This is a genomic window from Dolichospermum heterosporum TAC447 (assembly GCF_024584745.1).
Lineage (GTDB): Bacteria > Cyanobacteriota > Cyanobacteriia > Cyanobacteriales > Nostocaceae > Dolichospermum > Dolichospermum heterosporum.
In genome coordinates this window covers 2626372-2684042 of record NZ_CP099464.1, presented here as the reverse complement: position 1 = coordinate 2684042, position 57671 = coordinate 2626372, and the positions used below count along the sequence as shown (strand labels likewise).

Below are 57671 nucleotides of genomic sequence, written 5' to 3'. Positions count from 1 at the left end.
GTGATTGGCGAATAATTCTTGGTCAACAATTCGCAATATTACTGGAAGCTGAAGGTAAGTAAGGTTAAAATTACAAGCAATGTCTAAATCTGAAGTAGAACTATGAAGACGGCTGAAAAACTGGCTGCTGGTTGGCTACTCACACTTGGATTCATGTTTTTGGCAATATCAGTTTCAGAAATCATAGATAAATCAGCGCAATCAGGAGTAATAGTATATCCGGTGGAGGGGGAACAGGTATTTTCTGCTCCCAATGCGGTTCAGAATAGCAAAGATACTATTGTAGGCGGAATAATTTTTGGTGTTCCTAGCGCGATATTGGGGAGTTGGTTAGCATTAGGTTTGTATAAACAAAGTCAACAAGAGAAAAAAGCCTTAAAACAAGAAAACAGTGAACAATTGCAAGCCCAATTTTATCAAATGCTACTACAAAATCAAGGAAGAGTAACTTTGTTAAATTTTGCCATGCAGTCCCAATTACCGGCAGCGGAAGCTAAACAATATTTAGCTTAACCGACAGAAGCCCCACGACTGACCCGAAGGGCAGCGTGGGATGAATGGCGCGTGAATTAACGACAGTTTTTCGACCAAAGCGACAGCAAGGGAGAAAAACATGGAGGCAATTCACAAATCTTGTGTTATGGTGTTTTATAGTAAATTTCTTTCGCTCTAATATGTTAAAAGTTGTCAAAATCAGATTATATCCAGATGCCCAGCAGCAGCAGTCATTAGCACAAGCTTTTGGCAGTTGTCGTTGGTTATGGAACTATTTTTTGAATTTGATGAATGAAACATATAAAGAAACGGGTAAAGGACTGTCTGGATACGAAGTCAAAAAGATAATTCCTCAGCTAAAGAAAGAACATGAGTGGTTATCATCAACTTATTCTCAATGCTTGCAAAAAGTCTGCTTAAATTTGGGAGTTGCATTTAACAATTTTTTTGAAAAAAGAGCTAAATATCCTAAGTTTAAATCAAAACATGGCAAACAATCTATTCAGTATCCTCAAAATGTTAAGATTGCCGATAATCAATTAATCCTACCAAAAATAGGAAAAGTATCAGCAATTATTCATCGAGAGATTGAAGGGAAAATTAAAACTGTAACTATCACCAAAAATTGCAGTGAACAATATTTCGCTGCTATTTTATTTGAAGATGGCAAGGAGAAACCAGAGTTAGTCACCGCAGGTAAAGCAATAGGTATTGACTTGGGATTAACTCATTTTGCAATTACCAGTGATGGTTCTAAATTTGATAACCCTCGGATACTGAATAAACATGAGTTGAACTTAAAAATAAAACAACAGCAATTATCCAGAAAACAAAAAGGCTCTAATAACCGCAATAAAACTAGAAAGAAAGTTGCTAGAGTCCATAGAAAGATAACTAATTGTAGAGAAGATTTTCTCCATAAACTATCTCGTAGGATAGTTAACGAAAACCAAGTTATTGTGGTGGAAAATCTTAATGTTAAAGGCATGATGCAAAATCACTGCCTAGCCAAATCTATTCAACAAGTTGGCTGGGGGATGTTTTGCACCATGCTTAAATACAAAGCAGAAAACGAAGGGAAGATTTATCAAGAAGTTGATAGATTCTTTCCTTCGTCGAAAACTTGTCATGTATGCCTTAATCAAGTGGGTAGTTTGCCACTTGATATAAGATTCTGGACTTGTGAAAAGTGCCAGACTAGACATGATAGAGATATTAATGCAGCAATAAACCTCAGAGATGAGGGACTACGAATTTTGACCTCTGGAACGGGGGATAAAGCGATGAAGTGTGGTCTTGGGGGTTTCCCCCATGAACAACTTGATCAAGAAGCCTGTCGCCCAGAAATAAGTCGCAGTAATAGAGGACGCAAGAAGTCTACTACTGTGCTTTCTGTTGGACAGGAAGCCGACACTGTACCGTCAGGTCAGTGTGGGTAGTTCACTTAGTGGTTGGTTATTTATAATTGGTGTGGTAATTTTTTCCGGCAGCTTATATGCTATCAGTTTAACGGGTATTAAGTCTTTAGGCGCAGTTGCCCCATTAGGAGGATTGGCATTAATGCTGGGTTGGGCTGCTTTAGCTGTGGCTGGTGCAACTATCAAGTTTTAATCCGTAGTGAATGGGAAATGGAGTCTAAATTATCACTCAAATTACCCTGATTTCTCTTGCCTGTTACCTTTTCTATCTTAATAGATTGAAAAATAGTATCGTCAGTTGGTGACATCAAGTAGGTAAAATATTACCGCAGTCTTAATAAAATAGGTGTAGCCAGCACGTGAAGATATTTGTATATCACACTCCCGAATTGACCCCAACTGATACAGTTCCAGAATGTGCGATCGCCGTTGATGTTCTGCGAGCAACTAGTACAATGGCTACGGTTTTAGCCGCTGGGGGCGAAGCTGTGCAGGTTTTCAGTGATTTAAATCAACTCATGGAAGTAAGTGAAAAATGGCCTCCAGAAAAGCGACTCAGGGCTGGAGAACGGGGTGGAGCTAAAGTAGCTGGTTTTGAGTTGGGTAACTCACCCTTAGATTGCACACCAGAATTAGTTGCCGGGAAAAGGTTATTTATTAGTACCACCAATGGGACAAGGGCTTTACAACGAATCCAAAATGCCCCCATTGTCCTGGCAGCAGCTTTGATTAATCGGGCAGCCGTAGTTAAATTTCTCTTAGAAAAGCAACCGGAAACTGTCTGGATTGTGGGTTCTGGTTGGGAGGGAAGTTATTCCTTAGAGGATACAGTATGTGCAGGGGCGATCGCTCATAGTATTTGCCAACAAACTAATTGTTCCCTCGCAGAAATCGGTGGTAATGATGAGACGATTAGTGCGATCGCTCTTTACTGCCAATGGGAAGATAACTTACCAGGACTACTCCATCAAGCTAGTCATGGTCAACGCTTATTACGTTTGGAATGTTTTGAAGACCTGAAATATTGTTCCCAAACCGATATTTTAGATATTTTACCAATTCAAACAGAACCAGGAGTATTAAAAAGTCAAAACAACTAACAAGTCAGGAGGTAGGGGCGCAGGTCCTGCGCCCAGTCAGGAGTCAGGAGAAAGAAAGAAGAAAATTTCTTCCTCTCTCTCTTCTTTGGCAAATCAAACATAATAATCAGGAATTTTCATCCTGTTAATCCTTTAATCCTGGACATCCTGATTCAGACAATTAATCCTTTAATCCTGGACATCCTGATTCAGACAATTAATCCTTTAATCCTGGACATCCTGATTCAGACAAAGACACACCCAACCACCCGGCAAAATTCTCCATTTGTGTGAAAGAAGGATTTTCTACAACTTTAAGTTGATACTTGCCAGGAATTGATGCAGCTAGAGTAACAGAATAAGTCCGCAATTCATCTTGATGAAAAACAGTAACTTGAATAGAATCATCCGCTCGATAATCCTTCAAGCGTTCATTGAACTGATTTCCCACCCTAATACCATCAATCGCTAATAATTCATCTCCAGCATCAATTCCCGCAAATTGTGCCGGTGAACCCGCTTCCACAAACTTAATTATCTCCCGTCCATTTTCAGTATTTATCCTCACACCCAAATAAGGTTCTTCATTCTTTTCCTCAACTAATTGCAAACCAAAAGGTTGTAAATATTGATTAAAAGGTAAATCGTCCAAACCATGAAGATAGCATTGAAAGAAATCTCCTAAATCCATACCCGCTACAGACTCAATCACACCCTCTAATTGTTCGGGAGTATAACCAACTTCATCCTTTCCAAACTCCTCCCACATTTGCCGCATCACATCATCCAAAGAACGCTGATTCCCATGATGAACGCGAATTAATAAATCTAATAACAGTGATACCATTTCCCCTTTGATATAATAGGAGATTTGGGAATTACCACTATTAGCATCTGGACGATAAAGTTTAATCCAAGCATCGAAACTTGACTCCGCCAAAGGTTGTACCTTCCGTCCTGGAGTCATTAAATATTTAGTAATTTCCTTACTCAAATAATTCAAATATGCCTTAGCATTATAAATACCTGCCCGTAAAGGAATAATTAAATCATAATAACTGGTTGTTCCCTCACAAAACCACAAAGATGGTGTATAATTTTCCTGATCATAATCAAACACTTCCAAACCCAAAGGACGAATTCTTTTAACATTCCATAAATGAAAGAATTCATGTGCCACCAATTGCAAAAATGGTTCATACTTATCCAAAGTCCGAAATCCCAACCTTTGATAAATTAACGAACAAGAATTTTTATGTTCTAAACCACCAAAACCCTGTTGAAGCAAATGCAGCAAAAATACATATCTATCATAAGGTAAACCACCAAACATTTGTGATTCTACCTCAATAATTTTTTGGCAATCAGCAATCATTTGCTGTGGTTGAAAATTTCCTTTTCCCCAAACTGCTAATTCATGAGGTTTTCCCAAAACTTCAAAATTGTATAATTGATGAAAACCAATTTCAAAAGGACAATCAACTAAAGTATCAAAATCAGCCGCGACAAAAGTATTTTTTGTTTCTGCAAATATTGGTAAACCAGTAGTTATTTGCCATTGAGGGTTAGCTGGAATCACCCGGATATATATGGGTAAACTTTCACAACCAGGGATTCTGAAAAATAACGCCGCCCCATTAAAATAACCGTGAGTAGCATCTAAATGATTTGTTCTGACTGTTAATTCATTAGCAAATACACGATAATGAATAGTTACTTCCGAACTATCACCTTTTTCTACTTGCCAATGATTTTTACTAACTTTATGCCAAGACAAGGGTTCATGATCAGCAAAAGCTGCAAAATCTTGTAAATGTCTCTCATATTCCCGGACTAAATATGAACCAGGAGTCCACACAGGCATTTTTAAATCAAGAACTGCCGATGGATAGTTGACAATGTGTAAAGTCACCTCAAACAGATGGGTTTCTGGCTGAGACATTCCCACCAAGTAATGAATTTGTGGAGAGAGTTCTGAAATCATTTTGTGTGTTGAGTTTTGAGTTACTTATCCATAATTAACAGTCTATGGTTCATCGTCAAGTCCAGGCATATAAAATTAATAATATGATGTATTTATATGCAAGACTTGGGAAAAAACAAGCCAAGGAGTTACTAATTATGACAGTACCTTATGACGAACTGGTTTTTCAATCACCATATTTAGCTGTAGTGAAAGCAAAACAACTGCTAGAGGAGGGGAAAATTAAAGAAGTTGATCATATTTTAGAGAGTTTAGCCGAGTCTATGGGGCGATCAGAAAAAAGAGCAGTAATTAGTCAATTAACTCGATTGATACTGCATATAATTAAGTGGAAATGTCAACCGGAAAAACGTAGTGCTAGTTGGGTAATTTCTATTCGTTCAGCTAGGGGAGAAATTACTGCCAGTCAAGAAGAAGTGCAAGTCTCAATCGAGATTTTTTGGAATCAATTTGGGATAAGTGTTTTCTAGCTGCAAAACAGGATGCTAGAGATGAAATGGGCAAAAAACCAGATATTATTGCTTTAAGTTGGGATGAAGTTTTTAACGAAACTTATACACTTTGGGACGATTAGAAAATTTCTATTTGGTAAAAAATCAGGTTATTTACAGCAGATGTCAGCAGTAAAACAGCCTCACTGCAAAGTTTTGTGATTAAAGAAAGGTTGTATACTCAAAAAGGCTAAAAGCTGGACTTTTTTATCATACAAAGAACAAGTTCAGAGCCTCTCCCCGCACCTCTTCTAAAAGGAGAGGGAAAAGGAATAACATTTAATACTGGAGATGTTTAGCAGAGGGGTTTCATATTTGGTTAAACTATGAACCGTATTTAGTATACCTCATTTACCTGTAATAGGCTGTATCTTAATTATTGGCTGTTCCCTCTTTCCCAATCATTACACTTCATTGCGAAATAGGCAGCTAGGTAAAAAACATGATAACTTTTGATCTAGGATAGCAAAGCAACTACACCAAATTCATCAAGGAGAACCCAGTGGCAATGGAATCAAATGTACTAACGGGCGCAATTGTAGATAATCAAGATACAAGTGAATACGTTGCTCATCTACAACTGCACATGGCACTACAAGCTCGCAACTTGGTTCCCAACTTGGTTCCCAACTTCAAACAAACAATTCAAGATAGTCGTCAACAATTACTGCATCAAACCCAAGCGGAGTTTGAAAAATTTGCTTCTCGCCAAGGTCTATATATGTGAACTACCACACACTGACTTCGGTACAGTGTGGGCTTCCCAATTCATCGGGAGTAGCCTCCAGAACTTCGTAGTTCTATTGGTCTGACATTCCCTCCAAGGGCAGAAGTCCTGATTCCCAAGACCCAAACTTTCTCTGGTAACACTTACCTATCAGCTTGGTTTTCGCTTACGGTATTGGTGGTCAAGAGGCTAAGATTTTACCACAAAATTTTGGGGTTTTAAACTGATTCTTCATCCATCTAAATAGATAATATTTGGAAAAACTTCAAATGTTCTTCGCCTTTACAAGGCTTACGCCTCCCTCCTATTAGTTGAGAACGATTTCGGTTTTTCCCACTGATTCACAAGTACCAAATTCAGTGAGGGACTTACGGTAAATAGTTAAGAGTATTTTTAGCTTAAACAGTAGAAGCCTCTCACCTACCCTACTGGGTAGGCAATGAGATGAATACAATACGCGCGAGTGAGGAATTGCCCAACGAACAAAATTAAGCTGCGCTTAATTTTGTTCGTTGGGCGATGTTAGCGCAGCGGCACGAAGTGCGGAATGAACACTTTCTTGATTTTTTTTCAAATATTTGATATACTTTTTAACAATGGGTGTAACTCAATTAAATGCACCAAAAGCAGCCTATCAAAATAAAAGCTAATTGTTCGGCTTAACCAAAGAACCGTGGGACACACGGTCTTAAAGCTCATTTAATGTCTTCATAGAAGAGTCGCGCTCGTTGCCCACACTCACCTGTTCGCGCAAGCGTGCCGCAAGGCATAAGGGAGTGTGTGGATTATGTCACTAGAATTACCATAGAATAGAAGCAGACATTGTGGTTTTCACCCCAAAGGTATACTCACAAGTTCTGCTTTTTATATTTTTTTACGCATTTAGTTAAGAAAATCACTCTTGGGAAGCAAGACCTAAGAGCAAAAAGCCATTAAAATGATTGCAGTATTAGATCACCAATCATATTTTGTAAAGGTTAAATGGCGGCTTGAATCAAAATGACTTCACTACTCCCTCGAAATCTCAGCGTTGTTATCCGACCAGTCCAGCATAGGGATTTGGAAGGAATCGATCGCTTAACTCAAGAATCATTGTCCCATCTTTCTTCCCAAGAAACTGATGCGGCGATGCAGCAAATGCAATGGTTAAAACACTGGTATGGGTTACTCAAATTCTTAAGTTGGTTTCCCAATCCTTTCCAGTACCGTTTCTGGGTCTATGTTGCCGAACAGGGAAGGACACTACTGGGAATGATTCAAGTCTCGCCTTTTAACCGCACTCGCAGCACTTGGCGAATTGATCGGGTGATGTTAGCAGGGACGGGCGATCGCATGGGAGTAGGTTCACAACTACTGCGCCATTGCTTTGAATCTATTTTAGAAGCACGAACCTGGATATTAGAAGTTAATATTAATGACGTTGATGCCTTGGCGCTATATCGCCACAATGGATTTCAACGACTGGCGGAAATGACATACTGGGAAATTAGTCCCCAGTTATTAGCAGAATTAATTCAAACCGAGCCAGATTTACCCAACCTCTTACCAGTCAGTAATGCTGATGCTCCCTTACTATATCAACTAGATACAGCATCAATGCCCCCCCTGGTACGGCAAGTATTTGACCGGCACACCCACGATTTTAAAACCACTTTGTTTGGTGCTATTGGTGATGCCCTCAAGCAGTGGATGACAAAAACCGAAGTTGTCAGTGGTTATGTCTTTGAACCCCAGCGGAAAGCAGCCATTGGTTATTTTCAGGTGCAACTGGATCGCACAGGGACAAAACCCCATATCGCCACACTGACAGTTCATCCTGCCTATACTTGGTTGTATCCTGAACTATTATCTCAATTAGCCCGTATCGCCCAAGATTTCCCCCAACAGGGATTACAATTAGCTTCTTCAGACTATCAACCAGAAAGAGAAGAATATTTAGAGCGCATTGGGGCTAAACGCCAAGAACATACCCTGATCATGTCTCGTTCCGTCTGGCATAAACTACGAGAATCGAAATTTGTCTCCCTAGAAGGGATTCAGTGGCAGGAAATGTTACAAGGACTGCAACCAACCCGGAAGCCTATTCCTGGGGGGATGTCATGGATGCCGCAACCACAGCAGGTGCAGCCAGAAAGAGCTACACCAGTTCAGTCGGAAATTGTAGCTTTCAATCATCAAAACCCTAATATAATAGACACACCTTGTCCATCAGATTCAGCTACAGATGAACCCTATGAGCAACAATAGCGTGATCTCCCAACAGCCATCAAAATCATTTATTTCCGCGTTGGGCGTGGATGTTGGTAGTAAACGCATTGGTTTAGCTGGGTGTGATGGCACAGGATTAATTGCTACGGGTATAACCACAATTGAGCGTAAGTCTTTTGTCGAAGATGTCGAGAAAATTCAGCAAATAGTCAATGAGCGACAAGTGCAAATTCTCATTGTTGGTTTACCTTATTCAATGGATGGTTCTATCGGTTTTCAAGCCCGTCATGTCCAAAAATTTGCGGCTAGATTAGCAGAAGCACTGAAACTTCCTTTGGAATATATGGATGAAAGATTGACTTCTTATCAAGCAGAACAACTGCTAATAGCTGAGAATCGCTCCCCATCAAGAAATAAGGGTTTAATTGACCGTAAGGCTGCTGCATTGATTTTACAGCAGTGGCTAGATGCTAGACGTAGTTCAGCACCGAGATCGGTAACATTTGCTGATGAGTGATCCCTTTTAACATGGTATTCTAAAAACTATTACTTCTATCTCTGAATTTATGGTTGACATCGGCTGTCATTTAGCGGTTCAATGATTTCCATATGTAAGAGTATTGTTACAGTTACATAATTCAGCTATGTATTCATCTCCACTTCCTGAAGACAATGATCACGATTCCGAAAGTTCTCTGATTTTAACAGATGAGCTAAAACGAACACTAGAATGTTACATCGAGCATACCCTCGATGTAGAGGGAGAAAAATATGTTCTCCTTCTTCCTGTAGATTCACCAATAGAAATTTTTGCTTGGCAAGCCGATGGCGACGAAGAAGAAGCCGTTTTGGTGGAAGATGATGAAATCATAGACCAAATTTTCGGCACTGCTCAAGCTGTGCTTTCCGAGCAAAATCTAATTCTCAAGAATACTGCTTATGCTTTGACTGTAGCAGGTGAGTTGCCTCCTGAAGATGAATCGAAATTCTTTACTTTAGAAATTGAAGATGAAGAAAATGGTTTAGAACCAGAGCAATTAATGGAAATTGCCACTTTTTATCATGATGAACAGGAGTATGCAATTTATACTCCCCTCGACCCCTTGCTCTTTTTTGCCAGAATTACGAAAACAGGTGAACCAGAATTACTTTCTCCTGAAGAGTTCCGTAAATTTCAACCCCTCTTAGAAGAACATCTTTTTAACGAAGTTGAGTAATGGGTAATGGGTAATTGGTAATTGGTAATTGGTAATTTAATTACTGTTGCTTTTTACCTTTTGCCTTATTCAAAAATCTAAATAAATCTAAACCTAAAATTTTTCTTTATTCCTTTCTTTCTTCCTCCTGACTCCTGACTCCTGACTCAAAAAATTATGACTCGCAACCATCTATTAGAGCCTAACTTGATTTTAGCAGGTTCAGTTTTGACGCTGACACCAGATATGATCCGACAATATGGGCTGAAAGGGCTAGTATTAGATGTGGATGAAACTTTAGTACCGATGACAACAAGTTCTACTTTCCCAGAATTGCAAGCATGGATAGAAGAAATTCGGGTTTGTACGACATTGTGGTTAGTTAGTAATAATTTAAGTGAAGCGCGAATTGGTGGCATTGCCCGTTCTCTTAATTTACCTTATTATTTGGGTGCGGCTAAACCCTCCCGACGGAAAATTCGGGCGGCGTTGCAGGAGATGAATTTACCTGTACATCAAGTGGGGATGGTAGGCGATCGCTTGTTTACAGATGTTTTAGCTGGTAATCGCTTGGGAATGTTTACAATTTTAGTTGAACCAATTATCCATCCCGATTTTACAGCCCTCCGTTCCCATCCTATCCGTAATATTGAAGTTTGGATATCAGAGATATTGGGTGCATCTATTACAGGTAAAGCTATTAAACATTAAAAATTGGGCGTTGCATAATTGAAGTATGAATTTATCCTCACGCAAAGGCGCAGAGGTAAGAGGTTTAAAAATTCACATCATGTTGAGAAAGCAATTTTTCTACTTTTGCTTCTTCAATGCGGGATTCATAAAAAATTTGTACCAGTTTTGTAAGTGGCACAAACTTGTAGAGACGACCGCAGTTTTGATCTAACTCCGCTGCCAAATTTTAATTGTTTTGTCCAAACTCCCACTGACTAACATTTCTCCAGAAGCAGTAAAGGATAAAGCTGTGACTGTATTAGCATGACCGGCAAATGTCCCTAATAATTCCCCAGATTGTAAATGCCACAATTTGATAGTTTTATCAGCACTACCACTAGCAATAATTTGTTCATCAGGACTCAAAGCAACTGTATTCACACTATCTCGATGTCCTTTGAGAGTGTGAACTAATTCCCCAGTAGCTAAATTCCAAACTCGAATAGTTTGATCTTGACTACCACTGACTAAAAATTTAGCATCAGCACTCATGGCTAGGGAACTAACAATATGAGAATGACCCATCAGGGTGTATATTGGTTGTGTATCTGACAAATTTTTCTGATTGAGTGTTGAGGATGTTTCCCAAACTTTAATTTTGCGATAACTACCTGTAATTAAAATTTTGCCATCTTGACTTAACACCATTGAATGGGCTGCTGTATCATCTAAGGATAGGGTATTTTCGACTTGGCGATCGCGCAAGTTCCAAAACAAAATCTGGCGATCATGACCACCAGTCGCTAACATCTTACCATCAGGTGTAAACGCCACACAACGGACATCTCCATGATGTTTATGGAGAATATCAATTAGATCCAACGCCCCAGTATGCCAAATTTTAACGGTGGAATCTGCACCTACACTTACTAATGTTTGTCCATCGGTGCTAAAAGCCAGGGAATTAATCTCATCTACGTTGGCAGAAATAACCCAAGGATATTCTGATAATGTCTCGATTAATTCACCTTTTGATAAGTCCCATAATTTTGTTTCTCCCCTGCTACCACTAGCTAACATCGGGATTGTTTTCACATTTTTAGTTCCGGCATCCTGGACTACTAAAGTTTTGATAGCATAGGCTAAACAGTTAATACCTTTGGTATGTCCTTTTAATGTTTGCCAGCATTCCCAATCACCAATAATCTTCTTTTTGGGATGTTCTGGTGGTAAGGTTTGAATGGTTTCTACCATCATTTTCTCATCAGTTATTGGTACATCATCTGGTTTACTACCCAGAGACTGTAAATACCAATTTAATCCTCCTGCATAAAATAGGCTGCTGGGAGTTAGATAAGTCTTTGAGTCTGAAAAATCTAGTTGATTTGTCGGTAAAAAACCAGTAATCACTGTTTGTTTGTGGTATCCTGACTGGGTATTTCCTGGATAAAACAAACACAAGAAAATCAATACTTGGTGGTTATTGATATCTTCTTGACTAACAGACCAACGAATTTTATCTTTTTTAATACCGTTAAAACTTTCTCCATCTGCTACGTGAATTTGAATACTCACTTTTGGGTTATTTGCTAACAAATAAGTAAACTTACTTTCACCACGTAAATTTCCTTCATCATCCAAACCCATATTTTCTAAAGTGTCTTGTGGCACTTTTCTCACCAATTTTCCTAACCGTTCCGTAATCATCCAATCAACAATTTGTTCACGGACAAGATAATCTTCTGCTTGGCGTTGAAAATAGGTCGGAAAGGGAATGATCCAATCAGGATATTCAGGATATTCAGGTGGTATCGGTGGGGGATTTTTGGCGAGGATTTCAGCTTGCTGACGAGAACATTCAAGAATTTTCGTTAATGAATCCCCCGCAAATGCCATTACCTCACTGTGATAACCTTTAACTCGACTTTCTAAAAGAGAAAGATCCGCCGTTTTCGGTTTTTTCACCCGGTTTAAGAAGTCAGTTTGTTGCGCTTTTAGTAAACTAATCCAATTCATCTGCATGATAGTGGCACACCATTGCATACCCAAGATAACTTATACTAATACAATAATTACTCAATTTATAACTTCAGCCAAAATTTAGTAATTATTACAGTCTGATGGAATACAAAAACTAGCTAAATCTAATGGTGAACATCAAGCCCTACTGTGATTAAGCACTGCTTAACTTTATATAAGTAGTGAGACAGAATTAATTACACAATGTCATTGCGTTAGTGAAGCGTGGCGTTAGCCATATGGAAGGAAGTGAAATGAAGCAATCGCCAGGGTTGTGATTGCTTCCCTTCGCTCGCAATGACTGTAAATATTTTTGTCCAATTACTTAGCAGTTATTTTTAGGATGCAATACAATGGAGGACGGGAAAACCACGCCCCTACAGGCTTAACGATTTGCTGACTGGATCTCACAAAGAGTGCATACCGCTATATGGTAGGTTATGGGGATTTCGATGATTTCCATAAATTCTAACTAATCTAACTGATAATTTACTGTTTCTATAGAAACACTTCTGGCTAGAAAAATAGTAAGCATTCAAGCCTTAGTCCTCAACTAATCCAGCTTTTTGTAAAATATAGGTAATTCAAATTTATTCTTTGCTATTCCTCCATGCTACTGAGAGGTTGTTTGAAAAGTGGTATCCCGTAATTTTCATCACATTGTTACCCCCCTTTCCCTTTGTGAAGAGGGGTGACAATAAAAATCTAGTAGTTCGTCAAATTTATTTTGACGGGTAATGATCGGAAAAAACTTCTGTTCTTCCCTCCCCTGCCCCCGGTGCCTCTCTTCTCCCCCTGCTTGCCTTCACCCGTCATTTTCGGGTTGACAGACTACTAGTTCCCTCCCCTTTATAAGGGGAGGGTTAGGGAGGGGTAAAATATTTGATACAGCAATCATGACTTTTTAAACACACTTTGAGAGAGTTTTTTGGCATCTATCTGATTTTTAAACACTTTCTTATTGATATGTTCAGCATAACTTTATTAAAAAAATAAATACTTTTGTCTAGGGTTTGACTATTATAAAAATAGTTATTTTAAGTATGGGAAGCATCAATATTTATTATCTACAAAACTTGAATTTTGTCTGGAATCAATTTTAGATTTATGAATCATAAAAAAAACCTAATCTCTTTAGAAAAAATCATCCCTAATAAATTGTTAAATCAGATACAATATATTCATTGTAGTTTAGTTTCATGGTGGATTTTGCATTGGGGAAGTCAGCCTTTGAAATTTTCTGAAAAATCAGCAATGGTTTTTTCTCCTCATCAAGATGATGAAACCTTTGGTTGTGGAGGGATGATTGCCCGTAAAAGAGAACAAGGAATACAAGTAGGTATAACTTTTTTAACTGACGGTAGAGGTTCTCATGGCTTAGATCCACTTATGCAAAATCAAGTTATCCAGATTCGTCAACAAGAATCTTTGATGGCGTTAAATATTTTGGGAGTAACCCCTTCAGAGATTCATTTTTTAAATCACCAAGATGGCAGTTTAGCTTCTTTGAATATAGAGAAAAGGCAACAGATAATTACTGAAATTTCAGAACTACTAAATTTATATCAACCGGGAGAGGTTTATGTGCCTCACCGTAAAGACTGTCATCAAGATCATGAAGCTACTTATAATTTAGTGAAAGAGGCAATTATCCAATCGCAAATTCATACAGAAATACTTCAATACCCTATTTGGGTATTTTGGCGATCGCCATTATTTATTCTGTTGAAGTTACAAGACATTGCAGCGGCTTATCGCTTATCAGTAACATCAGTAAAAGAGAAAAAACAAAAGGCTATTGCTGCCTATTCTTCCCAGCTTGAGATGTTACCTCGGGGATTTATTAACCGATTTTTATATTCGGAAGAAATATTTTTTAAATCCGAGTAAAGTGGGGACAGGGAAAACGCATCTGAAGATTTGCTATAAATAATTACAGTGGAGAAAATTTAAATGCGGATTCTACATATTACTAATCATGTTCAAAAAATCGGTAATGGAATTGTTAATGTTGCTGTAGATTTAGCTTGTTTACAAGCAGAAAGTGGTCTGGATATTGCTGTAGCTTCTGCTGGTGGAGAATATGAAAAATTATTAGCAGATCACGGTGTTGAACATTTTTATTTAAATCAATGTCGGACACCATTAAATCTGATTAAAGCTGCTTGGCATTATCGCCAAATTATTAAAGATTTTCAACCGGATATTGTTCATGTACACATGATGACAGGAGCAATTTTAGCAGGTATTTTTCGCAAGAATCGAGAATATCATTTAGTTTCTACTGTCCATAATGAGTTTCAACATAGTGCTATTCTTATGGGATTAGCTGACCAGGTAATTACAGTTAGTAAAGCAGTAGCTAATTCAATGATTAACCGGGGTATTCCACCTCAGAAGTTACGAGTGGTTAGTAATGGGACTTTAGGAAGTCCTCGGCATAAAAAACTTGCAGATTATCAACCAGTAGAAATGCCACATCCATCTATAACTACTGTGGCTGGGATGTATACCCGCAAAGGTATTTATGAGTTAATTGAGGCATTTAAAATAGTTTCCATAGACTTTCCACAAGCACATTTATATTTGGTAGGAGATGGTCCAGACCGACTGATGTTCGAGTCTATGGTGCAAAATACAGATTTCAGCAATGCCTACGGCGGGCTGCGCCAACGCATTCATTTTGAGGGATTTCAGGCAGAACCGCAACGCTATATGTTAGGAACAGATATCTTTGTTTTGGCTTCACATTGTGAATCTTTTGGCTTAGTGCTAACGGAAGCGCGGGAAGCTGGTTGTGCAATCGTAGCCAGTGATGTAGATGGCATTCCTGAGACTTTAGATTATAGTCAGGCGGGGATTTTAGTGCCACCCAAGGATATTTCAGCCTTAGCTAATACTTTGACACAATTATTGAGCGATCGCCAACTTTTAAATCAGTGGAAATTCCGCGCCCAACAAAATCTAGAAAGATTTAGTGCAGCACGAGTGAATGAAGAAACACTAAGTGTATATCGTGAATTAATGAGAAAAGACAATATCATCAGAGTCATGGAAACCAGAGAATTAGCCAATCTTAATTAACTCCTGTTTGCTAATGTGCATCGCAATTCCTTTCTCGTAATAGGCAGCTTCATTAATAAAGATCGGATAAACAGTAGAATTTCCTTGATAGAAAATTTCTTCTCCTGTGAAAGTCATAAAAATAGGATCACCAGGATGCAAAGGTTCATAATCTTGAAACTGAAGTTGGGGATGAATCATCGCCTGAATTTCCCCTGCTTCATTTCTCGGATAATCAATCACACCAATTGATTTATAAACTGTTAGTGTGTTATTTTTTAGTAAATTTTTTCCTTGATTATAGTCTTCAAAATAATCTAAAACACTATAAATAAGTTGTTCAGTTTGTTGAAATAATTCCGCATTTAAAATTCCTTGAGGTACAGCACCAACTTCAATTGCAAAACCTAAATCACACAAAGAACGTAGAAAACCACTACCTTGAGGTTGTTCATGAATATAAACCTTCACAGAAGGATTAACTGCACTCAAAGCAGCAGCTAATTTCAGCAGAAAAGGATGCCAATTTCCCAGAATAATACATAATCCCATATTGGCAGTAGTCGTATGTACATCAATAATTGTATCTACAGATTCTTGATTTTCTGGTTGTAATATTTGTTGAATTTCTCGCGCCCTTAATTCTTCGTAACTTGAAATTTTTGAATTTGATAATTTATCTTTATTAAAGCAACGATTCAGATCCGTATCAATATATCTTGTCCGTGCAGCAATAGCTTTAGGATTACCAAGTAATGATAAAGTTTCAAAACTGCCTCGATGAATTAAATGGGGATATTGTTGAAACTTTTTCACTAAGTAAACTCCCGTTAACTCATTACCGTGATTTCCGCCGACAATCGCCACCCGATGAATTTGATTCATAAATACCCCGGTTACAAGCAAATTAGCTATGAAAGTGAACACATTCTATCAGTCCATAGCCACTTTATCAGGACTTACGCAACTGGCACATTGGTAGGGTGCGTCAGACTGCATAAATTCTGCAAATAAACAGATTATTGATATCTGACGCACCCTACAACTCAATTAAATGCACCAAAAGCAGCCTATCAAAATAAAAGCTAATTGTTCGGCTTAACCAAAGAACCGTGGGACACATGGTCTTAAAGCTCAGTTAATGTCTTCATAGAAGAGTCACGCTCGTTGCCCACACTCACCTGTTCGCGCAAGCGTGCCGCAAGGCATAAGGGAGTGTGTGGAGTATGTCACCCTTAACCGAATAGTGTTGAGTCCAGATGCCAATAGCAAGATGAAGGGAATAAGTAGTGAGACAGAATTAATTACACAATGTCATTGCGTAAGCGTTGCGTGGGGTTAGCCATATGAAACGAAGTGAAATGAAGCAATAGCGTTCGCGGAGCGTCCCGGAGGGAACTAGCGCTGCTGCAAGCAGTCCGCCAGGGTTGTGATTGCTTCCCTTCCCTCGCAATGACTGTAAATATTTTTGTCCAATTACTTATGATTAATGATGGTAAATTCTTAAATATTCTTTAAAAACGGCAGAGAGAGTATATAGTTTTTGATCATTTTCTAATTTGCTGACTAAAAATCTTCTTGTTAATGATTGTAACCCGTTAATTATATCCATTGATGACAATGATAAAACCTGTTTAATCTCATCTCTAGATATAGGTTGCTCATTTTGACTAATTTTGGTTCTACCGCTCCCCTTATGGAAGAGAATATTAATTTAATTTTCGTAGGTTGGGTTGAACGAAGTGAAACCCAACATTAGCGGGAGGATAAATAAGAGGTGTTGGGTTTCGTTCCTCAACCCAACCTTGTATCTTAGAGGTATGTTAGAAGAAGTGGTAGACCGTCCCAACCTGGGTCAGAAAAGACCGCTTTGTAGCAAGGATCACCACAACAATCTCCATGACAGAACTCGAACAGTCGCCTGGGGTAAAAACTATGAACAAAGACATAGATAATATAGCCCGTATCGTGCAAGGATGAGTGAAATCAAGGGGATGAATAAAAACAAAACAAATTAAAAAGAAGTAATTGAAATTGGAGAGTTAAAAATGGATTATATCTCCCAATGGGTAGGCATTGACGTAAGTAAAGCAACACTTGATGTTTATATCCGTCCAATGGGTAAAGCATTTCAATTTGCTAATACTGAAACAGAAATAGCTAATCTAGTTAAGCAACTTCAATCTAACGATTTAAACCTAATCGTACTGGAAGCAACAGGAGGACTAGAAACAGAATTAATCATTCAATTGCAAGCGGCTCTTTTACCAGTAGCATTAATCAATCCTCGTCAGGGAAGAGACTTTGCTAAAGCTACAGGTAAGTTAGCCAAAACCGATGCCATTGATGCACAGATTTTGGCGCATTTCGGTGAAGCAATGAAACCGGAGGTGTTAGCAATCGAAAGTGAAATGTCACGTCAATTAGGCGAATTAATTAGTCGCCGAAGACAATTAGTAGAAATGTCTACAGCGGAAAAGAATCGCCGTGACCGCGCTCGTGGTAAAGCTTTGACAGATATTGAATCCCATATTGATTATCTTGAGCAACATCTTCAACAACTCAATCAAGAAATTGAGACGTTGACCCAAAATAATCAACAATGGATTGATAAAGTCAATCTACTCAAAACTACTCCTGGCGTTGGTCAAGTAATTTCTACCACTTTAGTTTCTGACTTACCAGAATTAGGTCAATTAACTGCCAAACAAATCTCTCGCTTAGTTGGTGTTGCACCAATTAATCATGATAGTGGTCAGCACAAAGGTAAGCGCATGATTAATGGTGGTCGCGCCCATGTTCGTGCCATTCTTTATATGGGTGCTGTTGTTGCCATGCGTCATAATCCTGTTATCAAAACTTTTTATGAGCGCTTGGTTGAACGTGGTAAACCCAAAAAATTGGCCATTACTGCTTGCGTTCATAAAATGTTAGTTATTTTAAATGCGATGATTCGAGATCATCTTCCTTGGTCTATTTCTCAAGACTCACAACCAATTTCTGCATAAAGTTCTACTGTCGTTTTTATACCTCCAATCTAGTTTGGTAATTTATGGCAATCTATAATTTACCTGTTTTGTTCTGTTCTGTTTTTCTCCTCTATTTTCTGACTTTTTTCCTAGACTTTAAATTTTTCCTTAACGATCGCTTGACAATCAAGACAGTCGCTACAATAAATCTTGTTTTACATAAAGGGAACGGTAGAGCCATACTTTTTAAAGTAGCAAGTAGGTTGGGTTGAGGTAACGTTCGCGGAGCGTGGCGTTAGCCATAACCCAACATTTATTATATTTGTCATCAAAATTATTCCATAACCTGTTCTATAATCCCTTGAATAACTGTAACAGCAATATCCTCTTGATCACATTTAGAATAGACTGTTAATAAAATAATACTCGTGGCAGTTTGTAGGTAATAAATAAGTCTATATCCACCACTTTTACCTTTTTGAATATTACTATTTTTAACTCTAACCTTATAAACTTGATATTCTTCTCCCAAACCTACAAGACGATCACCTGTAATTTCACCTTCCTGTAACTGTACAATAACAGGTTGAATATAATCACGAATTTTTCGATATCGTTTTGATAATTTATACAGTTGCTTTTCAAACTCAGGAGAAAATCGAATTGAGATAGGATTTATGTTATTCATTCTCAATTCTCTCCCATAATTCAGAAATAGGTCTAGTTTTGCCAGATTTTACTTCTTCAAAAGCCCTAGTTAAACTCTCTTTTATTTCCTGAATTGGAGTATCATCAACATCAATATCATCTGCTTCTGGTAGGAGAATAATTACCTTAACAGTATTAAAATTATCAATTTCTAAAGGATAATCTAAGGTTAATTGTCCCTGTTGAATTTTTCCAGTAACTTCTAAGGCTTTCATAGTTTCTAGCTGCTTTTTGTTTAACTAATTTTGATGAAGAAAATATTTCTATTATATTTTATCATATTTACTAGAATTATTTTTAATATATCATGCTTTAATCAGATTAAAAATTCAAGTCTATCACTATGTCTTCCATAGAAATCACACAGGCAATTAACCAAACATCGGAATTATTCCATCTAGCGTTAAACGGAGAAGAAATTATTATTACCGAAAATCACCAACCATTGTTAAAACTAACTGCACTCAAATCTAAATATCAACGTCCCTCTCTATTTGGTATAGATAAAGATATCATTTCTATTGCTGATAATTTTGATGCACCATTAGAAGAATTTGAGAATTAACCATGCAAATTAGCATTTTTTATTGTTTATTTAACCATGCTTCTAAATTAGAGATTTTACTAAAATAATTAATTCCCGAATTAGCTAATATCTGTTGAATATTAGCAAGTAGGTTGGGTTGAGGTAACGAAACCCAACATTTATTATTTCTCTTATTGGCGTTTTTTATTCATCTCTATAAAACTCGTCTAAAATAGAATTAATCTCATGATCAGTAATATCTTCTTGTTCAGATTTATTGTAAATTGTTAACAATAAAATGCTGGTTTCTGATTCAAGTAAATAAATTACCCGATAACCAGCACTTTTACCTTTTTGAAGATTAAGTAGTGAGACAGAATTAGTTACACAATGTCATTGCAAATGGAACGAAGTGAAATCAAGCAATCGCCAGGGTTGTGATTGCTTCCCTTCGCTCGCAATGACTGTAAATATTTTTGTCCAATTACTTACTATTTTTGACTCTAGCTTTATAAATATAAACATCTTCATTAAAACCAGTTAATCTATCTCCTAATAAATTTCCTTTTTGCAATTCTGTAATGAAAGATTGAGTATCAGAACGAATATTTCGGTATTTTTTGGCTAAATGTTTTAAATTTCTCTGATATTCAGGAGTTAAATCAATCAATATTAATTAAAAAAGAATCATTCTGCATCAATTCCTTCCCACATTTTTTCCAAAGGGATTCTTTTTCCTGCTTTTGCTTCTTGTAATGCTGTTTTTAAACTCTCTTTTATTTCCTGAATTGGAGTATCATCAGGATCAGATTCAATGTCATCTGATACAAGGATAATTACTCTCACTTGACTAGATGTATAAATTTCTAAAGGTTTATCTAATAATAATTGACCTTTTTCATCAACTTTTCCCATGACTTCAAAAGCTTTCATTACTTAACCTCAAATGAATATTAATATAACCATAGCAATGTAAGTATTGTAACACAAAATATCTTACTTATGAATTAGTTTCTAAATAAATAATAATCATAATAATTCCTCTGTAGTACCATCACACAAAAGAGTAAATAAGCCAATTTCCTTCATTTCCTCAATATAAGGAGGGGTTTCACTTTTCCAATGATAAGCTAAATCTCTTAACCATGATTGAGTTAAAGTTATTAAAGTAGATTGATAGATGATGCCTTCGATACTTTTTGGATTATAATGTTCTAAAACCTTTTTCGTGTCCAATCTTGCTACTTCTGTAAAAGTCGGACTCTTAAAGATTCTCATGACATTAGAATTAACAAACATTAGAAAAGGAATATGCTGGTATTGTTCCATTTTTAAGATATTAATATCTGGGGAAGAATACATACCTGAAAATCTCACATCTATCATCAAAATAGATTTATCATCCTTATCTTTAGCAGCAATTGCTGGTTGAAAATCAATTACAGTTGGAGGTTGTATTTTTAACATGGTATTTCACCTCTTGTTTAATAGTTTAACTAGTTTTCATATAGGAAATATTTGTACTAAATTTTATCACAATTTATCAATAAAATGTGAAAAGCTGGCGACTAGAAGTCACGGCTACACAGGCAAAACCCACCTGCGTGGGTTGATTTTTCATTAGTCTACGCAGGTGGTCACCGAGCCTGTCGAAGTGTGGACTTTGTTTGTGTAGTAGCGACTTCTAGTATACTGCGGCGTAAATAAAACAACCATTCTCAATCACTAAAAAGCTTACGCCATATTATTTTTGACTTTTAACTTTTGACTTTTGACTTCCGCCTTGCGGTACTAGTCGCCTAAAATTTTTAAACTCTCAGAAGGGGTTTTAATTCAACTCTGTGGTCTGCTGTAGTATTTATGACCTGCCATAGCCATTGCCAAAAATCCCCACATAATCATCCCGGCAATACTCAGCATCCCGCTATAGATAATTAACTGGGCGCAAGAACTGATACCAATAGCGCGGGCAGCACTGAGAAAACTATCAAAGCGACCTTCTGTATAATTACTAACGGTAATTAGCATTAATACTAACCCACTAATATAGGGTATAGCACCAATCCAACCCAAGGTAAAAAACATATCTAAAATGCCGCTATCAATAACAATGACTTCTATTTGTCCAGTTTTTTCATTCACTTTCCAGATATTTCCAAAGCCGTTACCGACAACATTAGAAAGAGCTAAATTCAGGTTTCTGTCATAAGTTGCGGATCTATCTCTAAAACTACCATCTTGTTCGAGATTGGAAAAACTTTCAAATCGAGTGGTAATAACTTTAGAAAGCGGTTCGATAGTCACCAAGGGAATAACGCAGATTGACATTACTAAAATTATGGTAATTAATCGCATTTGAATTTTGGGTTTTACTGAACCAAAAATCATAATTATTCCTAATAACCAGCCGCCCCAACTTGTCCGCACTTGGGAAAGTAAGAATGATAAATAACCCACAGCAGAAGCGGGGAAAATTAATGGGCCAGTGCTGGTAAATAATAATAGTAAACCAGCTTGCATGACAGTTCCGAATGGACCAGGTGAGTGTAATGTACTCCAAACGCGCATTCCAAAAGGAATTGGGTGTCCAGCACTGGTAAACATTTTCGATTGGATTAGCCAATATCTATCCCATTCAGGAGCGACAACAAATTGATAGACACCGTAAGCTCCCAGGATGAGTACACACCAAATAAATGTTCTTTGCAGATGTTGACGATAACTGGGATAATCTCGCCAATTAGAAAAGAGGTGAAAAGCAAAAATTATCGGACTTAACCAATCTAAAAAACTCCGAACTACAGGGAGTGGTTGATTGTAAATTAAACCTATTAAACATCCATAACAAACTCCTATGGCTGCTAAAAGAAATGGCAGTCCCCCTTGACGAAGACTGCTAGGTAGATGTTTGAAAAAGGTGAATATGGTCAGGAATACGACTAAATAAGGTGCAATTAACATTTGTCTGGTGGGGTCCCAGCCAACTTTATAGTCAACGAAACGAGTGATTATAGGGGTCAGGAACCAAATCCACCAAGTGAAACCAATATAGTGGATGGGATGCCGTAAATACAAAAACACAGCGACTAGAAAGGCACTGGCGGAAAAAACAAAGTGCAAACTGCCTGTACTGGTAAAGTAGCAAGCTGTTGTGATTAAGATAAAACCTAGGATGATGATCCAACTTTGGGCTGATCGATCTTGGGGAGAAAATTGTTCTTTTAAAACTGTATTGAAAAGTGTTGGTTTGGAAATCATTTTGATCTCAATATTCTATAAAAAGTTTGGTTAGGAGATAGATCCCCGACTTCTTCAAGAAGTCGGGGATCTCGGTTGGGGTAATTAATAACTAAGATGGTGATTTCCTATCTTTCTATATTTTTGATATCCTAACCATCTTCCTTGTAAGGATGCTCGCAATTTTTTACTGGCAATTTCTTTTTGTTGGGGAAATAGTCTCAGCCATTGACATATTCCTAAACTTTCTCTTGTGCCAACTAAAATTGACCAGGATAAAAATATAATTTGACGCAGGGGCGAAAGATGTTCTAATAAAATTAAGGTTTCGTTGTGGACTAGGTTAATTAATGCGCTGTCGTTAAAGTTGTGGCGTTGATCTTCGTCAAATCTTTGGGCGGGATAGTGATCTACTGCAATGCTGGGATCATAAATTATTTTCCATCCAGCCCGTTTGAGGGTGAGGGCGAAGGACATTTCAAAATGTACTTGTGCGCCTGTTCCTTGCATTCTGTCATCAAATCGCAATTTACCGATCGCCTGGGTACGAAAGCTCATATTCACGCCTTTGAGAACATCAACTTCACGGGGTGCGCCTATTCCTAAGTGGTGGTTGCCAATGACGCGCCCCCACCATTGCAATTTACCAACTATGGGACGAGAACCATTTTCCAGTTTGTCTCCTTGATACACCCAATCACGACCACCAACGCCACCAACGGCATAATTAACGCTAAAGTGAGTATTAATTTTTGCTAACCAATCCGGGTGGGGGGCGGCATCATCATCAGTGATGGAAAGAATGTCTCCCTGTACTTGTGCCAGTCCGGCGTTGAGGGCGGCGACGACTCCCGGCTGAGTGACGGTGACAATCTGTAAGGGGAGGAGGTGGGGTGGAAATTGTTGGAGAAATTGCTGAGTTTCTGTGTCTGTATCTCTGACAACAACGATCGCCTGATCAACTGATTTAGTTTGCTGTTGCAGTGCTTTCAGACAGCGGGCTAGGTCTTGAGGACGGCGATAGGTGGGGATGAGAACTGTGTTTCTCATGGGTGATTAACTCCTCAAATATATTTAGATAGGTTTGTGCCATTGTTGACCAGCTATGTTGTTCGGCAATAGTCCGGGCAACTTTACCCATTTGTTGACGCAGTGAGCGATCGCTATTTAACAACCTAAGCGCATCGGCTAAAGCATTAACATCATCACAATCGTCTAAAACGATGCCACAGTCGGGATTAACTAAATCAGCCGCACCAGTAGTAGTGGCGGTAATCACGGGCAAACCTGAAGCCATCGCTTCAATCACTACAAGTCCAAAAGGTTCATAACGGGATGGAAACACAAATAAATCTGATGCCCGTTGAATTTGGGGCATATCACGGCGATAACCTAAAAAATGCACTCTTTCACTAATATTTAATGCTCTTGCCATTGCCGGATAAGGGCTATCTTGAGTACCACCGACAACTGCTAAATGTAATTCAGGAAGTTTTACCAAAGCGTGAAGTACAGTATCTAAGTTCTTCCGAGAAATGCGAATATCACCTGCAAATAATGCCAAATTAACATTCTCAGGCAATCCCAATTCCCTCCGAGAACTGACACCAGGAGCAAATTCTTGTAAGTCTACACCATTAACAACAACCCGAATTTGTGAACGAGGTACATCAATATTTACTAATTCTTGGGCAACTTTTTCTGAGACAGCAATAATAATCTTAGATTTCCGAAAAGCTTGTTTTTCCCAATAAGCATTAGCCGCAGTAAATAACCATTGATATAACCCGTACAAATCTTTACGGTTATGGGAAATATGCACAGGCGATTTCAACCAAGAACCATGTACAAAATGCACGGCATTGACATCACTTGCCCCCATAGTAATCGCGCCATTGACCTTAATCAAATCTAAATTGGCTCTATTTTTACGCAACCAATCAGCACTTTTTTGAGCAAAAATCAAATTGCGAATAAATTCCGTAGGATACCCTTCTACTGGAATATAAATACAATTAATAGCACTATTCTCGGCTAACTCTGGGGCAATTTCACTAGCTAATAATGTCAGATCATGACCACGCCGAATGGCTTCTTGAACTACTTCATAATTAACTCTACCTTGACCATCACCTTTTCTGATTTTGTGGGTAACAATACAAATTTTCACTGATAACCTCTTGTGATTGACTAAATTAGGAAATTTTCCAAATTTTATTCGTTAGATTGGTAGGAATAAAACTAATAATTAAAGCCACTAAAGTTCGTAAATTAAATTTTTGTTCACTTAAAGTTTGCCAAAAATAACGACGGGCATCTGTAATTTTTCGATCTCGTAATAAGCCAATTCCTAAAGTTGTATTAGCTTCTAACCATTTGGTTTTAAAGTAGGACTTAAATTCCTGTAACCGTTGATCTTCCATAAAGGTTTGATAACAGAATATCTCACTTTTACCTTTACGGATTTTTGCTTGAACATTGCGACTACCACTGAGCATAGTATCAGTTTGTTCATGCTCTCGATATTGGGTTAATTTTTCGGGAACATAGTAAACTCCATAGCCAGAAATACAACAAAGATATGTTAAATATAAATCCCACATTCCGTCAACCTCTGAAGGAATATTATCCCAATTAAGCACTCCATTTCTAATTACACAAGCCGCCGCAGTGGGAATACTTTTATCAATTAAGCCAATTTGAGTAAAATTTTTATGAACTCCGGGAGTGATTTGATCACGTTTATAACTGCGGGTATTGTTTTCAGTGGCAGCCACATTAATTTTACTATCACCATCTATAATATATTGGTCACAAAATGCTAAAATTAAATCGGGATTTGCTTCTAAATTGGGAACAAGTTTCGATAAAAAATCCTCATTCCATATATCATCATCATGGAGACTAGCCACATATTTACCCGTAGCAATTCTAAAACCATGAAACTGATTAGCTAACATCCCAATATTTTCTTCGTGTCGCCAAAATTTGATGCGTGAATCTTGAAATGATTCAATTAGTGCTTGAGGATTTTCAGAACTACAATTATCAGAAACGATAATTTCTAGATTTTGATAGGTTTGGTTAACAGCACTATTAATTGCTTGTTTCAGGTATTCTGGGCGATTATAGGTGGGGATAATGACGCTTACCAAAGGTTCGGAGGAGTTAATATTTAACATTGGCTGTAGGATGAGAAAATAAACTATGGGAAAATTGAATGCTTGTTTATCTCACTTCATTTTGAATTTGATAATATTGCCAAAACTTGCCACGTTGTTGAAGTAGCTCTTGATATGCTCCCTGTTCTACGATTTTTCCTTGTTCTAAAACTACAACTTTATCGGCTTTAGCTATAGTAGAAAGACGGTGAGCGATCGCAATTACTGTGCGCCCAACAGATAGCTTTTCTAAGGATTCTTGAATTAACCGCTCAGACACAGAATCTAAGGCACTTGTAGCTTCATCTAGAATCAGGATTTGGGGATTTTTTAGCAATGCGCGAGCGATCGCAATTCTTTGTTTTTGTCCACCTGATAACCGCACACCTCTATCTCCTAATTGCGTATCAAAACCCTCCGGCATTTCTAAAATAAATTCTAGAGCATTTGCCAATCGTGCAGCTTCTTTAATTTCTGCTTCTGTAGCTGTTGGTGTCCCGTAAGCAATATTATTCCAAACAGAAGTATTGAAAATAAAAGTATTCTGACTAACAACTGCTATCTTAGAACGCAGAGAGTTAATGTCAAATTTGCGAATATCAACTTCATCTATATAAATATAGCCGTCAGTAGCATCATGAAAGCGAGGAATTAAATCTGCAAGTGTGGTTTTACCAGCCCCAGATGAACCGATTAAAGCCGTCATTTCCCCTTGTTTAATCGAGAGAGTAATATTATGTAAAACTCGTTGATTAAGACTATAATCAAAATCTACAGACACCAAATCAATTGATCTTCTAAAACCAGGAAATCTTAATGCGCCATTTTGAAAATAGATTTTATCATCAGGTTTCAACAAATCCTTGATATTTTCCACTGCTCCCGCTTGGGTACTTAAAAAAGCCACTACCCCATTCAAATCCTGAGTCATAGGGATAATGCGGAACAGGACAAAAAAGAAAGTTAACAAAGCCGAAACTTTCATTAATCCTGTGGCTAAAGCCACAATAATCATACTAATCAGAATTAGCGTAGATATACTCTCAGCCAAAGGCTTAACTATCAAAGAAATCCAATAAACACTTTTCCAAGTATTAACAATTTTTTCACTGGCTTGATAATAGCGGTTTCGCTCAAATTCTTGAGTAGAAAAAGCATGAATTGTGCGAATACCTTCGATAAACTCTAGCACCCTAGCAGTAAAATTATCATTAGCGGAAGTAATCGCAAAACTACGTTCTCTAATTTGTTTATTTAAGGTAGATAATGCTACCGCCAAAAGACTAAATAGTAAAATAGAAACTATAGTCAGTTTCCAGGAAAGTATAAACAAAGAAATAGAATAGACAATCAGTGTAAAACTTCTAGTGATTAAAAAAGCTAGTCCACCAAAAATTTGTCTAATTCTCTCCATTTCACTGGTAAGAATATTAACTAATTCTCCAGATTTCTTATGACTAAAATAATTGAGAGTTTGAGCCTCTAACTGTTGAAAAATTCGTTTACGCAGATTATCTACTAAACTGATTTCACTAAACTGGATGCAAATCTGTCCTATATAATTAAAGGATGCCCGCATACAGGTTGTAACAACAATTAAAGCAGATATTCGATATAATCGCTCTGTTGCTGAACCATTAATTCCTAAAATCAAAATATCAAACCACTCTATCCCTGTTTTCACAGGTTCAGAACCAGGAGTAGTTAGGCTTTGCAGGAACACCAGCAAAAATCCTAAACCAAACCCTTCAAAACTTGCAGCTAAAGCCGAAAATACGATAGCTAAAATAGCCACAACTCGAAAGTGTTTAAATTCTCGTAATATTACCCGATTATTTTGCCACAAACTTGTAGCTTGCAATATTTTCATAGTTGACGGTAGAAATTTGGAATCCATAAAAATTTTGACCGATAATTTTGATAATTAAGTATAGAAGCACCAATCTCAAAAAAATTAATATGCTTACATAGGAGCGCGACGAATAAAACGACCAAGAGCAGAACCACAGAGAATTTCAAATTTTTGCCATAGTATTTTTGGTATTGAATATAATTGAATAGGTGTTTGGCTATGTCGCCAATATAATTTATCAGTTATGGTGGGAGAACTACCTTCTAAAGCACTTAGGAGTAGTTTTTTGCGCCAAGGTTTAATATGTGGGACTGTGGCGTGAGACATAATAGTACCACCAGGAACAAAATCCATGCCGTCTGGTCCAACGGTACTCAAAGGATAATTAGTTAGCATCAATGCTAAGTTCAAATAAGTCTGATCTCCATACAGATATGGATAATGATTAAAGGTATTACCGTTATAAAGATCCTTTAAATTGGCATATCCTGCCATTTCACCCAATTCTTCTAATTTCTGCCAAACTTTCAAGATAGATTTGTAGTTTTTATGAACTCCAATGAAGCCACTATTGTAGTGATAATCTAACTCGCGCTCACAAGCAAAACCATTATTTTCAGCAAATTCTTTCCATGCTAACCGTCTCGGATGATTCGCCGGCACAAGATACCAAGAATCACCACAAAGAGCAATTCCTCGACTTACCCAATTTTCATAAAAATCCCAGTTACATTTATTGACAATATCAGGATCAAAGTAAAATAAGGCATCAATATCTGGGCAATAATTTTCCCACAATTGGGACATAAAATCAGGTTTATAAAAGCCTAAATGTTTTGGAGTTGTTAGTTTGACAAATCGGATTGCACAACCTTCATCTACAGAAAACTCTTGATAACCAGTTTCTGTTTTTAGCTCCTTAGCCCAATCGGGTGTATTTCCACGATAACCAGCCCAAATTATGCCTCGAAAACCATGATAATACAGGGAATTTACCAAAGCCCCCACACCATAATGGTAGTCTTTTTCAAATACGGTACAAATCGCTGTTTGCATGATATTTATTATTTTTTAATTAGCTACATAATTCATAGTCATCAATATGAGAACAGGAAGTATTCATCAATTAGATAAAAATGCTTGAAAACACAGAGCCAATAGATTTATTCTCAACTATAGGCAGTTTATCCTTCCCATCTATTTACGATACACCGCTGAATTTATTTTGCTTTGCTTTTTTAATTTGTTATTTTGTGATTCTAAACTTAATTTAACTGCACCTTCCAAAGATAAACAACGATTATTGATTAGACAAAATTTTCCCTGCAATAGATTCAATACATTAGATAAATTATTCAAAATGAATGTACCTAAAATAATGTTCAAATCTGTCATTTCCTGTTTAGCCATAGAACTAAACCTAATAGCCTGAAAAAGTTGCCCATGTTCTCCGACATACCACTCATAATCAAACAGCAATTCTGGGGAATATATTTGCATAGTTATTAATCCTCCGAGTATGACTGGACTCATAAATAACAGCAAAAGTAAAGCCCAAGTCCAATCAATTATTATTTGTAAAGTTCTGAAAATTTGATTACCTTTCTTTGGTAATTTTTGATGCCCAGAAATGTTTATAAATATGGGCTTATTAGCTTTTTGACAAGCATTTGCCCAAACTTTTAATAAAGAATCACCGATTTTGGGATCTATGCTGACTAAACTAACTGGAGAATGTTTTAAACATTCTATTAAAGATTCTTCATTTTCTAGTGCAGCTAAATGGGGTTGTGAGAATTTTTCAGAGGCTTTTACTAATAATTTTCCTCTGCGCCATTTTAATGAGCATGATAGGAAGTTAAAATTTTCAGATTGCTGGGGGACAATAGAGTTACTATTTAGACTAGAAATGACTGAAATTGGCATATATTAACAGCGATAAATTAGTAAAAGATTGACTAAATATTTACCATTAGAAAATTAATATTTTCTTGACCGAACAGTATTGTATAGGAGTCCTATAGCAATGATTAAATATGACAACAGAAAATTAGGAACACTTGGATTTATGATCAAGAGTAGTCATCTCAGAGAAGATACTAACTTTTTGCAACCCTGATAAAATTACTTCGGTTTCGTCCTGAAGATTTTGATGATGGGTTTCAATCTCTAGAATATAAGACTCTCGATAAATAAATCATCAAGAAACAACTTCTTTATTCACTCTTTAAATAAATATTACTTTCTTCTCTATAATATTAAGATATGGTGAAATGAATTAATCGTAACTAAATAAAAATAAACCTTGTTTTATACTCGCAAATTATATCATAAACTACTTATTAAGTAAATGAAAATAAATGTGAATTGTATTAGTAATACAACAAAAATATTTTGGATAGTGAATGGTCATTTGCCAACATACTACAGTAATAAATTGAAAATTAAAAAAGCAAATAATATCATTTTTTTAGCAGAGATTTATAAACAAAACTCAATACATTTAACCAACAAGTATCTAACCCTAATTAGACGTGAATTCGATAGCGTAGCGTGACGACGTAGGAGTTATTGAACCTCACCCCAATCCCTCTCCGCGTTGGAGAGGGGCATATTGGTTTGTTTTTATCAGCATAAAATCAGAGTTTTAAGCCTCTCCAGTATTAAATATTATTCCTTTTCCCTCTCCTCTTAGGGAACACCAAAAAATAAATTACCCAATTTTGTGGGATGGGCATACTATGGCTAACGCCACGCTACGCGAACGACAAGCTCGGCACAAGTCCTGCCCGTCCTTGATGATTAGCGGGCAAATTCGTCCCGCACCACAAGAAATTTTTGGGTATTTTTTTAATTGGAAGTCCCTTAAAGACTGTTTTAAAGGTGGTATACCGTAATTTTCATCACATTGTTACCCCCCTTCATAAGCTACGGTGTACACACAAGTTATCGAATCACCATTATTCCTCAAATTACCCCACCCTAACCCTCCCCGATGCTTTGGGGAGGGAACTAATTTTTCCGGTTTCCCCCGATGCTTTGGGGGGATTAAGTAGTGAGACAGAATTAATTACACAATGTCATTGCGTTAGCGCAGCGTGGTGTTAGCCATATGGAACGAAGTGAAATCAAGCAATTCCAAGGGTTATGATTGCTTCCCTTCGCTCGCAATGACTGTAAATATTTTCGTCCAATTACTTAAGAAGGGTAATTTAACTTGTGTGTACACGATAGCCCCTTTATAAGCGGAGGGTTAGGGAGGGGTAAAACATTTGATATAGCACTACTTAATTGATCTTGAGTAGTCAACACAAAAACCCCTGTCTAATGCAGGGGTCAATATATTTTTTTGACACTCCCCGGTCTAAAGACGCGGGGATTCTTAATCGAATAATTGTCAAGACAACTGCTCGAATAATATCCGCTTTTCAGGTATTACCTTAGATGTACGGTTCTTGCCCTGATCCTGTTTGCCATTACTGGCAGAATCATCTCTGACAAGCGTAACTTTCCGAGAGTCCCCCGGTAGGTTTTTAATGTCTTTGCTGACAAATTTTAAATTAGCTCTTCGTAAAATTGTCCGAGAAGCCTGAGTATCAGCATGGTCAATATGACCACAATGTTCACAAATGAACTTTTCGCCATCTCTATTAGCTTTACTAATATGATGACAAGCCGAACATTCTTGAGAAGTAAATTGAGGATGAACGGATAATACTAGCTTACCAGACTTCAATGCCAGCCAAGCAATCTTAGAAAATAATTCGCCCCAACTGGCATCAGAAATAGAGCGATTTAATCCCCGTTTTGCAGATTGACCATTAGCCATAAATCGTCCTTGCTGCCTTTTGGGTTTGCAGCGGGACTTCATTGCTATTTTTTGTTAACTCAGCATACATGATGCCATGTTTAACAATAGGGCAGGTCAAAGGGCAATAAGAACCATATTCAATTCGACTATCTAAGTCTGAGAATGCACCATAATAGTACATCACGGACTCATCTGATTTCTGGTTATTAGTCTCAAAACCGCGCTGACGTTCTGCCAAACAATAATTTCTGTGTTTCCGCAAAGTAACAAGCCACTCAGACATTAAGGCTTGTTGCCCAATATTCGGTTGTAGCTTGAATCTCCAGCGTATTTGCACAGGTTTATTTTGTTGATGTGATTGATGATATAACTATGTTAATCTCCAATTAAAAGGAAGTCAATAGCTAAAATCTATGAAAAAAAGCTATTTCTTTTCAACTGCGGGGAATGTTGCCGCCGACACAATAGAAAGATATATTAATGACCCGCATCATGGTTGAGAATATTGGCAGCGGTTAAAACCGCACGGGTAGGCTTTCCCCCGCGCTCTAAAGAGACGCGGCTCCCAGCCTTCCCGCAATCCCCTTGTGGGTTAAATAGTCAGCAAATATTCTGCTTTATTCTTCCATTGCTGGTTGTAAAACTAATTGTTTTGGTTTTACATAAGGTACATAGGTGCTATCAGATGGAGATACGCCATTGGCTACAACCCCAATCAGATTTAACCTACTCAACATCCCTGTGGCTTGATTAAGTTGGGTGCGGGTCACTTTACCAATACTTGCCATCATCACCACACTACGACAGGATGATGCCGTGAGCATAGCATCTACTAACCCAAGAACGGAAGGGGCATCTATGATTACCAAATCATAATTTTCTTCAAATGCAGCTATTAATTGAATCATCCGGGGAGAACTCAAAAGATGAGCAGGATCTGTCGGAATTGGTCCGGCTGTTAAAATATCAATGTAAGACGACCCAGAGTAAGGAACACTGATCTGATTAGGTAGATTAACTTCACTTTCTAATAAACTAGAAAGTCCTTGTTCATTAGGAAGATTTAACTGTTTGTGCAGATTAGGATCGCGTAAATTGGCATCAATTAGTAAGACTTTTTTATGTAGGCGAGCCGCACTCATGGCTAGACCTAATGCCAAAGCTGATTTACCATCATCTGGTAATGCTGATGTCACCATTAATGATCTTAAATCTGAGACTTTATTGAGTAGTTCAATATTTTTGTAAATGAGATCAAGTGATTCCCAACGGGGAGAAGATTGTAATACTTGAATTGTCCAAGGTGCGAGAACTTCTGGTTTGCCAAATGGCAATTTTATCATGGATTCTCTGGGCTTGGGAGGTGGCAATTTAGGAGTTGTTCCTAATAATGGGAGAGCAGCTTGTTTTTCTAATTCCGCAGTGGTATGTACAGCGTCATCAGATGCTTCACGAATAAAGGCAGCAAGTCCTCCTAACATTAACCCAATTACTCCTCCTAATAAGAGATTTTGTCTCATGTTAGGACCAGTATGAAGACCTTCTTGGGGTTCTTCTACTACCTCCCAATTAAATCCACCTTTAGAAAGTTCTTGGCGTAATTTTTGTTCTGCTCTTAATAATTGTTCTAATCTTTCTCTGCTAAATTGTAGTTGAGGCAGGATGCGATTGTAATAAGCCAATAGAGAAGGAAACCGCTTGAGGTCGGCTTGTAATTCTTTCTCTTTGGCTGCTAAGGTTTGATCGCGGGCGGTTAATGCAACGATGGTTGTTTGGGTTTCTACTAATTGACCTGTGAGATTAAGATCAATTTGTCCTAGTTGTCCTTGTTCTAAAAGATTGTCTCCGGAATTAAAGGTAGAGTTGGTTTTTTCTCCTAAAGTTCTGCTAACTTCTTTTTGTAAAAGTTGCTTTTGACTTTGCAGTTGTTCATATAATTTTTGAACGCTGGGAGTATCATCTGTGAAACGTAACCGTTCTTGTGCTAAAGCCAGTTCTGTTTTTTGGATTTCATTGAGTAAGCCTTGGTAGCGGGTAGACTGACTCAGACGAGAAGAAACTAAGGCATTTTGTGGAGAACGGTTTAGTTGTGCTTGTAAAGATTTTTGCTTTGCTAAGGCTTCTTCATATTGAGAACGAGTTGTTTGTCGTTCCTGTTGGACAGTATTTAAAGCTGTCTCTACGGTTTTAGCTTGAGCATCTGGATCAATTAAATTTTGACTTCTGCGAAATCTTTGTAAATTTGCTTCGGAAGCGGTTACTTCATCAGTCGCTTTTCTTAATTGATCTCTGATAACTTGTAAACCTTTTTGTAGGCGTGAATCTTGTTGTTGTTTATTGTATTCTAAATAAACTTGCTGAATTGTTTTCAGAACTTTTTGAGTTTTTCCTGGATCGCTATCGGTGTAATCAACTTGAAATATTTTAGTAGCAATATTATCCTCTGGAGTCTTAATTTGAGTGAGGACTAAGGATTTTTTTAAATCCATTACAGTTAAGTCTGGATATTCAGTTTTAAGTCTATCAACTGCTTTTTTAATCAGTCCAGAACTCTGCATCAAGTTTAATTGAGTAGCTGTATCTACCTCCACATTAGCATCAGTAAATTGACTTTCAGTGTTATCTGTTTCTTTCTTGCCTTGATAGTTAGGCTCTACTAACAATTGCATGGTGCTTTTGAAGCTGGGTGGAGTTTTTAATGTAATGATGCCAGCAATAGCCGTAGAACTGAGCAATACTAATAATAACCAGGGAAATCTTCGCAGAATTACTGCAAACATTTGTCCATAACCTGGTTCTGTTTCTGATGCTGAATTTATATTGGGATTTAGACTAGTTTGAACCACTTTTATTATCCTTATCTGCGATACACTACGCAAACACCTAAAAAATTAAATGAATTAGTGATGCACAACTCCAATGCTGCAAGGCAGAATTAAAAATTAGAAAAGCAAATTATATAAGCTTTCTCGGAACTTTTAATGATGAGTTATTTTTGCCATGCTGCACTAGTAGTCTGTTAATCCGAAAATGACGGGTGAAGGGGAGCGGGGGGAGCGGGGGTAGGGGGGTAGGGGGGGTAGGGGAGGGAAGAACAGAAGTTTTTTCCGATCATTACCCGTCAAAATAAATTTGACGAACTACTAGCTTGATCAATAACTTGCTCAACTTTACTAAAGAATGACTGTTCTGAGAAATTGCTAACGGCATGATTACGGATAGTTTCGTAATCCCAAGATATTCCTCCAGCTTCTAGTAAAGCTGCTTGTAAAGAGCATGGCGCTTGTCTTTTGAAAAACACACCTGTTTTACCTGGTATTTGAGTGTCTAAGACTCCTCCGGCTCCATAAGCAATGACTGGTGTACCACTGGCGTTTGCCTCGACTGGAACTAATCCATAATCTTCTAAAGCCGCAACAATAACTGATTTGGCTTTGGAAAATAAGTCTTTACGTTCTCTATCACTGACATGACCTAGAAACTGGATGTTGGGTAATGCCTGGGCTTTTAATCTTTCTTGTTCTGGTCCATCACCTGATATTAATAAGTTCCAGCCTAACCAATTAAAAGCTTCGACTATTATATCAAGACGTTTATAACTTATCATCCGCGCCGATGCCAAGTAGTATTCTTCTTTCGTATCGGAAAAAACAAAGTTGCTAGTATCAATTGGATAGTTGATGGCGATCGCTTGTTTGTGATAAATTTTTTGAATTCGTTGGGCAACAATGGTAGAGTTAGCGATGTAGAGATCGGGTTCTTGAGCATATTTCAGGTCTACATCTCTCATCATTTGAAAGATTTTTTCGATGAGAGGAGCAAAGTATCTATAGTCTCCGTATTCCCGTAAGTATGTTTCTGTGTCCCATAAAAAGCGGGTAACATTATGACAAAAACAAATATGTTTTGCTTGGGGATTTTTCCGTACTGCTTTGGCAAAACTGGTGCTACTGCTGATAATTAGGTCATAATCTTGAAGATCCAAGGAACGAAATGCGGGAAAATATAAGGGGGCTAACATCCGAAAATATTTGGTTGCACCGGGAATTTTTTGTAAAAATGTGGTATTGATGATTCTCTCACCTAAATCAATACTTTTTTGTGGGTCGTATAATGAGGTAAAAATGTCAGCGTCGGGATACCGTTTACACAATAATTCAAATACGCGCTCTGCTCCACCGCGTTGGGTTAAGTAATCATGGACGAGAGCTATTTTCATCTTTTTCTTGATAATTTGGTAAGTGATGATTGGTTTTAATATTTATTCTCTAGTAATTGAAATTTTAATGTTGCATTACTAGGTTGTATCAGTTGTTTTGTATCAATTATTTTATGTTGTTTAATAAGGAGTTGAATCATGGTAAACCTCGCAAGATTATCAAAATAATCTCTGTCATTTATTGTATATATGTGAATTCAGAGGTTAAATGAAAATATCAGGAAACCTCTGAATTATCTTGATGCGAAGAAAGAAAACTATTTTGTTAGTGCTAAAGTTTTCACAGGAGCAAAGTAAACTGTTTGTTCGGCGCGTAATTGATCACAAAGTCTACCTTCTGGTAGTTCCACGTCATCATAAGTGAGGACTTGATCTTTAGGAATATCGCGCTTTAAGCGACATCCTTCCGCTAGACCCATTGGCAGTAGGTTTTGTTGTTGCACAATGGGGGAATTTTCACATTGTCCATAGGTCATGTAATAACCAATACCATCAAGGGTTTCTCCGGCTGTGAGATCAATTTTGGCAGTGGTGACGACATCAACAACGGGACCCGCTATTGGTGCCAGCACAGCATCATGGAAGAGGACAGCGCGGGCTACGGAGAGGGGAACTTCAAAATGGCATAGGTGATAGGGGGTGTAGAAGCTGTAGAGAGGTCCTTCACCGAGTTTATATAGGTTGAGGTAATGACGTTGTTTGGGGTCTTCGTGGGTGGCAAATACGAATACTCCTGGACCGGGTTTAGTACCAACTACGTAATCAACGATACCGCCTAGTTCTTGCAGTTGGTCAATGTCGTACATTTTGGTCATTTCATCAACATGACCTGTGTAGTCATATCCCAACATCCCCCGCTTGGCTACTTTCATGCCTGTGCCGTTGGCGACTATGGCTTGCTCAAAGGAGATTTTTGTACCATCGGCAAAGCTTGTCACCATAGCCGGATTTTGACCCCAGCGTTGAGCAAAACCGGCTTGGGTGGTGGGGTTGCGGTAGGGGTCTTGTAAGCCTTTGATGTTGCCGCACAGGAGGGGTTTTAACCCGATGCTTTTGACAAAGCGGTAGAGGTTCATTTCTACCCCTGGTTGGTCGCCGTCACAGGCACTCAGGATGACTCCAGCGCGGTCTGCATGGACTTTGAGTATCGGTCCAATTGTGCCATCTAGTTCGGCATTCATGAGGATGATATGCTTGTGATGAGCGATCGCACACATCACCAAATGAGCCGCGTATTCAATTGTCCCGGTGACTTCAATGATTGCATCTATGCCATCAGCTTCGCACAGGAGCATGGCATCTTCGGTGATTGCATATTCATTTTGAGCGATCGCTTCTTCTAAATCAGCTAAATTAGCAACAATTTTGATATTTTCAATTCCTGCTTCTAAATAAGCTCGTTTAGCGTTATCAATGTGACGATTAGAAATAGCCACCAACTCCATTCCTGGCACAGAATTGATAATTTGATTAGCAATTCCTCGACCCATAAAACCAGCACCAATCATGGCAACTTTAACTGGTTTACCTAAAGCCGCTCGTGCTTGTAAAGCTTTATCAACAATAATCATGATTAAACTCCTATCAAAATAGATTCTAGTAAAGGCCAATTGCGATCTTTATCAGACATTTCTGTTGCACTCAGTGGCCAGGAAATTTCTAAAATTGGATCATCATAACGCAAACCCCGTTCATATCCAGGAGTGTAAAATTCACCCACTTGATATACAACTTCTGCACCATCTGTTAAAGCTTGATAACCATGAGCAAACATTTCTGGAACATAAAGAGCGCGGCGATTTTCTGCACTCAGTTCTACACCAATATGCGCTAGATAAGTGGGAGATTCAGGACGCATATCCACAATCACATCATAAATAGCTCCTTGAGTACAGCGAATTAATTTTGTTTCCGCTGCGGGGAGAGTTTGATAGTGCATTCCTCGTAATGTGCCTTTTTTATGATTAAAAGAAAGGTTACATTGGGCAACTGTTGGTTTTAACCCATGAGCGATAAATTCATCAGCGCAAAAAGTCCGAGCAAAAAAACCACGAGAATCAGGCTTTTCTTCCAAGTCAATAATAAAAGCACCAGCGAGTTTAGTAGAGGTAAAAATCATGGTTATTTAGGAAGTTTTTTGAAGATAATGGAATGGTTTTGATTTTAGATAGCAAAATTCAGGAAATAAACCTGGCATGATCATGGTTGATACCAATTAAGTAATTGGACAAAAATATTTACAGTCATTGCGAGCGAAGGGAAGCAATCACAACCCTTGCGATTGCTTCATTTCACTTCGTTCCATATGGCTAACGCCACGCTAACGCAATGACATTGTGTAATTAATTCTGTCTCACTACTTATTCTGACTCCTGAATTTGTGCATTTTAGGTTTATACCTTTAATCCTAATTGGGGATTTATTTTGGGAAAGGTATCATCATGATATTGTGTACAAAGTTCAGGTCGTTTAGGAGATTTAGCCGTGTATGTGAAAAATATAGTTGATCGTTCTTGGGTTCTCACAGTCCCATGATGTAAAATATTTCTCACATCTGCAAAAATCACAGTTCCAGCTTTACCAGGACATGATTTCCAAGCTGATTTAGGAATGACTTTCATCATTTTATCATCGTTAATTCCCAAAAAATTAACACGCCATAATTCATAATCAACTTGATAATTTTTAACTTGCTCTAAAGCATTAGCAGGTAGGGGAATATATTCAAATGGTCCATGTTCTTCAGTCACATCATTGAGATAGATAATGACTTTAATCATGCGTCTATCTTCAGAATCTTTATGCCATAGTAAAGTTTCCAATTGTTTTTCATTAGGAAAGTCTTTTCGTACATGAACACCATGAAAAGCGATAGGTAAACCTATATAATGCTCAATGATATTTTGTAGTCGGGATTCCATTCCCCAATTAAAAAATTCCGGTAAATCTGTGACTGTATAAATTTGTGGTAACTTGTATCCTGCATGAATATCTCTAGGATTTACCATCCTATCAGTACAACTATTAGCAGTAGCTAACATTGTAGCCGTAGATGAAAAACCTAAATCTTCCAAAGATGTGATATAAACACCTGATGTTTTTAGGGTATCAACAATCAATTGATCTTTTGCACTAATAGCAGGTAAGTTTTTACCATGATGCCAAAGTGATACTCGATAATTCAACTCAGAACTTATAGTTGAAATTTTGTTCAGCATGACAGGAATTCCCTTCCTATTTAAACCTAAAGTTTCACTTGATAAGCTAACTCATCTTTTAAGACTGAGATTTTTTCTATAACGGTGTTAAGCACAATCCGAATCCCTACCAATCAAAACTTATTTTGTCCAAACAATTGCTGATTTATCCCTTATAGTTTCTGACTTCTGAAGTCGTTGTTCTGTCCATTTCTGTTTCTGCTACTTTAAATTCTCTCATTGGTATTAATTCCAATGCTGCCACACTAGCTAAACCTAAAAAAGGAACTACTGTCTTAATAGCCGATACAGGCCATCTTCTCATCGCTCCTAAAAAAACTTTCAGGTCTACTTCATGGTAGTTTTGTAAAAGCATCCGACAACAATATGCTTTAGAATAACCAACTTGCTCAAGTTTTAAAATAACTTCAGGTATATGTTGGTATTGCATTAAAAGTGCAGATTTCGGTTCTTTTTGCCAATAACTAATACCAATAATACATTCTAAATAGATATCTTTAGTCACAATTACTCTGCCATTAGCAGCACAATAACCGGCTAAATATGCTAAAGATATCCAATTATTACTAGCAGTTGGCCAAATTTGGAGAGCGCGTTTAATTAAATCAGCACGATATACTGTAGCAGTTAGAAAAATTACTGCTCCTACACTTTTAGTAAAACAATGTTCAAATATTGCTTTACCATCACCTTCACCATCTTCAGTATCGGCATCAAACCAGCGATTACCAACTATTTTTGGTGGATGTACTGCTTCACCAGTAATTTTATTTCGACCAGAAAAATTCAGAAACAATAATGATAAATCATCAATATTTTTAATTTTATCCATCACATAGGCAACTGCTCTTTCCTGAATTGGATCATCATCACCAATTGTCCAAACATACTTGGTTGTGGCAGAACTTAGGCAATGAAAAATATTTCGCATTACGCCGATGTTTTCAGGATTTTTATTGGATTTAAATGTGATGTTTGTGAGAATATTTTGCCATTTGCTAATAATAGATTGAGTATGATCTGTAGAACAGTTATCAGAAACTAAAATTTCACACTCTGATTCAAATCCTTGAATAGCTTGGGATAACCAAGTTAATTGTTTATCTAGTAACTCGGCTCGATTGTAAGTAGGAATAGCAATAGTTAGTAGTTTGCTCATAATTTTTGATGGTTAATAGAGAAGGATTTTATCTTTTTTTTAATTACTTATTCGTGAGATATCTATTGCTGATTTTTTCTGATTAAAATTCAGTTGATAGATGAATCTGCCTACTAATTGCAAGTAGGTAATTATAATATTGGTGGCTAGAACTGGCCATCTTCTTAAAGCACCCAATAATATTTTCCAATCACTCAGGTTGAAAATATTTTCTAGAATCATTCGTTGACAAAATTTAGCAGAATATCCTAAACTTAATAATTTCAGATAAATCTCCGGGATGTAGACATATCGCATCATTAATGACCATCGAGGATTTTCTTCTAGGGAACTAGCGTGCATTGTACATTCCAAATAATTATCTTGAGTAACAATGATATTTCCATAAGCCGCACAAAATCCAGTCCAATATGCTTGGGATGCTAAATTTTTACATGAAGTAGTCCAGTTTTGCAAAGCTTGTTGCACAAGTTCGGTATTATAAATGGTAGCTGTCATGAATAATACGCCCCCAAAACTGCCCTGTAAATACCTTTGAAATACAGGTTTACTATCAACAATGATTTCATCACTATCACTAGGAAACCAGTGTTCTACCAAAACTTTATTTGTATTTTTGTCTCGTCCACAACAGTTGAGAAACATCAGTGATAAAGTGGGATTTCTTTTAATTGTAGTTACGACATGAGCCAGAGTTCTTTCCTGAATTGGATCGTCATCACCCACAGTCCAAACATATTTACTACCAGCAGCTTGAAGACAAAAAGCAATGTTTGGCATTAACCCTATATTTTCACGATTTCTATTCGCTATAAATACAGTATTACTAAAAGCAGTTTGCCATTTTTTCACAACTCCCGGTGTATTATCTGTTGAGCAATTATCAGAAATAATAATTTCACATTCTGATTCCCACCCTTTGATTGCTGTTGCTAACCAAGCCAGTTGTTTATCTAGCAATGCAGCACGATTGTATGTAGGAATAGCAATGGTTAGTAACTTTTGCATTATCTGGTAATGTAACTTGGTATAAATTTAAAAGAGGCTTTTCAATCGAATATCTTGAATTAAGAAAATTCAATTTAATCCACCTTGATGCAATAATGTTTGGTTAAGGAAATGTAGAAATGTAGGTTGGGTTGACGGAAGTAAACCCAACAAAATTATTAATCATGTTGGGTTTTGCTGTCGCTCAACCCAACCTACAATATTTTCCGAATAAATTAATAGTTTTCCTGCTTGTTCCAGAAGAAATCTTTGTCAATTTGTTCTGTGCGAATTAGATATTCTAATTGTTTTAAGCGGGTGAATCCTCTAGACAAGAAAGTATCTTCATTCATATCAATTTGCTTGAACAAACTAAATAGTTGTCCAGCACCAAGTTGAGCATTCCAATCACACTTAAATCCAGGTAGAATTGTGTTAATCTTTTCAAAAGATACTCGATAGCTGCGATTATCTGAACCATTAGTTCCAAAAGATAATTGACAACCGGGGAAAACATCAGCAACGATTTCCGCTATTTCTTTAACTCGATAATTATTTGCTGTATCGCCAACATTAAAGATTTGATTGTGAATAATATCTCTGGGTGCTTCCAAGGCACAAACAATGGCTTTACAAATATCTAAAGCGTGAACTAATGGCCGCCAAGGTGTACCATCACTGGTCATTTTAATTTCTTTTGTAGTCCAAGCTAACCCCGCCAAGTTGTTTAAAACAATATCAAAACGCATTCTGGGGGAAGCACCAAAAGCAGTAGCATTCCGCATGAAAGTAGGAGAAAAGTCATCATCAGCTAATGGTTGAACATCTCTTTCTACTAATGTTTTACATTCTGCGTAAGCTGTTTGGGGATTAACTGGTGATGATTCTGTAATATCACCTTCACTAGCCACACCATAAACACTACAGGAGGACATATAAACAAAACGGCGGACACCTACTGATTTTGCCAAATTAGCTAGACGAACTGAACCTAAATGATTAATATCATAAGTAATGGTAGGAGATAATTGTCCAGTAGGATCATTAGATAATTCCGCCATGTGAACAATAGCTTCTACACCTTCTAAATCTTCGGGATTGATATCACGAATATCTTTATTTAGGGTTTTAGCTGTGACGTTAGTTCCATTATATAGCCAACCAACTTTATAAAAACCAGTATCAACACCAATAACTTCATGTCCTTTTTGCATTAATAAAGAAGGCAATAAAGAACCAAGATAACCTTCTGTGCCAGTTACTAAAACTTTCATGATTGTTAAAAATTTTGATGTGGGAAATTAACTTGTTTCTTGAAGAGTCGCTAGAAAAGAAGATTGCCAGAATAATTAAACGCAGATAAACGCAGATGAACACAGATAAGAGATGATTCGGTTACGCTACTAAACTGTGTAAATGAGTAGGTTCTGGTATTTGCTTAACTATAGCTTTACCAATTTCTAAGGAAGAAGTTGCAGCGGGTGAAGGTGCATTGCAAACATGAATGGAATTCTCACCTGCAATGATTAAAAAGTCATCTACCAGAGAACCATTATTCATTAATGCTTGAGCGCGAACTCCTGCATGGGTGGGAATTACATCTGCGGCTTGAATTTCGGGGATGAGTTTTTGCAAACTTTTGACAAAGGCTGCTTTACTAAAGGAACGAATGATTTCTTGAATTCCTTCGTCGGCGTGTTTTGCTGCTAGTTTCCAAAAGCCAGGATAGGTGATAACTTCGGCAAAATCTCTGAAGTCAAAGTCGGTTTTTTTGTAACCTTCACGTTTGAGACTGAGAACTGCATTTGGTCCTGCGTGGACAGTGTTATCAATCATCCGGGTGAAATGCACGCCAAGAAAGGGGAAATCTGGGTTAGGAACTGGATAAATGAGAGTTTTCACCAAATAGCGTTTTTCGGGGGTAAGTTCGTAATATTCACCCCGAAAGGGAACGATTTTAGCTTCAGGATTAGCTTTACCTAATTTGGCAATGCGATCGCTATGCAATCCGGCACAATTGATCACAAATCGAGTTTCAAAACTGCCATTATTAGTTTCTAATACCTGATTTCTACCACTGCGGACAATTTTTAAAACTTGGGTGTTGAGACGTAAATCTCCCCCTTGATTGCGAATTAATTCCGCATATTTTAAACAAACCTGTTTGTAATTGACAATTCCTGTGCTGAATACCTGAACTCCACCAACGCAACTAACATGAGGTTCAATTTCTTTAACTTCTTCTGGGCTAATTCTTTTAACAGGAATACCGTTTTCTAACCCGCGTGTGTAGAGATTCTCTAAGCGAGGTAATTCTTGTTGATTACTGGCAACAATTACTTTACCACAAACTTCATGATCAATATCATATTTCTGGCAAAATTCTACCATTGAACGGCTACCATCACGGGAAAATTGAGCCTTAAAGCTTCCCGGTTTATAGTAAATACCGGAATGAATGACACCGCTATTATTACCAGTTTGATGAAATGCCCATTCGCTCTCTTTTTCCAACACTAATACTTTAGCATGAGGATAACGCTCTCCTAAAGCCATTGCAGTGGAAAGTCCAACTATTCCTCCACCAATAATTGCAAAATCGTACATTAGTAATCTTTCCCCAATCCAATATTTAAAATCTCAAATCTCAAATCCAAAATCAAAATTGCTATTACCAAACTTGCCAAGGAGCTTTACCACTTTTCCATAGCTCCTCTAGATAGTTTTTATCTCTTAATGTGTCCATTGGTTGCCAAAAACCATCATGTTTGTAAGCCGCTAACTCTTCTAAATCAGCTAACTTTTCTAATGGTTCTTTCTCCCACACAGTTGAGGTATCAGCAATAAAATCAATTACTTGGGGTTCGAGAACAAAATAACCCCCATTAATCCAAGCACCATCACCTTCAGGTTTTTCTTTAAAACTAGTTATTTTAGTTTGTTCCTGTCCTAGAGAAATTGCTCCAAATCTTCCTGCTGGTTGCACTGCGCTGAGTGTTGCTAATGTCTTTTGCTCTCGATGGAATTTAATTAATTCTGTAATATTAATATTACTTACACCATCACCATAGGTAAAGCAAAAGGTTTCATTCCCAATATGTTCACGAACTTGCTTTAAACGTCCCCCTGTCATTGTATTATCACCTGTATTTACCAAGGTGACGCGCCAGGGTTCAGCATATCCAGAATGGACATTCATTTGATTAAATCGCATATCAAATGTCACATCTGACATATGTAAAAAATAGTTGGCAAAGTATTCTTTAATGACATAACCTTTGTAACCGCAACAAATGATGAAATCATTAATACCATGAGCAGAGTAAGTTTTCATTATGTGCCAAAGAATTGGCTTACCACCAACTTCAACCATTGGTTTGGGTCTGATACTGGTTTCTTCACTTAACCTTGTACCCAGACCTCCTGCTAAAATTACTGCTTTCATGTAGTTACCTCAAAGATTTGCAGGTGGACGATAATTTCAACTAATGGAAATGAAGAGAATGCACAATGATGGTAAAGAAATTAAATAATTTTTTCTTTCTCTTTATTAGGTAGATAAACATAATTTAACTGTTATTTTCTAGAAAATCATAAAGAATAAGTAAATTAAGATATTTTATCTGTAAAATATTTATAGTAGGAGTCAGGAGTCAGGAGTCAGAATAAGAGAGAAGAATAAGGAATAAGGAAGAAGGAAAAAAAAAAGAAGAATAAGAATAAGAAGAAGAAGTAAAAGTCTTTTTGTGTTTGTCTTTTTCCGTGAATTTTGTGCCTTATTCAAGCTACATTCCGCTATAGTAATTTTAATCACAAAAACAAAAACCCCCAATTTCTTAATGAAGTCAGGAGTGAATTTTAACTATTATTTTTTACAGATTATTCACACTTTAGATGATTTTAATTCCTTCATTCTTCATTCTTCATTCTTCATTCTTTATTCTTTCTTATTCTGACTCCTGAATCCTGACTCCTGACTCCTGACTCCTGACTCCTACTAAATCAATTACTTTGTCTAGTGAGAATTGTGTTAGATAATAAACTACCACATTTATTAGGAACAACGATACAAATACTACTCAAAGACTGTTGATAATTATCCATATCATTTTGCTCCAAAGAAACTTTAGCGGCTGTTTCTAAATCCGCAACTGCTTGAACATGATTTTTGTCAGCTATACCTTCTCTATATTGTGCTAATTCATAGTGAGCCATCCCACGTTTTAGATAACCTTTAGCCAATCGGGGATTAAGTTTTAATGCTTCAGTAAAATCAGCGATCGCCTGTTTATATTCTGTGGCATAATTGGTGCTATATTGCGCTATTTGATAACGAACCAAACCCCGTTGAAAGTAAGCATCTATTTTAGCTGAATTGAGTTTAATGGCTTCAGTAAAATCAGCAATTGACCTTTGGTATTCTGGAAAAGAATTATTGATGTATTTAGTAATTTCAAATCTGACAATACCCCGTCTGACATAAGCTTCCGCATCAGTTTTATCTATATTGATGGCCGCATTAAAATCAGCGATCGCTTGTTTGTATTCCTTATCAGGATCACTACTATAGTCAGCCAGCATATAGTAAGCATTACCGCGATTTATATAGGCTTTAACCTCTTGAGGATTCAACTTCAAAGCTTGGTTATAATTAGCTAATGCCGCCTCATAATTATTTAAATTATATTGGGCATTACCCAAATTTATATACCCTTTGGCAGATTGGGGATTCTTTTTAGTAGCTTCGGTGAAGTTGGCAACTGCTTCTTCATAATCTTTTTGATGATAAGCAGTATCACCGCGCTGGTAGTAATCCGCAAAAGAAAGACTTGGCAAATCAGCAGTTTGATTAGATGTACGAGACATCAAACTTTGTTGAGTGTAGGGATTTTGGGAAACAAAAGGACGGGTAAATTTAATCATTACATCCAAATAGCCCAAAAGACCCAATCCCATCACCCCACAAATCACACCATATACCTTGCGATTTAATTTTTTACCAGCAGGAGGATGATAAAATTGCTGATTAGCTATAGGTTGCCAATGATATACCGGAGAATTTGGTGTTAATGGCTGAGTGATACGGGGAGTAGGAATATAGCGACGTTTAGACTTAGGTTGGGCGCGTGGTTGTAGATGTTGTTTAGAAGCGATCGCCAGCAATGACGGAAATGGATCTCTCCCACCCAATCTTTTAGTCCGCTCACACCAAGGACACTTATCCAAATGATTATGATAAAGATGCTGAAGATTCACCTGACAAATCATCAGACTCTCCTCCACCGCCGTTAAAGCCGACAACCAAGTTTGAGCATTAGGGCGTAACAAAGGTTGATCATGACCATCCTCAAAACAACGCACAAATAAATCCCGCAAACTAGGATGAAGTAGATCCCAGCTAGGAGAAATAGGCGTTGGTAGATAGGGAACTTGTTTCTTTTGACTATAGGTAAAATGTCCAGAAAGAATCCTCCCTTGGTAGGTTGGAGGATCTACCGCCCCTTGAAATATCCCAGAGAATGGGTGAGTTCCTTCCATTAACAACTGAAAAATCAGCACAGCCAACCCAAACAAATCATGATGAATTTCTCGATCATAGTCCGCAAAAGTTTTATTCTGTAATTCTGGAGGCGTATATTCAGGCTTACCCACAGAACAACGATAAACAATATTCTGCAACGGTTCGGTCACTTGAAACGAGTCCGTATCCACCAACGTCACCAAAGCCGTATCACTCACCAAAATATTCGACTCATTCACATCACCAACACAGTATCGGCTGGCGTGCAAAGCCGAAAAAGTCGCAGCCAGATTCCGGGCAGTTCGCAACAAATATTGATAATTAAACAAAGGGCAATGTTGTCGGCGAATCCCTGGATTATAAAAATCCATAATTGGCCGCATTCCCCGAATCCTGGGCATCACAAAGCCAACGACCTTACCACTACCATCCGCAGCTTGCAATAATTCCTGTGGCCAAGCAATAGAAATATGCCCTAAATTATCCATTGGATTTACAGGAGGATTAGCAAGCATCGCCCGCAGTTTTTGGGCATAAGAGACAGTCGGTTTATGATATACTTTCGCTACCAAATTCTCATCCGATGGAACTGCATAGATACAAGCTTCACCACCATGTCCCACACTGACAGAGAGGTTGAGAATTTCCGGGTTAGGAAGATGACGTAGTACCTGCATGGCAGAATAAAGGTTATATGAGGTGATTAGAATCCGTCAAAAGTTCAGACACTCAAGGGTATGGCTAATACCATACTGTCTTTAATCCCTAATGACTATAAATTATGAGTTAATAAATGCAGCCAAAATTAAAGTTAAATCATCATCAGTCCGCTGAGTAATCTTATCAGAACTTAAAAACCGCATTAAATGTTCTTTTGCTAATATTTTATCTTCAGCATTCGCTACAAACTGAAATAAAGGAAAAAAGAAAGGTTTGTGAGGTTCACCAACAATCATATTCAAAGCTAACATTTGTAACCCATCAGTCAAAACACCCACATTAACAATCTCTTCCCGGCATACTTCAAATTGTGCTGTCTCCAAAGCACCAGGAGACGTGAGAAAAGTTGTTTGATTGATATATTCGCCATTACTAGGAATGGTTAACGCTATCAGATTACCCATAACATTTTTAGCCACAGCCAAACCGTCCCCAACCTGCCCTACAGCCACAATTTCTGGTGTAGCAATCATCAGAATTAAGGTAGTTGCTAAATCATGAGGTTGATGATTACAAATATCCGCTTCAATTTCTATAGCTTTGCGGGCTACTAACATAGCGTCACTGAGCAAATAACGCAAAACACCATCATTAGCCAGAGAATCACTCGTCATCTCTTGGCGAGAAAGATGATCTATTGCCGTTTCCACCGCAATCATTGATCCCACCTTTCCTAGTTTAGCAGAACCCGCACCATCGGCCGCTGCTATCACCAACACATTATTAGCCAATAGCTGCCAATGGTGAGCATCCTGACAAAGTTGCTGGTTTTTTGAATGACTAGTCCCACATACAGAAGCAGCCACTACCCGCCATTGAGAAATCTGTTTTGATGTATTCATATAATTTGTTTTCCACAGCTAGTTCAGTTTAAACAACAAGCTGCAATTTTCATTAAACAGATCCCCACCCAATTGGTGGTAGTGCTACCTGTTCATCTACCTGAGAATGAGACACCGCTGACATACTCGCAGACAGCCAAACAAACATCTCAATGAAATTTAATCCCTTTAATTTCAGCGGACTTCGTACAGCGATTTGACTTAATCGGCTCATATTCGCATTCTCTACACCCACCGTAAAAAACGCCACCCGCTTATTAGACTCATCCCCTTGCAGTCTTTGGGCAGCTTGTTCAACAACATGATCTAGTTCACCCTGGGGTTCACCATCAGTAATCATAAACACCCAAGGACGATAATAAGCAATACCATTCGTGCGATATTGGGATTTGCGCTCTTGAATAATATCCAAGGCTTTATGAATAGCCGAACCCATAATTGTTAACCCCTGGGCTGTAAGAATCGGCGGGTTAAATTGATCAGCAGTTACAAAGTCCTGGACAAGATTAACATTACTATCAAATGTAATAATTGCCACTTCTACCCTTCTGGATGCTAAGGAATTTTTAACCAGTTCATCCTTTAAACTCAACAAACCTTGATTTAAGGCTTCGATTCGTTCTCCTTGCATCGAACCAGAAGTATCTAGCAATAACACGCATGGACAACGGGGTTCGGGGTTTTCTGCAAATTCTACAACTTCGTCAAGATTGAATGTATCAATCATAACTTTCTGTGTTATGTTATAGTCCAAAGTCTTATTTTCCTTTTACTCAAAGTATATAGTTTCTGGTGCAGATTCTCCAATTTGTTGAGTTACAATCTGCTGTAATAATCAATATATACATTTACCTCCATAAATTTTTAAAGATTTTATGTGGGATTTAAGTCTGTCCTTGGGTAAATTAATTCATTACTGTTAAATCCAGGAAAAGTAAGCAGATCCGGCTGAAAATTGATGAATTTAAATTACCAAAAAAGTCTCAGCATACTCAATAGCATCACTATATAGTTAATCAAGATGAAATAGCGACAAAATATGACAAAACAGAGATTTTTATCCAGACCAATGATAAAAAATCAACATAAAAAACTATAAAAATTGTCACATTCAACGGAGGAGGATAATGCTTAAAAGATGTTTTTCATTGATATTCATAATTTAACAACTTGTGATCATAACCATATTTCCAGATGATATCATATTGCAGCCTGATATTTAATCTTTTCCCATACTATGTTGATGTATCCGCCCAAAAAATTGTAAAAACATGAAGAATACTGGCACATTTACCAAATTATCACCCCAAGGTTTATTAAGACAATTAAGCAATTGTTATGAAACTACCCGTTTGCAAGCACATAGTAACTCTGTATCTTGGTTGATATATATAGAACAAGGAAAAATTATCTATGCGACTCATTCAGTAGAACCCTTTGATAGATTAGAACGACAAATGCGTCGTCTCCATCCACAAATTCCTTTAGTTGATAATGAAGTGCGGGTAAAAATGCGCTTGATATTTGAACCTGAAGATAATCATCATTTACCTCACCAAATTCCCGAATATGAAGCGATTAATTGGCTGGTTAATGAACAACATCTCCTTCTTGATCACGCAACATTACTGATTCAAGAATTAGTTAAAGAGGTAATTGAATCATTTCTCCTCATTAAAACAGGTGATTTTGAACTAACAGAACCACTAGAAAATTTTACCAAAATTTGTAAATTAGATATTAATGATATCATTGAAAACTGCCAAAATCAGTTACAAAATTGGCGCTATCTTGGTAGATACATATCTTCTCCATATCAGCGTCCGTATTTGTTAGTTAGTAGCAAGTTTCAGGATAAAAGATTACCACCACTCAAAGAAAATATCACCAATTGGATGAAGGGTTTTAGCTTGCGTCATCTAGCGATTATTATGAATCAGGATGAGTTGCAACTAGCTTTAAGTTTATACCCCTATATTGTTAAGGGTTCGATAGCATTACATGAACCAGATCCACCATTTGATAAGTTACCAAAAACTTGTGGAAGTTCATTACTATTTTCTGAAGATAGCACAGAGTTAATGAGGGGTAAATTATTTGTTGCGGATGTAGCACCCAGTCAAGATGCTTCTTCAGAAACTCCAATCATTTCGCAGAATCATCTGGCGGTTCAACAGCTAGTACCAGATGTTGCTGATTTACCTCCAGAGGATTTTTCACCTGAAGCTGTTAATAGTAACATAGAAGTTGATTCACAAAAAGTAAAAATCAATACGAAAATCACCCAAAAGACTTACAAAATTATTTCTGTAGATGATAGTCCTACAATTCTCAAAGAAATCAGTCGTTATTTGGAAGATGAGAATTTTACTTTGGTGACTATTAATGAACCTGTGAAGGCAGTAATGTCAATTATTAGACATAAGCCGGATCTAATTTTACTGGATTTAAATATGGCAGGAATTGACGGTTATGAACTGTGTAAAATTATCCGCAATAATTCCCTGTTTAAAACTATTCCCATTATTTTTGTAACTAGCAATAAGGGAATTATAGATAAAGTAAAAGCGAGATTTGTCGGTGCGTCTGGATACTTAACCAAGCCTTTCACTCGCGCTGAGTTGCTGAAAATGATCTTTATGCACTTGGCATAACTCGGAACGTAGGGGCGCAGGGCTTGCGCCCAGTCAGCAATTAGCAGTGGAGTTTTGAAAGTGTTGGGTGTTTTTGCGTCAATCCAACCTACTAGTCTGTCAACCCGAAAATGATGGGTGAAGGCAAGCAGGGGGAGAAAAGAGGTTTTTAGCCTATTTTCTTATAAGTTTTTTAAATAGACATTTTCGTAAATTTGGTAAAGTTGATGTTTATTGAGAATAGATAGTCTGTATTCTCAACTTTATTGATAATCTTGTCAATAAGTTAACGGAAATACGTTTTTACAGGATTGATAAATACCCTTGACTTTTTGTGCTATTATTATGGATATAATTTACTTGGGTTGTTTTGGTTTTTTGACTTAGCTACAAGTTTGTATGCTGTTGGGTTTCCTTGTGTCAACCCAACCTACTATGAAATTAGTTGAAGCGGATAAGTTGCAATTTCTATGCTGCTTCTCTTAATGGGGTGGGTACAGAGATTTCTGGAAACGGTAGGGAAAGCTGTTCGGGTGATGGTGATGGAGCTTCTTGCAATACCGTTACTTCAATATTTACACTGACTAAATAACTACCTGTATCTGCACCTACGGCTTCAGAAATTAATTTAGCTATATCTGGACGTTTTGCCGTTAAAGGATCACGGATAATACAACGATCCCATTCATGCTTGGCGGTGGGGTTAAGATTGAGAATATAATGCTTCATCATAGGTGTAGTCCTTAAAATCCCTATTCCATAAGTCTTTCCAGGTTTGAAGACCATTTTGATATAGTAGTACAAATTTACTATATTGCCAAGGGGACAATAAAAATCCACCCTGTTTGATTTTATACTCTAAACAGGGCGGCGGTAGATTTTGGATTATTTTACAATTACCAATCACCAATTATCTAACTTTCGGTTTCACAATCAGGAACACCTTCTCTAAATACTCGACTGGCTAGAATATCTACTGCTTCAATGGTAATCTTCTTTTCAGCTTGAGTTTTATTTTTACTACATTCTTCAATTGTTTGTAAAAGGCTGGAGATAGGTTCAACGTCTGGATTTTTTTCGCGCCAATCGGCTGTTAAATCGCCTCTAAAGGCTGCTGCGAGGACGGATTGACGAAAGCGATCGCACAACTGCGGTATGGTTTCTAGGGCTTTCTGGGCTGTTTGTGAGCGATCGCTCAATTCCTCAATTTTAGCAACAATCCGTTTTTGTTCGTTGAGTGGTGCTAGTGGTACTGGACCTTTCATTACGCCAGCAACACCAACATTTCCTTGATTAACACCACCTGTCTCATGTGAAAAAAAGTGATCTTGATAAACTTTTAATTTGCTGCTTAAAACAATATATTTAGGATTTACTGAAGGATGACAAGAGATTGCTAACAAGCGTTGATTTAGGAGTAAGTTTGAAGCATTATTGGGAATGATTACAAAATGCCCGTAATCACGCTTAAATCTAGTACCTGTTTGAGAAATTATAATATGACCTGGTTTTAAGACAAAATTGCTTGACAAGAACTCTTCAGGGAGAAATATAGGATCACGACTTAGATTGAGTTCACCCTTGTATATATTTCCAAGTCGAATAACTTGTATTCCGTGAGTAGTAAAATTTGTACTTTTGAAAGCATTACCACTGACATGACTAGCAATTTCTTCTAGAGTTATCCATTTCCAACCTTCAGGCAATTCTAATAACTCATCACTCATAATAAACTATCTCTTACCCTTTGCGTCTCTGCGCCTCTGCGTGAGGCATAATTATATCATTAAACCATTAAAATTAAAAATCTAAAAATCCGAGAAATAAAAATTATCTGTGTTCATCCGCGTTCATCTGCGTTCAATAACTTAATTAATATAACCCATCAGCATAGAAACTAATAAATTAATCCTGTAAATCCTAAAATCCTGATATGGCTAACGCCACGCTTCGCTATCAGACAAAATATAGTTTTATCCATTTATCCAGGGAATAAATTCCCTGTCTAAAAGCTAAAGTCGGTTTCAACCGACTATTTTTATATAAGGATATTTTTCTATAATTCTATCCTGTAAATCCTTAAATCCTGGATATCCTGATTTGTGACAATTAAAATTAAACTTCCCAATCTTCAAAATTTAAACCATTTACCCGGCTAAACTCCTTAACATTATGAGTAACTAAAATCAAATTATTAGCCATAGCAATAGCCGCAATTTGTAAATCATAGGGACCGATAGGAGTACCAACAGCAGCTAATTCTGCTCTAATTCTGCCAGTGATTTTAGCAGCTTCAGGAGTAAAATTTATAATAGTAAACGTACTAAAAAAACGTTCTAATATTTCTAAATTTTGTTCTTTCTGAATACTGCGGTAAGCACCATAATATAATTCTAGCTGAGTGATAGTAGAAATCAAAATATTCTGTGGTTTTTGAGATGCTAAACGACTGGTAACAGCAGAATTAGTATTATTTATTAACCGAATACAAACATTAGAATCAAGTAAATAGGTCAAAATAAAACCTCTCTAATTTCATATTCACCCTGATCAGGTCTTTCTAAAGGTTCTCCTACCCAACCACCAATCACCTCTTCAAAAAAACCAGCAGGCCAGCCTAATTCCTCCGGTGATTTTTGAGGTGTATCCTGTTTTTGTGATAACAAATTTAAAGACTCAATAAAATTTAAAACCTGCTCTTGTTGTTGAGGTGTTAAATTCTGTACTTTCTCTAAAATAGCCTGTGTCATAGTCATTTAATTTGCTCCCTTAACTGAATAAAACACATTTTCTTAATTATACCCTATTTATTCTCCATCCTATAAATCCTAAAATCCTGGACATCCTGATTCTGACAAAATAATTACAAATTATCTGACAAACCCACCGAAGCACTAACAGCCTCTGCTGCTTCTTCCCCTTCTAGTAATATTATTAAAGCAGCCATTTCCTTAGTTGCAATTCGCAGTTTCTCCATAATCTCAGCAGCGATCACCTCCGGTTCAGGTAAATTATCCCCAGATTGTAAACTTTCATCCCGTAGCCAAGAAATATCTAAATTTTCATTTCTTTTTTCAATATATTCTCGACTAAAACAACGAAATCTACCCTCTTCACCCAAATCTACACGGAGACTATTACCATTAGCATCATCACCATAACATTGTGCAAACTCTGTAAAATGTTCACGGGTTAAAGGATAACGTTTACCAAAACTGGGCATATTAGTCCGCATATCATAAAACCAGACATTTTTAGTATTACCTTTCTCCGTTGTTCCCCGTTGGAAAAATAACACATTCGTTTTCACACCTTGAGCATAAAAAATCCCAGTTGGTAGCCTTAAAATCGTGTGTAAATTACATTTATTCATCAAATCAGCGCGGATAGATTTACCCTGTCCATCCTCAAAAAGGACATTATCAGGTAATACTACCGCCGCCCTTCCTCCTGGTTTGAGTGACCTGTAAATGTGCTGTAAAAAGCCCAATTGCTTGTTTGAGGTCGAAGAAGTAAAATCATCTCTGGAAGGCAGTCCACCGCCTTTTTTAGTGCCAAAGGGAGGGTTTGTGAGAATGATATCAGCCTTTGCTAAACGCTTTCCAGCATCACCCAGAGTGTCACCTAAATCAACAGCCCCTTCGATGCCGTGAACATCATATTCATCAACAGCAAGCGGTGAGCATCCTGCACCAACTCCATCCCATAAAACGCCTGATACTGATGAAAAGATTGCTGGGAGTCTGACCATTCAAACACATCATGATTTTGCCGAATATAGCGATCGCCGGCAATTAAAAACCCACCCGTACCCGCAGCCGGATCTTGAATTAATTCCCCTGGTTGGGGTTTAATCAAAGCCACCATGCAATCAATCAATGGTCTAGGGGTGAAATACATTCCCAGCCTCTGACTGAATTCTAGAAGGCTCTGCCTTCAATGATATTAGAGGCAGAGCCAACTGCATTCCTAGTCAGAGACTAGGAACGAGATGTGGTAGGGATTTGAGCTTAAGTTGACACATATCAGCTTTTGCTTTACCCCTACTACACATCTGGGTTCTTTGTCATTTGGCAAAAGTTTAAATCTCACCCGTGTTTAGTATACAAATGGAGAATAGGAGACTCGAACCCCTGACCTCTGCGGTGCGATCGCAGCACTCTACCAACTGAGCTAATTCCCCTTAGTCGTGCTTAAGTCAAAAACTTTAGCACACCATATATCTTAACACTCAGGAAGGACAGATTTCACATCTTTTTCCAAAAAAACTTCCTGTACCTGCTGCAAATCCAAATCAATCAGATAATCAATCGTCCAATTAGCTTGACGGTGTAGCATCTGAAAGGGATAAGTATTTGCTACTCCCACCACTTGCATTTGGGCGCATTTAGCAGCTTGAATACCTGCGGGAGTATTTTCAATCACTAAACATTCATCAGGTTGTAAGTTTAATTCTGGATATGCCTGATTTAAGCGATAAACCGCCAGCAAATAGCCTTCCGGGTTAGGTTTATTGCTGCTGATATCATCCCCCGACACAATCACAGAAAAGTATTCAGCTAATTTAGCAGATGTTAATACAAATTCTATTTCCGAGGATAAAGCATCACTAACTAACGCCATTTTGAGATGACGGGAACGAATCTGAAAAATCACATCTTCAATTCCCGAATACAAAGGCAATTCTTCCAGCTTCTCCAATTCCAGCACATAAGCTTGAGCTTTGCGGGTAAGTAACTGCATCATATAAGCTTCCGTCACCACCCTACCACGACTTTTTAACAGATTTTGCAGATACGCGCGAGAGCCTATCCCTAAAAAGTCTTCACGTTCTTTTACCCGTTGAGGTTGAAGATTTTCCTGTACAAGAATCTCATCTATCAATTGGATATGAATTGATCCATCTTTAATAATGACACCATTAAAATCAAATAAAACTGCCTTTAAACTCATAGTGCAAACTGGAAACAATCCTCTAGATTATCAGAGTAAATTACCGGAATACATTTAAGATTAACCCATTTTTGGAGATATAGAAGAGTCAGATCCCCGACTTCTTGAAGAAGTCGGGGATCTTGTTCCCACGGTGCAGGGCGCTTAATGTCAAGAAGTAAAGCTAAAAATGTCTATACTCTTGATGATTTAATCGAGCAAACACAGGGGGTAGAATGTCGTAAGGATACGGGAGTTTTAGATGAAATTCTTGCTGCTTATAAACCCATTGAACAGGTAATGGCAAATCAAGCTGATTTGGTGGAAATTGTGGCCACTTTGAAACAAGTTCTTTGTGTTAAAGGGTAATTTGTCTGAATCCCTGACTTCTCATTTATCACACTCATTATCTTAGAAGTCAGGGATATTTTGTCTGAATCAGGATATTCAGGATTTAAGGATGTACAGGATCTGGATTTTTTCGTTTAGTATTTGTTTGTGATTCAACCTGTGTTGTCCTACATTTTTGACTTTTTTTAAGGGTGTATTAGGTATCAGAAACCCATAACCCCAATACTTCGTGGAAAATCACCTAGTTATAATTTTTAATAACTTTCTGTAAGCCTTATATGTTACAACTTACAAGTCTCGACGCGAGAGAAGAGTCCCCCTCTAGAATACCCCAAGTACCCCAGTCCATCCGTTTTCAACCCAAAAGCTATTGGGATCTGGGCTTTTGGTGCTTTTATATCAAAAGTAATATCTTTGTAGTACAATGTTTTCTTTCCTTTTTGCCACTCTACTTTGTCTAAGAACTTCTCCCAGATTTCATAATTGTATTCTCTTGTTCCACCCAAACTTTGATAAATACGTTTTTGCACAGAAAACCCAAAACGCCCGTTACTATATTTTACCCACAACTGGTCAATGGTGCGGAGGTCTACACAGGGAAGATTATCAATACTTTCAACATCTAACCAACCTTCCTGTTCTCGTTTCGCCACCGCTAACATTAGCCTTCCTGTTTCCGCGTCTGCTTCCTTCCAGTTTCCCGCAACGAGTAAATCTTGTAATTTAGTATAATCCTGTCCTACTGCTGACTTGAGTTCTACCCCGCGCATTGGTAAAGCTAAAGGAATGGGGGGAAAATCAACAACATTAATTGATTTTATGGAGTTTTTAGCAAACTGGATTGCTTGATCATTAACCTCTTCTAACTGATGTTCTAACTGGGCTTTTCCTGTTCTTAAAACCGCCTCATTTACCTGAGCAAATTTCTTTGGATTTAGAAGAATATATTCCACATCAGCAATTTGTTTAGAAATCTGCTGAGAGCGCTCCCAAAGACCTTGCAATACCCGTGTTTGCTTTTGCAAAGTCATCATATCGATCGCTTGCATTGCCGTAGGAAAAGATAGCAAATCGTGATAAGGTTTGCAAAGTACCTGTAAAATACTCGCCGATTTTCGCACCGAATCTGGAAAATTGACTGCATATTCTAGAGCATCTGCGGGAGTTGTCACCAGCACCCCAGCACCACCTGTGCGATAACAACGAGCTTCAATTCGCACATTGCTATATTTTGCTAGATTGGCAAATCTAGACTTTATTTCAGCCTTAGCATCAATAGAAGCAACACTGCTATAGGAAATTTGGGCGCTCAGTTCCGCATCCATTTTTTCCTTAGTTTCCCTATCACTAGAAATAATCTCAATGGTACTAACAAATTCACCACCTGTAATTATTCCAGAGATATATTCATAACCCGCCCGCCGATAAAATTCATCTATTCCATTTTGATTGATAAACTTAATTATTCTGGGA

The 57671-nt window shown here is 37.5% G+C and carries 52 protein-coding genes, 1 tRNA gene and 4 pseudogenes (1 of these 57 running past the window's edge); 17 read left to right on the top strand and 40 right to left on the bottom strand.

Annotated elements, in window-relative coordinates; all coding sequences use genetic code 11:
• Positions 1–102: 102 nt before the first annotated feature.
• The 4 genes and pseudogenes from NG743_RS12110 to NG743_RS12095 all read left to right on the top strand — a co-directional run bounded on the left by NG743_RS12110 (position 103) and on the right by NG743_RS12095 (position 3013).
• Positions 103–513, top strand: coding sequence for a hypothetical protein (locus NG743_RS12110; protein WP_257122044.1), 411 nt, complete (start codon positions 103–105; stop codon positions 511–513).
• A 161-nt stretch (positions 514–674) separates the two neighbouring features.
• Entirely contained in the window at positions 675–1934 is a 1260-nt protein-coding gene (locus NG743_RS12105) for an RNA-guided endonuclease InsQ/TnpB family protein (RefSeq protein WP_027403048.1), read from the top strand.
• Between the two features lie 7 nt (positions 1935–1941).
• Positions 1942–2106: pseudogene (locus NG743_RS12100) on the top strand (DUF423 domain-containing protein); the annotation flags it as partial.
• Positions 2107–2272: 166 nt separating this feature from the next.
• Positions 2273–3013: a 2-phosphosulfolactate phosphatase family protein gene (locus tag NG743_RS12095; protein WP_027403047.1), complete on the top strand. Its 741-nt coding sequence runs from the start codon at positions 2273–2275 to the stop codon at positions 3011–3013.
• A gap of 196 nt (positions 3014–3209) precedes the next feature.
• Here NG743_RS12095 and NG743_RS12090 read toward each other — a convergent pair whose 3' ends face one another.
• Positions 3210–4976, bottom strand: coding sequence for a M61 family metallopeptidase (locus tag NG743_RS12090; RefSeq protein ID WP_027403046.1), 1767 nt, complete (start codon positions 4974–4976; stop codon positions 3210–3212).
• A 44-nt stretch (positions 4977–5020) separates the two neighbouring features.
• Between NG743_RS12090 and NG743_RS12085 the strand changes: the two genes are divergently transcribed.
• The 7 genes from NG743_RS12085 to NG743_RS12055 all read left to right on the top strand — a co-directional run bounded on the left by NG743_RS12085 (position 5021) and on the right by NG743_RS12055 (position 10309).
• Complete coding sequence (locus tag NG743_RS12085; protein ID WP_257122043.1) at positions 5021–5446, top strand: DUF29 domain-containing protein; 426 nt, start codon at positions 5021–5023, stop codon at positions 5444–5446.
• The gene (locus tag NG743_RS12080) at positions 5416–5550 is read left to right on the top strand and encodes a hypothetical protein (RefSeq protein WP_257122042.1); all 135 of its coding nucleotides are present in this window, start codon (positions 5416–5418) and stop codon (positions 5548–5550) included. The genes NG743_RS12085 and NG743_RS12080 overlap by 31 nt, the downstream gene beginning before the upstream one ends.
• A 425-nt stretch (positions 5551–5975) precedes the next feature.
• Positions 5976–6194 carry a hypothetical protein gene (locus NG743_RS12075; protein WP_027403044.1) on the top strand — a complete coding sequence of 73 codons (219 nt, stop codon included), beginning with the start codon at positions 5976–5978 and terminating at the stop codon, positions 6192–6194.
• Positions 6195–7193: 999 nt separating this feature from the next.
• A complete protein-coding gene (locus tag NG743_RS12070) occupies positions 7194–8441 on the top strand; it encodes a GNAT family N-acetyltransferase (protein WP_027403041.1) in 1248 nt (415 codons plus the stop codon).
• Positions 8428–8919, top strand: a complete 492-nt coding sequence (gene ruvX / locus NG743_RS12065) for a Holliday junction resolvase RuvX (RefSeq protein ID WP_051424362.1) — start codon at positions 8428–8430, stop codon at positions 8917–8919. The genes NG743_RS12070 and ruvX overlap by 14 nt, the downstream gene beginning before the upstream one ends.
• A 127-nt stretch (positions 8920–9046) precedes the next feature.
• On the top strand, positions 9047–9619 hold the full coding sequence (locus NG743_RS12060; RefSeq protein WP_027403039.1) for a DUF3727 domain-containing protein: 573 nt from the start codon (positions 9047–9049) through the stop codon (positions 9617–9619).
• Between the two features lie 156 nt (positions 9620–9775).
• Complete coding sequence (locus tag NG743_RS12055) at positions 9776–10309, top strand: YqeG family HAD IIIA-type phosphatase (protein WP_027403038.1); 534 nt, start codon at positions 9776–9778, stop codon at positions 10307–10309.
• Positions 10310–10373: 64 nt separating this feature from the next.
• On the opposite strand, the gene NG743_RS12050 is transcribed toward NG743_RS12055, so the two are convergent.
• Positions 10374–10514 (bottom strand): hypothetical protein, encoded by a 141-nt coding sequence (locus tag NG743_RS12050; RefSeq protein ID WP_257122041.1) that lies wholly within the window; start codon positions 10512–10514, stop codon positions 10374–10376.
• Positions 10499–12292, bottom strand: a complete 1794-nt coding sequence (locus NG743_RS12045) for a WD40 repeat domain-containing protein (RefSeq protein ID WP_257122148.1) — start codon at positions 12290–12292, stop codon at positions 10499–10501. The genes NG743_RS12050 and NG743_RS12045 overlap by 16 nt, the downstream gene beginning before the upstream one ends.
• A 1104-nt stretch (positions 12293–13396) precedes the next feature.
• Here NG743_RS12045 and NG743_RS12040 point away from each other — a divergent pair.
• Both NG743_RS12040 and NG743_RS12035 read left to right on the top strand, forming a co-directional pair.
• Positions 13397–14179 (top strand): PIG-L deacetylase family protein, encoded by a 783-nt coding sequence (locus NG743_RS12040; protein ID WP_027403036.1) that lies wholly within the window; start codon positions 13397–13399, stop codon positions 14177–14179.
• Positions 14180–14242: 63 nt separating this feature from the next.
• A complete protein-coding gene (locus tag NG743_RS12035) occupies positions 14243–15373 on the top strand; it encodes a glycosyltransferase family 4 protein (protein WP_257122040.1) in 1131 nt (376 codons plus the stop codon).
• Here the strand turns inward: NG743_RS12035 and NG743_RS12030 are convergent.
• Entirely contained in the window at positions 15356–16237 is an 882-nt protein-coding gene (locus NG743_RS12030) for an aspartoacylase (RefSeq protein WP_257122039.1), read from the bottom strand. The genes NG743_RS12035 and NG743_RS12030 overlap by 18 nt on opposite strands.
• 1163 nt (positions 16238–17400) lie before the next feature.
• Here NG743_RS12030 and NG743_RS12025 point away from each other — a divergent pair.
• Positions 17401–18360, top strand: coding sequence for an IS110 family RNA-guided transposase (locus NG743_RS12025; protein ID WP_193965010.1), 960 nt, complete (start codon positions 17401–17403; stop codon positions 18358–18360).
• 295 nt (positions 18361–18655) lie between these two features.
• Here NG743_RS12025 and NG743_RS12020 read toward each other — a convergent pair whose 3' ends face one another.
• Together NG743_RS12020 and NG743_RS12015 are read right to left on the bottom strand one after the other, a co-directional pair.
• Positions 18656–19009 (bottom strand): type II toxin-antitoxin system RelE family toxin, encoded by a 354-nt coding sequence (locus NG743_RS12020; protein ID WP_257122038.1) that lies wholly within the window; start codon positions 19007–19009, stop codon positions 18656–18658.
• Entirely contained in the window at positions 19002–19244 is a 243-nt protein-coding gene (locus tag NG743_RS12015) for a type II toxin-antitoxin system RelN family antitoxin (RefSeq protein ID WP_027403032.1), read from the bottom strand. Before NG743_RS12015 ends, NG743_RS12020 begins: the two co-directional genes overlap by 8 nt.
• Before the next feature lie 128 nt (positions 19245–19372).
• Here NG743_RS12015 and NG743_RS12010 point away from each other — a divergent pair, with 128 nt between their 5' ends.
• The gene (locus tag NG743_RS12010) at positions 19373–19594 is read left to right on the top strand and encodes a type II toxin-antitoxin system Phd/YefM family antitoxin (RefSeq protein WP_027403031.1); all 222 of its coding nucleotides are present in this window, start codon (positions 19373–19375) and stop codon (positions 19592–19594) included.
• Positions 19595–19759: 165 nt separating this feature from the next.
• Here the strand turns inward: NG743_RS12010 and NG743_RS27050 are convergent.
• The 26 genes and pseudogenes from NG743_RS27050 to NG743_RS11880 all read right to left on the bottom strand — a co-directional run.
• Positions 19760–19918: pseudogene (locus NG743_RS27050) on the bottom strand (type II toxin-antitoxin system RelE/ParE family toxin); the annotation flags it as partial.
• Positions 19919–20039: 121 nt separating this feature from the next.
• Complete coding sequence (locus NG743_RS12000) at positions 20040–20225, bottom strand: hypothetical protein (RefSeq protein WP_201769151.1); 186 nt, start codon at positions 20223–20225, stop codon at positions 20040–20042.
• Between the two features lie 17 nt (positions 20226–20242).
• A complete protein-coding gene (locus NG743_RS11995; RefSeq protein ID WP_027403030.1) occupies positions 20243–20488 on the bottom strand; it encodes a type II toxin-antitoxin system RelN family antitoxin in 246 nt (81 codons plus the stop codon).
• Between the two features lie 96 nt (positions 20489–20584).
• Entirely contained in the window at positions 20585–21022 is a 438-nt protein-coding gene (locus NG743_RS11990) for a hypothetical protein (RefSeq protein WP_027403029.1), read from the bottom strand.
• A gap of 366 nt (positions 21023–21388) precedes the next feature.
• Complete coding sequence (locus tag NG743_RS11985; protein WP_027403028.1) at positions 21389–22813, bottom strand: O-antigen ligase family protein; 1425 nt, start codon at positions 22811–22813, stop codon at positions 21389–21391.
• A gap of 84 nt (positions 22814–22897) precedes the next feature.
• The gene (locus tag NG743_RS11980; protein WP_193963064.1) at positions 22898–23842 is read right to left on the bottom strand and encodes a glycosyltransferase family 2 protein; all 945 of its coding nucleotides are present in this window, start codon (positions 23840–23842) and stop codon (positions 22898–22900) included.
• Positions 23760–24962, bottom strand: a complete 1203-nt coding sequence (locus NG743_RS11975) for a glycosyltransferase family 4 protein (RefSeq protein WP_257122037.1) — start codon at positions 24960–24962, stop codon at positions 23760–23762. Before NG743_RS11975 ends, NG743_RS11980 begins: the two co-directional genes overlap by 83 nt.
• Positions 24963–24987: 25 nt before the next feature.
• On the bottom strand, positions 24988–25974 hold the full coding sequence (locus NG743_RS11970; RefSeq protein WP_027403025.1) for a glycosyltransferase family 2 protein: 987 nt from the start codon (positions 25972–25974) through the stop codon (positions 24988–24990).
• A 46-nt stretch (positions 25975–26020) separates the two neighbouring features.
• On the bottom strand, positions 26021–27850 hold the full coding sequence (gene hepA / locus NG743_RS11965; protein ID WP_027403024.1) for a heterocyst formation ABC transporter subunit HepA: 1830 nt from the start codon (positions 27848–27850) through the stop codon (positions 26021–26023).
• Positions 27851–27916: 66 nt separating this feature from the next.
• Positions 27917–28861: a hypothetical protein gene (locus NG743_RS11960; RefSeq protein WP_053540919.1), complete on the bottom strand. Its 945-nt coding sequence runs from the start codon at positions 28859–28861 to the stop codon at positions 27917–27919.
• Positions 28862–29002: 141 nt separating this feature from the next.
• Complete coding sequence (hepC, locus tag NG743_RS11955; protein ID WP_257122036.1) at positions 29003–29731, bottom strand: heterocyst development glycosyltransferase HepC; 729 nt, start codon at positions 29729–29731, stop codon at positions 29003–29005.
• A gap of 1471 nt (positions 29732–31202) precedes the next feature.
• The gene (locus tag NG743_RS11950; protein ID WP_257122035.1) at positions 31203–31676 is read right to left on the bottom strand and encodes a zinc ribbon domain-containing protein; all 474 of its coding nucleotides are present in this window, start codon (positions 31674–31676) and stop codon (positions 31203–31205) included.
• Positions 31627–31899 (bottom strand): hypothetical protein, encoded by a 273-nt coding sequence (locus NG743_RS11945; RefSeq protein WP_257120677.1) that lies wholly within the window; start codon positions 31897–31899, stop codon positions 31627–31629. Before NG743_RS11945 ends, NG743_RS11950 begins: the two co-directional genes overlap by 50 nt.
• A gap of 334 nt (positions 31900–32233) precedes the next feature.
• A complete protein-coding gene (locus NG743_RS11940; RefSeq protein ID WP_027403019.1) occupies positions 32234–34462 on the bottom strand; it encodes a GumC family protein in 2229 nt (742 codons plus the stop codon).
• Positions 34463–34737: 275 nt separating this feature from the next.
• A complete protein-coding gene (locus tag NG743_RS11935; RefSeq protein WP_027403018.1) occupies positions 34738–35835 on the bottom strand; it encodes a glycosyltransferase in 1098 nt (365 codons plus the stop codon).
• A 257-nt stretch (positions 35836–36092) separates the two neighbouring features.
• The gene (locus NG743_RS11930) at positions 36093–37406 is read right to left on the bottom strand and encodes an NAD(P)H-dependent oxidoreductase (protein WP_027403017.1); all 1314 of its coding nucleotides are present in this window, start codon (positions 37404–37406) and stop codon (positions 36093–36095) included.
• A 2-nt stretch (positions 37407–37408) separates the two neighbouring features.
• Positions 37409–37954: a dTDP-4-dehydrorhamnose 3,5-epimerase gene (gene rfbC / locus NG743_RS11925; RefSeq protein WP_015078007.1), complete on the bottom strand. Its 546-nt coding sequence runs from the start codon at positions 37952–37954 to the stop codon at positions 37409–37411.
• Positions 37955–38228: 274 nt separating this feature from the next.
• Positions 38229–39053 carry a phytanoyl-CoA dioxygenase family protein gene (locus tag NG743_RS11920; RefSeq protein ID WP_257122034.1) on the bottom strand — a complete coding sequence of 275 codons (825 nt, stop codon included), beginning with the start codon at positions 39051–39053 and terminating at the stop codon, positions 38229–38231.
• A gap of 145 nt (positions 39054–39198) precedes the next feature.
• Positions 39199–40212 (bottom strand): glycosyltransferase family 2 protein, encoded by a 1014-nt coding sequence (locus NG743_RS11915; protein WP_027403015.1) that lies wholly within the window; start codon positions 40210–40212, stop codon positions 39199–39201.
• Positions 40213–40251: 39 nt separating this feature from the next.
• The gene (locus NG743_RS11910; protein ID WP_193962136.1) at positions 40252–41220 is read right to left on the bottom strand and encodes a glycosyltransferase family 2 protein; all 969 of its coding nucleotides are present in this window, start codon (positions 41218–41220) and stop codon (positions 40252–40254) included.
• 215 nt (positions 41221–41435) lie between these two features.
• Positions 41436–42473, bottom strand: a complete 1038-nt coding sequence (locus NG743_RS11905; RefSeq protein WP_027403013.1) for an NAD-dependent epimerase/dehydratase family protein — start codon at positions 42471–42473, stop codon at positions 41436–41438.
• A 121-nt stretch (positions 42474–42594) separates the two neighbouring features.
• Entirely contained in the window at positions 42595–43806 is a 1212-nt protein-coding gene (gene lhgD / locus NG743_RS11900; RefSeq protein ID WP_027403012.1) for an L-2-hydroxyglutarate dehydrogenase, read from the bottom strand.
• A 64-nt stretch (positions 43807–43870) separates the two neighbouring features.
• Positions 43871–44644: a glucose-1-phosphate cytidylyltransferase gene (gene rfbF / locus NG743_RS11895; RefSeq protein WP_027403011.1), complete on the bottom strand. Its 774-nt coding sequence runs from the start codon at positions 44642–44644 to the stop codon at positions 43871–43873.
• A gap of 557 nt (positions 44645–45201) precedes the next feature.
• Complete coding sequence (locus NG743_RS11890) at positions 45202–47397, bottom strand: tetratricopeptide repeat protein (protein ID WP_027403010.1); 2196 nt, start codon at positions 47395–47397, stop codon at positions 45202–45204.
• Between the two features lie 102 nt (positions 47398–47499).
• Positions 47500–48282: a PP2C family serine/threonine-protein phosphatase gene (locus tag NG743_RS11885; RefSeq protein WP_027403009.1), complete on the bottom strand. Its 783-nt coding sequence runs from the start codon at positions 48280–48282 to the stop codon at positions 47500–47502.
• A gap of 52 nt (positions 48283–48334) precedes the next feature.
• On the bottom strand, positions 48335–49009 hold the full coding sequence (locus NG743_RS11880; protein ID WP_027403008.1) for a vWA domain-containing protein: 675 nt from the start codon (positions 49007–49009) through the stop codon (positions 48335–48337).
• A gap of 544 nt (positions 49010–49553) precedes the next feature.
• On the opposite strand from NG743_RS11880, the gene NG743_RS11875 reads away from it, so the two are divergent.
• Positions 49554–50936 carry a response regulator gene (locus tag NG743_RS11875; RefSeq protein ID WP_193962137.1) on the top strand — a complete coding sequence of 461 codons (1383 nt, stop codon included), beginning with the start codon at positions 49554–49556 and terminating at the stop codon, positions 50934–50936.
• A gap of 447 nt (positions 50937–51383) precedes the next feature.
• Here the strand turns inward: NG743_RS11875 and NG743_RS11870 are convergent, their stop codons facing one another.
• The 7 genes and pseudogenes from NG743_RS11870 to NG743_RS11840 form a co-directional block, all read right to left on the bottom strand.
• Complete coding sequence (locus NG743_RS11870; protein ID WP_027403006.1) at positions 51384–51647, bottom strand: hypothetical protein; 264 nt, start codon at positions 51645–51647, stop codon at positions 51384–51386.
• Positions 51648–51829: 182 nt separating this feature from the next.
• Positions 51830–52642, bottom strand: a complete 813-nt coding sequence (locus tag NG743_RS11865) for a restriction endonuclease subunit S (RefSeq protein ID WP_051424361.1) — start codon at positions 52640–52642, stop codon at positions 51830–51832.
• A 388-nt stretch (positions 52643–53030) separates the two neighbouring features.
• Complete coding sequence (gene vapC / locus NG743_RS11860) at positions 53031–53432, bottom strand: type II toxin-antitoxin system tRNA(fMet)-specific endonuclease VapC (RefSeq protein WP_027403005.1); 402 nt, start codon at positions 53430–53432, stop codon at positions 53031–53033.
• Positions 53429–53671, bottom strand: coding sequence for a hypothetical protein (locus NG743_RS11855; RefSeq protein ID WP_027403004.1), 243 nt, complete (start codon positions 53669–53671; stop codon positions 53429–53431). The genes vapC and NG743_RS11855 overlap by 4 nt, the downstream gene beginning before the upstream one ends.
• A gap of 107 nt (positions 53672–53778) precedes the next feature.
• Positions 53779–54782 (bottom strand): annotated as a pseudogene (locus tag NG743_RS11850) (HsdM family class I SAM-dependent methyltransferase).
• A gap of 243 nt (positions 54783–55025) precedes the next feature.
• A tRNA-Ala gene (locus NG743_RS11845) sits at positions 55026–55098 on the bottom strand.
• A gap of 41 nt (positions 55099–55139) precedes the next feature.
• On the bottom strand, positions 55140–55868 hold the full coding sequence (locus tag NG743_RS11840; protein ID WP_027402994.1) for an HAD family hydrolase: 729 nt from the start codon (positions 55866–55868) through the stop codon (positions 55140–55142).
• Positions 55869–55988: 120 nt separating this feature from the next.
• Here NG743_RS11840 and NG743_RS11835 point away from each other — a divergent pair.
• Positions 55989–56216 (top strand): annotated as a pseudogene (locus NG743_RS11835) (RtcB family protein); the annotation flags it as partial.
• Between the two features lie 263 nt (positions 56217–56479).
• Here NG743_RS11835 and NG743_RS11830 read toward each other — a convergent pair.
• On the bottom strand, positions 56480–57671 hold the 3' portion of the coding sequence (locus tag NG743_RS11830; protein WP_257122033.1) for a GUN4 domain-containing protein. It continues 356 nt past the right edge of the window; the window shows 1192 of its 1548 coding nt (coding positions 357–1548); its start codon lies off the right edge, out of view; it ends in the stop codon at positions 56480–56482.

Excerpts from the sequence above, each read along its gene's own strand:
- NG743_RS12040 (WP_027403036.1), top strand. The coding sequence starts at position 13,397 with ATGAATCATAAAAAAAACCTAATCTCTTTAGAAAAAATCATCCCTAAT.
- NG743_RS12075 (WP_027403044.1), top strand. The coding sequence starts at position 5,976 with ATGGAATCAAATGTACTAACGGGCGCAATTGTAGATAATCAAGATACA.
- NG743_RS12015 (WP_027403032.1), bottom strand. The coding sequence starts at position 19,244 with ATGAAAGCCTTAGAAGTTACTGGAAAAATTCAACAGGGACAATTAACC.
- NG743_RS12055 (WP_027403038.1), top strand. The coding sequence starts at position 9,776 with ATGACTCGCAACCATCTATTAGAGCCTAACTTGATTTTAGCAGGTTCA.
- NG743_RS11855 (WP_027403004.1), bottom strand. The coding sequence starts at position 53,671 with ATGACTATGACACAGGCTATTTTAGAGAAAGTACAGAATTTAACACCT.
- NG743_RS11980 (WP_193963064.1), bottom strand. The coding sequence starts at position 23,842 with ATGAGAAACACAGTTCTCATCCCCACCTATCGCCGTCCTCAAGACCTA.
- NG743_RS12085 (WP_257122043.1), top strand. The coding sequence starts at position 5,021 with ATGGTTCATCGTCAAGTCCAGGCATATAAAATTAATAATATGATGTAT.
- NG743_RS11865 (WP_051424361.1), bottom strand. The coding sequence starts at position 52,642 with ATGAGTGATGAGTTATTAGAATTGCCTGAAGGTTGGAAATGGATAACT.
- NG743_RS11950 (WP_257122035.1), bottom strand. The coding sequence starts at position 31,676 with ATGAAGTCCCGCTGCAAACCCAAAAGGCAGCAAGGACGATTTATGGCT.
- hepC (WP_257122036.1), bottom strand. The coding sequence starts at position 29,731 with ATGCCAATTTCAGTCATTTCTAGTCTAAATAGTAACTCTATTGTCCCC.
- NG743_RS12030 (WP_257122039.1), bottom strand. The coding sequence starts at position 16,237 with ATGAATCAAATTCATCGGGTGGCGATTGTCGGCGGAAATCACGGTAAT.
- NG743_RS11905 (WP_027403013.1), bottom strand. The coding sequence starts at position 42,473 with ATGAAAGTTTTAGTAACTGGCACAGAAGGTTATCTTGGTTCTTTATTG.
- NG743_RS12090 (WP_027403046.1), bottom strand. The coding sequence starts at position 4,976 with ATGATTTCAGAACTCTCTCCACAAATTCATTACTTGGTGGGAATGTCT.
- NG743_RS12020 (WP_257122038.1), bottom strand. The coding sequence starts at position 19,009 with ATGAATAACATAAATCCTATCTCAATTCGATTTTCTCCTGAGTTTGAA.
- NG743_RS11930 (WP_027403017.1), bottom strand. The coding sequence starts at position 37,406 with ATGATTATTGTTGATAAAGCTTTACAAGCACGAGCGGCTTTAGGTAAA.
- NG743_RS11960 (WP_053540919.1), bottom strand. The coding sequence starts at position 28,861 with ATGCAAACAGCGATTTGTACCGTATTTGAAAAAGACTACCATTATGGT.
- NG743_RS12070 (WP_027403041.1), top strand. The coding sequence starts at position 7,194 with ATGACTTCACTACTCCCTCGAAATCTCAGCGTTGTTATCCGACCAGTC.
- rfbF (WP_027403011.1), bottom strand. The coding sequence starts at position 44,644 with ATGAAAGCAGTAATTTTAGCAGGAGGTCTGGGTACAAGGTTAAGTGAA.
- NG743_RS12105 (WP_027403048.1), top strand. The coding sequence starts at position 675 with ATGTTAAAAGTTGTCAAAATCAGATTATATCCAGATGCCCAGCAGCAG.
- NG743_RS11945 (WP_257120677.1), bottom strand. The coding sequence starts at position 31,899 with ATGTCTGAGTGGCTTGTTACTTTGCGGAAACACAGAAATTATTGTTTG.
- NG743_RS11915 (WP_027403015.1), bottom strand. The coding sequence starts at position 40,212 with ATGAGCAAACTACTAACTATTGCTATTCCTACTTACAATCGAGCCGAG.
- ruvX (WP_051424362.1), top strand. The coding sequence starts at position 8,428 with ATGAGCAACAATAGCGTGATCTCCCAACAGCCATCAAAATCATTTATT.
- lhgD (WP_027403012.1), bottom strand. The coding sequence starts at position 43,806 with ATGTACGATTTTGCAATTATTGGTGGAGGAATAGTTGGACTTTCCACT.
- NG743_RS12010 (WP_027403031.1), top strand. The coding sequence starts at position 19,373 with ATGTCTTCCATAGAAATCACACAGGCAATTAACCAAACATCGGAATTA.
- NG743_RS12110 (WP_257122044.1), top strand. The coding sequence starts at position 103 with ATGAAGACGGCTGAAAAACTGGCTGCTGGTTGGCTACTCACACTTGGA.
- NG743_RS11870 (WP_027403006.1), bottom strand. The coding sequence starts at position 51,647 with ATGATGAAGCATTATATTCTCAATCTTAACCCCACCGCCAAGCATGAA.
- rfbC (WP_015078007.1), bottom strand. The coding sequence starts at position 37,954 with ATGATTTTTACCTCTACTAAACTCGCTGGTGCTTTTATTATTGACTTG.
- NG743_RS11970 (WP_027403025.1), bottom strand. The coding sequence starts at position 25,974 with ATGTTAAATATTAACTCCTCCGAACCTTTGGTAAGCGTCATTATCCCC.
- NG743_RS11990 (WP_027403029.1), bottom strand. The coding sequence starts at position 21,022 with ATGTTAAAAATACAACCTCCAACTGTAATTGATTTTCAACCAGCAATT.
- NG743_RS11985 (WP_027403028.1), bottom strand. The coding sequence starts at position 22,813 with ATGATTTCCAAACCAACACTTTTCAATACAGTTTTAAAAGAACAATTT.
- NG743_RS11995 (WP_027403030.1), bottom strand. The coding sequence starts at position 20,488 with ATGAAAGCTTTTGAAGTCATGGGAAAAGTTGATGAAAAAGGTCAATTA.
- NG743_RS11875 (WP_193962137.1), top strand. The coding sequence starts at position 49,554 with ATGAAGAATACTGGCACATTTACCAAATTATCACCCCAAGGTTTATTA.
- NG743_RS11890 (WP_027403010.1), bottom strand. The coding sequence starts at position 47,397 with ATGCAGGTACTACGTCATCTTCCTAACCCGGAAATTCTCAACCTCTCT.
- NG743_RS12045 (WP_257122148.1), bottom strand. The coding sequence starts at position 12,292 with ATGCAGATGAATTGGATTAGTTTACTAAAAGCGCAACAAACTGACTTC.
- NG743_RS12035 (WP_257122040.1), top strand. The coding sequence starts at position 14,243 with ATGCGGATTCTACATATTACTAATCATGTTCAAAAAATCGGTAATGGA.
- hepA (WP_027403024.1), bottom strand. The coding sequence starts at position 27,850 with ATGGATTCCAAATTTCTACCGTCAACTATGAAAATATTGCAAGCTACA.
- NG743_RS12060 (WP_027403039.1), top strand. The coding sequence starts at position 9,047 with ATGTATTCATCTCCACTTCCTGAAGACAATGATCACGATTCCGAAAGT.
- NG743_RS11840 (WP_027402994.1), bottom strand. The coding sequence starts at position 55,868 with ATGAGTTTAAAGGCAGTTTTATTTGATTTTAATGGTGTCATTATTAAA.
- NG743_RS11880 (WP_027403008.1), bottom strand. The coding sequence starts at position 49,009 with ATGATTGATACATTCAATCTTGACGAAGTTGTAGAATTTGCAGAAAAC.
- NG743_RS11920 (WP_257122034.1), bottom strand. The coding sequence starts at position 39,053 with ATGCTGAACAAAATTTCAACTATAAGTTCTGAGTTGAATTATCGAGTA.
- NG743_RS12025 (WP_193965010.1), top strand. The coding sequence starts at position 17,401 with ATGGATTATATCTCCCAATGGGTAGGCATTGACGTAAGTAAAGCAACA.
- NG743_RS11935 (WP_027403018.1), bottom strand. The coding sequence starts at position 35,835 with ATGAAAATAGCTCTCGTCCATGATTACTTAACCCAACGCGGTGGAGCA.
- NG743_RS11910 (WP_193962136.1), bottom strand. The coding sequence starts at position 41,220 with ATGCAAAAGTTACTAACCATTGCTATTCCTACATACAATCGTGCTGCA.
- NG743_RS11885 (WP_027403009.1), bottom strand. The coding sequence starts at position 48,282 with ATGAATACATCAAAACAGATTTCTCAATGGCGGGTAGTGGCTGCTTCT.